Here is a 55,986-nt window from a genome sequence, read left to right on the forward strand (position 1 = left end):
GACCGCCTTGAGCCGCTGTACGGGCAGGAACTCCCGCACTCCCTGGGCCTGGTCTACGAGGAGCTGACCGAGCATCTGGGCTTCCTGCGCTCCTCGGACGAGTTCAAGGTGATGGCGCTCGCCTCACACGGCCGGCCGCGGATGCTGAGCGAGCTGCGCCGGTACGTCCACCCCACCGGTGACGGCGGATTCCGCGCGACCGGTGTGCCGTGGGCGCAACTGTCCCCTCCCCGGCGGCCCGACGAGGCATGGACCCAGGACCACGCCGACGTCGCCGCGAGCGCCCAGGCGTGCCTGGAGGAGACGCTGCTGGACCTGGCGCGCTGGCTGCACGGGCGGACGCGCGACAGCGTGCTCACACTCGCCGGGGGTGTGGCGCTCAACTGCGTCGCCAACTCCCGTATCGCCCGCGAGGGCCCGTTCAGCCGGGTGTGGGTCCAGCCCGCCGCCGGTGACGCGGGCACCGCCCTCGGCGGCGCGCTGCTGCTGTCCGCGCAGAGCGGGGACTCGCCCGGGCCAATGGTGGGCGCCGCCCTGGGCCGGGGCTGGTCGGACGCCGAGCTGGAGGCGCGGCTGAAGACGGCGGCCGTGCCGTACGAGCGTCCTGACGACATCGCGGCCACCGTCGCCGAGGCGCTGGCGGACAACGCCATCGTGGCCTGGTTCCAGGGGCGTTCGGAGTACGGGCCGAGGGCACTGGGACACCGGTCGCTGCTGGCCCACCCCGGTCACGCGGGCAATCTGGAGCGGCTCAACGACGTCAAGGGACGTGAGCAGTTCCGGCCGGTCGCGCCGATGGTCCTCGCCGACCAGGCGGAACGCGTCTTCGACGGGCCACTGCCCAGCCCGTACATGCTCTTCGTCCACGATGTGGCCCTGGAATGGCGGGAGCGCATCCCCGCCGTGGTCCATGTGGACGGCACGGCCCGCATCCAGACAGTGGACCCCGCGACCGAGCCGCTGGTCGCCCGGATGCTCACCGAGTTCGAACGGCGGACGGGGCTGCCGGTGGTGGTCAACACCAGCCTCAACACGGCCGGGCGGCCCATGGTCGACGATCCGCGCGATGCCCTGGAGTGCTTCGGCTCGGCGCCGGTGGACCTGCTCGCGATCGGACCTTTCACGGTACGGCGGGGCGACTTCTTCACCGGCGGGCGAGACGAGGTGGCGGCCGCGGAACAGACGCCGTCCGGGCCCGTGACCCGCGGCGAAGGACGCCTTGCCTTCGCCGAAGCGGAAGCGCCCAGGCCGGAGGCGGCTTCGCCGCCCACCGCGTACGCGCGCGCCCGTGCCCAGCGGGGGGCCTCCCGATGACGCCCGGCCGGGCCGCGACGCCCGAACGCCCCGAGTACGCCGTCGTCGTCCCCACGTTGGGGCGGCCCAGTCTCACCGCGTGCCTGCGGGCGCTCGCCGACGCGGGCGAGCCGGGCCCGAGCCGCGTCGTCCTCGTCGACGACCGTCCGCTCGGGGAGTGCGGCCCGCTGCCCGTCGAGGTGCCCGGGGCGCTGCTCGACCGGGTGGAGATCGTGCCCGGCTGCGCGCGGGGACCGGCAGCGGCGCGGAACACGGGGTGGCGGGCCTGCTCCGAGCCGTGGATCGTCTTCCTCGACGACGACGTGATCCCCTCCCCCGGCTGGGCCGACGGCCTCGCCGCCGACCTGGCGTCAGCGGCCCCCCGTACGGCCGGTGTCACGGCTGACATCACCGTGCCCCTGCCCACCGACCGCAGGCCCACGGACTGGGAACGCAACACGGCCGGTCTGGCCAGCGCCCGCTGGATCACGGCCGACATGGCCTACCGGAGGGAGGCGCTGGAGGCCGTGGACGGTTTCGACGAGGAGTTCCGGCGCGCCTTCCGGGAAGACGCCGACCTGGCCTTGCGAGTCCTCGACGCGGGCTGGGAACTGTCCGCGGGCACGCGCGGGACCACCCACCCGGTGCGCCCCGCCGACCGCTGGGTCTCGGTGCGCGTCCAGGCCGGGAACGCCGACGACGTGCTGATGAACCGGCGGCACGGCCGGTCCTGGTGGGAGCGCGCCGACGCGCCGCGTGGACGGCTCCCGGGGCATCTGGCGGCGACAGGGGTGGCGGTGGCCGCGGTGGCCTGCGCCGTCGCAAGGCGACCGCGTCCCGCGCTCGTATGCGCCGCGTTGTGGGCTGGCGGTACGGCCGAGTTCGGCTGGGCGCGGATCGCGCCGGGCCCGCGGACCCGCGACGAAGTCGCCACGATGGCACTGACCAGCGTGCTCATCCCCCCGGTGGCCACCTGCCACTGGCTGCGGGGGCTGCTGCGGCATCGCCGGGCCGCGCCGCTGCCCCGGGGAGCGGCGCCCACGGCGGCGCCCGAGCGCCCACGGCCGCTCGCCGAGCGGGTGTGACCGATGACCTCGCACACCGCCGCTTCCCTCGGTGACGACGCGCGGCCGGGCGCGTCGTCCGTCGGCGAGCGAGGCCCGGCAGGCGTCTGGGGAGAGACCGGGCAGGGGCCACCCGGCGTCCGCGCCCTGGACGGGGACGCCACGGACGACGCGCGCGGCGTCCGCAACCCGGCGGACCCGTTTCACCCCACGGCGGCAGGTAACTCCTTCCCGGTGTCCACCGCGCCTCCCGGTACTTCGCCCCGCCCGCCCGGACAGCCGTGGCTCGCCGCCCGCCAGGGTGTGCCGCCCACCGTGCCACCCCGTCAGGAGGCCGGTAGCGGGCTGCCCCAGGCGGTGCTGTTCGACCGCGACGGCACGCTGGTCGTCGACGTGCCCTACAACGGCGACCCGGAGCGGGTGCGGCTGATGCCGGGCGCCAGGACAGCCGTGGACGCCGTGCGCGCGCTGGGCATCCCGGTGGGCGTGGTCAGCAACCAGTCGGGAGTGGCGCGCGGGCTGCTCACCCGTACGGACGTGGAGGCCGTCCGGTGCCGGGTGGAAGAGCTCCTCGGCCCGTTCGACGTCTGGGCGGTGTGCCCCCACGGGCCTGACGACGGATGCGCCTGCCGCAAGCCCGCTCCCGGCCTCGTCCTCGCCGCCTGCCGACAGCTCGGCGCCGACCCGGCGCGCGCGGCGGTCATCGGGGACATCGGCGCCGACATGGCGGCGGCCCACGCCGCCGGGGCCCGCGGGGTCCTGGTGCCCACCTCGCTGACGCTGCCCGCCGAGACGGCGGCGGCCCCGGAGAGCGCCGGTGACCTGCCGAGTGCGGTCCAGCTGCTCCTGTCCACCGGGGGGCCGGTGTGACGGCCGCGCCCCGTACCCTCATCGTCCGGCTCGACAGCGCCGGCGATGTGCTGCTCGCCGGTCCCGCCGTACGGGCGGCCGCCGCGGGCTCCTCGTACACGGCGCTGCTGTGCGGACCGCTGGGCGAGCGGGCCGCGCGGCTGCTGCCAGGCGTGGACGAGGTGCTCGTCCACGACGCCCCGTGGGTGGGCCTGGAGCCCGCACCGGTCTCCCGGCAGGTCACCGGCGCGCTGGTGGACGCGCTGGCCGCCCGGCGCTTCGACCGGGCGCTCATCCTGGTCTCCTTCCACCAGAGCCCGCTCCCGGCGGCGTTGCTGCTGAAGCTGGCGGGCGTGGGCTGGACAGCGGCGGACAGCGTGGACTACCCGGGGTCGCTGCTGGATCTGCGGCACCACCGGGCCCCGGGGCGGCATGAGGCGCTGGCCGCGCTGGACCTGGCCGAGGCGGCCGGGTTCGCGCTGCCGCCCGGGGACACCACGGCGCTGCGGGTCACCGAGCCGCCGGACACCACCCACCTCACCGGCACCGACCCCTACGTGGTCTTCCATCCGGGCGCCGCCGTACCGGCCCGCGCCTGGAGCGCGGACCGCGCGGCACGAGCCGCGGCGGCGCTCGCGGAAGCCGGCCACCGCCTCGTGATCACCGGCGGGCCCGGCGAGAAGGCGCTCACCGGCTACGTGGCGGCCGGCCACTCGCTCGACCTGGGCGGGCGCACCGACCTCCCGCAGCTGGCCGGGGTGCTCGCCGGGGCGCGGGTGGCCATCGTCGGCAACACCGGGCCCGCCCACCTGGCCGCCGCCGTCGGCACGCCCGTCACCTGCCTGTTCGCGCCCGTCGTCCCCGCCGCCCTCTGGGCGCCGCACGGCGTGCCGCACGTCCTGCTCGGGCAGCAGGACGCGGCGTGCGCGGGCAGCCGGGCCCGACGGTGCCCAGTGCCGGGCCACCCCTGCCTGAACGCGATCACCGATGCTGACGTGCTGTCCGCCGTCGCGTCCCTCACCGCCCGCCGGGCACCAGCCGCCGGGAACCGTGCCACCGATCCCGACCGAGGAGCGACCGTATGAACATCTTGTTGTGGCATGTCCACGGCTCTTGGACCACCGCGTTCGTACAGGGGCCGCACACCTACCTGGTGCCCGTCACCACCGAGCGTGGTCCTGACGGTCTCGGCCGGGCCCGTACGTACACCTGGCCCGACTCGGTGCTCGAACGCACCCCGGCGCAACTGCGTGACGACCCCGTCGACTTCGTCGTCCTGCAACGGCCGCACGAGGCCCTCCTGGCCGAGCAGTGGCTCGGCGGCCGCAGGCCGGGCCGGGACGTGCCCGCCGTCTACCTGGAGCACAACGCGCCCGACGGGATCGTGCCGGACACCCGGCACATCTGCGCCGACCGAGACGACCTCACGCTGGTGCACGTCACCCACTTCAACCGGCTGTTCTGGGACAACGGCGGCACCCGCACCACGGTGATCGAGCACGGCATCGTCGACCCGGGCCATCAGTACACCGGCCGCCTTGAGCGCGCCGCTGTCGTCGTCAACGAGCCCGTCAGGCGCGGCCGTACCACCGGTACCGACCTGCTGCCGGCCCTGTCGGCGGCTGCCCCGCTGTCCGTCTTCGGCATGGGCACCGACGGTCTCGCCCAGCACCTGGGCCTGCCGCCGGACCGCTGCCGCACCGCCGACCTTCCGCAGAGCGAGCTGCACGGCGCCATGGCCGCGTGCCGCCTCTACCTCCACCCGGTGCGCTGGACCTCGCTCGGGCTCTCCCTGCTGGAGGCCATGCACCTGGGCATGCCCGTGGTCGCCCTCGCGACCACGGAGGCGGTCGAGGCGGTGCCGCCGGGGGCCGGGACCCTGTCCACCCGGCCCGAGGTACTGGCCGACGCCGCCCGTTCCTACCTCGCGGAACCGGACGCCGCGGCCGAGGACGGCGCGCGCGCCCGGCAGGCGGCACTCGAACGGTACGGACTCAAGCGCTTCCTGGACGACTGGGAGCGCCTGATAGCGGAGGTAGCCGGATGACCATCCTCAAGCACATCAACGGGCTTTCCATCGCGCTCGTCTCGGAACACGCGAGTCCGCTCGCGGCTCTCGGCGGCGTCGACGCGGGCGGCCAGAACGTCCACGTCGCCCACCTGGCGGGGGCACTCGCCGACCGCGGGCACCAGGTCACCGTCTACACCCGCAGGGACGCGCCCGAGCCGCCGGACCGGGTGGACCTCCGCCCGGGAGTCGAGGTCAGGCACGTCCCCGCCGGTCCCCCACGGCAGCTCCCCAAGGACGAACTCCTGCCCCACATGGGTCCCTTCGGCCGCTACCTGGCCCGGGAGTGGCGCCTGCGGCGGCCTGACGTGGTCCACTCGCACTTCTGGATGTCCGGCGTCGCCGCGCTGTACGCCTGCCGGGAGCTGGGTCTTCCGCTGGCGCACACGTACCACGCGCTGGGCAGCGTCAAGCGCCGCCACCAGCGGGACTCCGACACCAGCCCGGCAGGGCGGATCAGCACCGAGACGGAGATCGGTGAGTGCTGCGACCGGATCATCGCGACCTGCCGCGACGAGGTCGACGAACTGACCGCCATGGGCATCCCCTCCCACCAGGTCACGGTCGTGCCCTGCGGCGTCGACACCGACCGCTTCACACCGTGGGGCCCCGCCGCCGACCGCGGCCCCCACCGGCACCTGCTGCTCCAGGTCGGCCGCCTCGTACCGCGCAAGGGCGCCGCCGTCTCCATCGCCGCACTGCCGTGGCTGCCCGGCGCCGAACTCGTCATCGCGGGCGGCCCGCCGCCGGAGCTGCTCGACGAGGAACCCGAGGTGCGGCGGCTGCGCGCCCTCGCCCGGTCGGCGGGCGTCGAGGACCGCGTGCGCTTCCTGGGCGCCGTGCCCTGCGCCGACATCCCGCCGCTGCTGCGGGCCGCCGACGTGACGCTCTGCCCGGCGGACTACGAGCCCTTCGGGATCGTGCCGCTGGAGGCGATGGGCTGCGGCACACCCGTCGTCGCCAGCGCCGTCGGCGGCCAGCTCGACACCGTGGCCGATCCGGGGACGGGGCGTCTTGTGCCGCCGGGCGACCCCGAGGCCCTCGCCCGCGCCACCCGCGGCCTGCTCGACGACCCCGCGCAGCGCGCGGTCTGCGGCAAGGCCGGCCGCCGCCGGGTCCTGACCCGCTACGGCTGGGACCGGGTGGCCCTGGCCACAGAAGCGGTCTACCGCGACACGCTGGCACGCCGCCCCGCCGTCACCGAGGTGGCCTGACCGGCCCCTCGCCCAGCGCCAACGCCACCGAACCCGAGATCGAAGAGGAGGTGCGGGCCAAGCCACCGTCCGTCTACGGGGTGCCGCCCGACCCGCCATGAGCGATTTCCTTGACGCCGCCCACGACCACTGCCAGTCGCTCCAGGACGCGCTGAGCCGGCTGCGCCGGTCCAGCCTCCGTGACATCGCGGACTGGGGCGGCCAGCTCGCCGCCGTCCTGCCGGTCGGCGGGCGCCTGCTGGCCGCGGGCAACGGCGGCAGTGCCGCCCAGGCGCAGCATCTGACCGCCGAACTCGTGGGCCGCTACCAGCGGGAGCGCCCCGCCTACTCCGCCATCGCGCTGCACGCCGAGACGTCGAGCGTGACCGCCATCGGCAACGACTACGGCTTCGAGCAGGTCTTCGCCCGGCAGGTCGCCGCGCACGGGCGCCCCGGTGATGTGCTGATGCTGCTGTCGACCTCGGGCCGCAGCCCCAATCTGGTGACCGCCGCGGAGACCGGCCGGGCCGCCGGACTGCGGGTGTGGGCGATGACGGGCCGGGGCCCCAACCCGCTGACCAGAGCGGCGCACGAATCCGTGTGCGTCAACGCGGACAGCACGGCGACGGTGCAGGAAGCCCACCTGGTGGCGGTGCACCTGCTGTGCGAGAGCTTCGACGCCTGCTGTGTGCCCCGCTCCCCCGCCGCGGCCGGGTCCGCCCTGGAAGCGGCGACGGCCCGCCGGGAGCGGCCGCTGTGACCACGGGAATCCCGGCCCCGGCGCGCGCGGCCAGTCCCGCGCCCGCCGCCCGCTCCACGACACCAGCGCTTGGGAGGCTCAGGTGAAAGAACGGCAGCCGCTCGTCGTCGTCGGTGACGTCCTGCTGGACCAGGACATCGACGGGGACGCGCACCGATTGGCACCCGACGCCCCCGCGCCCGTCGTGGACGTGCGTGAGGAGCACAGCCGCCCCGGCGGAGCGGGACTCGCCGCCGCGCTCGCCGCTCGCGGCGGACGCGAGGTCGTCCTGGTCACCGCGCTCGGCGACGACCCGGCGAGTGAGACGGTCCGCCGTGCCCTGCGCGGCCGGGTCCGGCTGGTCGAACTCCCGCTCAACGGGACGCTCCCGGTCAAGACCAGGGTCCGGGCGGCGGGACGGCCGCTGCTGCGCATCGACCGCGGCGACGGCGTCCCCGGCGAACCGGACGACGCGGTCCGCTCCGCGCTCGCCGCCGGTCACACCGTCCTCGTCGCCGACTACGGCCGCGGCACCGCGCACGCCGTGCGCTCCGCACTCGCCGAAGCCGCCCTGCGCGCACCGCTGCTGTGGGACCCGCACCCGCGCGGCGGCAGCCCCGTCCCCGGTGCCCGCATCGTCACCCCCAACGCGGCCGAGGCCCGCGCCCTGAGCCCCGAGGACGACGCGTCGCTGCGCGCGGACGCGGCACGCGGCGCCAGGCTGGCCGACCGCTGGCGGGCGGCCGCCGTCGCGGTCACGCTCGGGGAGCGCGGAGCGCTGCTGGTCCAGGCGGGCAGCGAGCGCCCCATGCTCGTACCGCCGCCGTATCGCGCCGAGGGCGACCCGTGCGGGGCGGGCGACTGCTTCGCCGCCTCGACGGCCGCCGCGCTCGCCGACGGGGCGCTGCCCGAGGAGGCCGTCCAGCGGGCCGTCGCCGAGGCCGCCGCGTTCGTCACCGCGGGCGGCGCGGGCAACCGGGACCTGTGGCGGACCCCGCCCCCGCCCAGCGGCCTGCCGCCGGAGCCCGTGGACGCCTTCCGGCTCGCCGCTTCCGTACGAGCCCGGGGCGGGACGGTCGTCGCCACCGGCGGGTGCTTCGACCTGCTGCACGCCGGGCACGTCGGGCTGCTGGAAAGCGCGCGCCGCATAGGGGACTGCCTCATCGTGTGCGTCAACTCGGACGAGTCCATCGCGCGGCTCAAGGGCCCCGGCAGGCCGCTCACCCCCGCCGCCGACCGGGTGCGTGTCCTGTCCGGGCTCGGCAGCGTCGACGCCGTCGCCGTGTTCACGGAGAACACCCCGGAGAACCTGCTGCGGCGGCTGCGGCCCGACGTCTGGGTCAAGGGCGGCGACTACTCCGTCGACGCGCTGCCCGAGGCGTCCGCCCTGCGCGAATGGGGCGGCCAGGCCCTGGTGCTGCCCTACCTCGACGGACGCTCCACCACCTCGCTGGCCCACCGCGCGGCCCGCTCCGCCGCCCGCACCACCCTGGGGGAACGCCGCCCATGACCACACCAGCCGACCCACTCCGCCCGGGCTCCTCCGGCGTGCGTGCCACCAACGGAGCGGCGGGCGGCCACGGCCGGGCGCTGGTCCTGCGGGCGCTCGGGCTGGGCGACCTGCTCACCGCCGTGCCCGCGCTGCGGGCGCTGCGGCGGGGACTGCCCGGCCACGAGATCGTCCTGGCGGCGCCCGCCCGGCTGGCCGACGCCGCCGCCGCCACCGGCCTGGTCGACCGGCTGCTGCCCGCGACAGCGCCGGGCCGCGCCGTACCGCGGCGGCTCGACTGGACCGGCCCGCCACCCGACGTCGCCGTCGACCTGCACGGCAACGGCCCCGCGAGCCATCTGCTCCTTGACCGGCTGCGCCCCGGGCGGCTGCTGGCGTACGCGCACCCGGACACCCCACGGATTCCCGGCCCCGCGTGGCAGCCCGACGAGCACGAACGGCACCGGTGGTGCAGGCTGCTCGCCTGGTACGGGTTCCCGGCGGACCCCGACGACCTGCGGCTGCCCATGCCGTCTTCGCCGTCGCCCGCCGCCGGGGCGGTGGTCGTGCACCCCGGCGCCGACGCGGCGGCCCGCCGCTGGCCCGCGCGCCGGTTCGCCGCGGTCGCCGGGGAGCTGCACCGGGCGGGGCACACCGTCGTCGTGACGGCGGGCGCGGGCGAGGGCCCGCTCGCCCACGCGGTGGCGACGGAGGCCGGGCTGCCCCGGGCCTCGGTGCTGGGCGGGGCGGGTGATGTGCCCTTCGGCCGCCTGGCCGCGCTGGTGGCGCGCGCTCGGGCCGTCGTCGTCGGCGACACCGGCCTGGCCCATCTCGCCACCGCGCTCGGTACACCGTCGGTCGTCCTGTTCGGCCCGGTCGCGCCGCGCCTGTGGGGCCCTCCTGACCTTCCCCGCCACCGGGTGCTGTGGCACCCGGACGCGGCGGACCAGGCCCGGCCCGGCGACGCGCACGGCGGCCGGCCGGACGAGCGGCTGCTGCGGATCACTCCGGAGGAGGTCGTGCAGGCGGTGCGCGCGCTGCCCAGTCCCGCGCCCGGCCGCCCGCTCGTACCGGAGGGAACGCCGTGACCACGGACACTCCCCGTGTCGGTGTCGTCGTCATCACCCGCGACCGCCGCGCGAGCGTGCTGCACACCCTGGAACGCCTGACGGAGCTGCCCGAGCGGCCGCCGGTCGCCGTGGTCGACAACGGTTCTTCGGACGGCACCGCCGATGCCGTCCGCCTCCACTACCCGCGCGTGCGCCTGCTGAGCCCGGGGCGCAACCTCGGCGCGGTGGGCCGCACTTACGGGGCCGCCGCGCTCGGCACGCCGTACATCGCCTTCAGCGACGACGACTCCTGGTGGGAGCCGGGCGCCCTGGGCCGCGCGGCGGAACTCCTCGACGCCCATCCGCGCCTGGCGCTGATCGCCGCGGCCACACGGGTGGGCCCCGCCGGTCTCCCCGACCCGCTCAACAAGGCGCTGGCGGCCTCTCCGCTCGGCACGGAGGACGACCTGCCGGGCCCGGGTGTGCTGGGCTTCCTGGCCTGCGCGGCCGTGGTGCGGCGCGCGGCGTTCCTCGGGGTGGGCGGTTTCCACCCGGTGCTGCACTTCGGGGCGGAGGAGACGCTGCTCGCCCTCGACCTGGACGCGGAGCGGTGGGGCGTCGTCCACTGCTCCGACGTCGTCGCCCGGCACCATCCGGACGACGGCCCGCGCCACGGACGCGACGCGCGCGTACGCCGCAACGTGCTGCTGACGGCGTGGCTGCGCCGCCCGCTGCGGCACGCGCTGCGGCAGACGGGGCAGCTCATCGCCGACTGCCCCGTGGACCCCATGGCCAGACAGGCGCTGAGCGAGGCGGCCCGGCGGCTGCCCGCCGCGCTGGCCCGCCGCCGCGTCCTGCCGCCACGGGTCGAACGACGGCTGCGGCTCCTCGAAGCAGGCTCATGACAGCCCGTCCACCAGCGAAGGCTCTCGCCACGGCGAGCGCCTCCCGTGCCCGCCGCGCGCCCCGACCGCCCCGGGCGCGGCGCGCGGAGCGGTCCGCGCGGGCAACCCGACATGCGCCTCCCCCATGAAGCTGGCAAGGTGACCGGCGGGGCCCGAACGGGCGAAGTCCCCACAACCCAGGAGGGAAGCGAGACTCATGTCCTCCTCACGTCACGCGGTGCCCGGAGCCCCGTGCTGGATGAGCCTGATGGCCCGGGACCTGCACGCCGCCCAGGACTTCTACAGCGCCGTTCTCGGCTGGTCCTACCGGCCCGGCGCGCTGGGCGCGGAATTCTCCGTCGCCCTCCTCGACGGGGAGCCCGTCGCCGGTCTCGGCGCGCTGGCCGACACCTTCCAGGTGTCCGTGTCCTGGACGCCCTACTTCGCCGTCGAAAGCGCGGACGAGGCCACGTCCCGCGTCAGGGAACGCGGCGCCACGGTCGCCGTGGGGCCGCTGCGGTTCGGGGCCGGCCGTGCCGCGCTGGCCTCCGACCGCGACGGCGCGGTCTTCGGCCTGTGGGAGGGCAAGGTACTGCCCTGGTCGGTGGGGCGCGGCAGCGCTCCCGCATGGCTGGAGCTGCGCACCCGCGACGCGTTCGCCGCCGCGATCTTCTACGGGGAGGTCCTCGGCTGGGCCAGCCCCGGCCGGGCCGGCTGCGACGTGGACTACGCGCAGGGCCAGGTGCTGCTGACCGACGGGACCCAAGCGGTCGCCGGGCTGTGCGGCGGGGCGGTGGAAGCAGCGCCCGACCCGACCATCCGGCCCCGCTGGCACGTGTACTTCCACGCCGCCGACGTGGACACAGCGGTGAAGGCCGCGGTGGCCTCCGGCGGATCGGTCGCCTCCGGTCCGGTGGCGTCCCCGCTGGGGTACGAGGCCACACTCCGCGATCCGGACGGCGGCCTGTTCACCGTGACGACGGCACGCGGACGGCCTGCCGAGCCCTGCCAGCACGACTGAACGGCCCTCGGTTCCTCGGCATCGCTTTCCCCGGCACATCCCCGGCACAGCCGACTGGACGCCTGGCCCTGCCCGCACCCGAGCCTGGGCCTGGAGGGACGCCGGGGTGGCGCCGGGCACGGAGCGGGAGAATCCGTGCCCGGCGCTCTCTCCTCCCCCAGGCTCTCCTCTTCCAGGCAGGCGCCGGAACGCGATCGCGGTCCGGGTGTTCGGGTGCCACATCCTGACGGCCCAAAACCCCGCACGCCCCAACTCGCCCTCGCCGGGCCCGAATCGCGCCACGCGGACCGCACCCGCCGCGCCCCGTCCCCCCACCCTCGTCTACGGTGCCCTGAGCGCGCGGCGCCCTGTCACGCGGCACATCACACGAGTACGCATCACACGAGCACCGGAGCAGCCCGCCACGCCCCAGCCGCCGGCTCAGCCCGGCGGACGCGGCCGGGCGGGACGGCGAGAGGCAAGGAGAAGGCGATGACGGAGCGCGCGTTGATCATGGGCATGGGCGGCAAGCGACCCCGGATCGACCCGGCGGCGTTCACCGCGCCGACGTCGGTGGTCATCGGGGACGTCACGCTCGCGGCGGGCGCCAGCGTCTGGTACCAGGCCGTGCTGCGTGCCGACTGCGGCCCGATCACGCTCGGCGCCGACACCAACATCCAGGACAACTGCACCCTGCACGTCGATCCGGGGTTCCCGATCGCCGTCGGTGAGCGGGTGTCGGTCGGGCACAACGCCGTGCTGCACGGCTGCACCGTCGAGGACGACGTGCTGGTGGGCATGGGCGCCACCGTGCTCAACGGCGCGGTGATCGGCGCGGGCTCCCTGGTCGCCGCGCAGGCGCTGGTGCCGCAGGGCATGCGGGTGCCACCTGGTTCGCTGGTGGCCGGGGTGCCCGCCAAGGTGAAGCGGGAGCTGACAGCCGAGGAACGCGAGGGCCTGAAGGTCAACGCCGCGATGTACCTCGAACTGGCTCGCGCGCACGAGGAGGCGGCGGCCCAGCAGGAGTGACCGGGCTCGCGCCTCGGCCCGGGGCGGCGGGTCGGCCGTACACGGCCGACCCGCCGGGGTCAGTCCTCCCGCGAACCCGCGCCCGCGGGCACGGTGACGGCCTCCGCGGGGACGCCCTGGTCCGGTCGCGTGGAACTCGGCGCGTCCCCGTCCGGGCCGGGCTGGTCCCGCCGCGCGCCCGGCTCCGCGTCGGCCGTGCCCGCCTGCGCGTCGGCCTCCGCCTCGGCGTGCTTGGCCTTGCGCTTCATGACCAGCATCGAGCCCAGGCCGAAGCATACGGCGACGACGAGCCCGAGCCAGGAGAAGCGCTTCAGCCAGTCCTCGGCGACGACGCCGAGGTAGTAGATGACCGCGGTCGTGCCGCCCGCCCAGACGATGCCGCCGAGCACGTTGGCGATCGCGAACTTCCAGTACGGCATCCGCAGCACACCGGCGAGCGGACCGGCGAAGATCCGCAGCAGCGCGACGAAGCGGCCGAAGAAGACCGCCCACATGCCCCACTTCTGGAACGACCGCTCGGCCGAGGCCACCTGCCGTGGACCGAAGTGCTTGGGGAACTTCCCGCCGAGCCAGGTCAGCAGCGGCTGGCCGCCCTTGCGGCCGATCACATAGCCGATCGAGTCGCCGATGATCGCGCCCGCGGTCGCTGAGGCACCCAGGATGAACGGGTCGATGTGGTCCTGTGTCCCGGCCAGCAGCGCCGCGCTGACCAGGATGATCTCGCCGGGCAGCGGAATGCCGAGACTCTCCAGACCGATCACCAGCCCAACGAGCAGATAGATGCTGACCGCTGGTACGGTCTCCAGCCATTCCTGGACGTGCAACGCCGTTCCTCCCCGCGAACCACAACTGTTCCCGCGCGCGGAAATAAGGATTCCGGCGCCCGGGGAAGCCTACTGGACCAGGGGGAACCCACCGTGTCAGGCACTGAAGCGACGCGAGGACAACCGCCCCCACGGCCTCCCCTCACCCCCACCGGCACGGCCGCCCCGCACCCGGCGCCGTCACCGCCCCCCGGGCGGGGCATGAGGAAGCCCCACCGCGCGACGCGGACGGTGTCCGGCAGTGGGGCTTGGGTGAGTCTCTTCGGAGAGCTCTTCAGGTGTGGGTCTCTCAGGTGTGGATGGCGAGCTTGAACTGCGCGTGCGTGATCTTCCGGGATGAGCGGGAGTTGTGCCGTACGAGGAAGGCGACCGGGGTGCGGGGGTGCACGAACATCTCGTGGCACTTGTGCCGGTACTGGCCGCCCGGGGTGGGCGCGTGGTCCTCGGTCGCCGTGGAGTCGTAGCCGGTGGACAGGTTCAGCGGGTCGCGTACGAACCTGTCACGGACCTCGGAGTAGTTTCCCGCCTCCCAGAACACGATGGCGGTCAGCGACCCCCAGCCGTCGACAGCGGGCCAGATGAGCCCGGCCCGGCGGTCCTTGCGCCAGTTGCGGATGCGGTAGCCGTCGGGCTGATCCACCTGGTGCATGCCGTGCCCGTCGTAGGACTCGGCGCTGCCGAAGGGGAAATGGACGATGTGGTACTCGCCGTCAGCGGGGATGGTGCGCGGTTCGTTGAGGATCAAGGAGCACACATGGACGGTCATACGGTGAACCTCCCGTCAGAGGCCGGAAATCAACCGTGGAACCACGTCCATGGTGGCGCGGGGGAACCGTGAGCGCCGGTGCCGGTACCGGACTTTCTGATATTTCAACTACCGCGAAGCTCCCCAGCCACCCCCGCACCAGCGGCTCCCGGCCGCTGCCTCGCCCGACGGGAAGCAGCCGGTCACCGCACAGCGACGTCAGCTGTTGGGCCGGAGCGTCCAGATGATCGTCATCTCTCCGGTGACGGCACCGTCCTCCCGCGTGATGGCGACCTTCACCGGGAATTCGGGGCGGCCCCCGGCGTCCAGTTCGGCGACGACGTCGGCGATCGGACGGCCCAGCTCAGCGGTGGCCGTGACCTGCCCCTTGGCGAGCTTCTTGTACCCGATCTCCGCGCGCACCGCGAGCGGCACCGCCCGTGAGAGCTGGTCTCCGAAGGCGGCGATGACGATCGCCCCACTCGCGGACTCGGCCAGGGTGAACATCGCACCCGCGTGCGGTCCGGCGACGTGGTTGTGGAAGTCGGGCTGGTCGGGCAGGCGCAGTACGGCCCGCTCGGGGGTGGTCTCGACGTACTCCAGGTTCAGGGTACGGACCATCGGCACGGAGGCCGTGAGCATCTCGCCGATCGACGGCAGGGTCTCTGACATGCCCGCAAGTTACCAGTGGGTAGCCCCTTGGGGGAAGGGCGCCCGTAGCAGCCCGCGCCATGCCCCTCTATGGTTACTCGCCATGTGGCCAGGACAGCAGCCGCCCGGGGGCGAGCAAAACCCGCAGGACCCGAACCCATACCAGCAGCCGGGCTACCAACAGCCGGGGCAGGGACAGGGACAACCCAATCCGTACCAGCAGCCGGCGCAGGCACCTTCTCCGTACCAGCAGCCGGGGCCACCGCCCCCGCCCGGAGCGCCGCAGGGCACCACGCCGCCCACGGCTCCGCAGCAGGGCGCCCCGAACCCGTACCAGCAGCCGGGCTACCAGCAGCCCGCCCCGGCGTGGAACACACCGGGGGCTCCGGCCGCACCGCAGCCCCCGCAGGGCGGCGGCGGTGACAAGCGCAAGAAGACGATAGCCATCGTGGCAGCGGCGGCCGTGGTCACCGCCGCGGTGGTCGTCGGCGTCGTCGCGCTCACGGGCGGCGACAAGGACGACAAGGACGACACCGCCAAGGACAAGCCGAAGCCCACCGCCCCGGCGAAGTCCGACAAGCCCGCGCAGCCCGGTGGCGGCGGCGAGGACGACCCGCGCGGCGGCGAGGAGGACAACCCCCGGGGTGCCGACCCGGCCGCCGAGCCCGTCATTCCCGGCTGGAAGACGGTGATCAGCGCCAAGCGGCACGTCGCCTTCGACGTTCCCGACTCCCCGGACTGGAAGGTCGAGTCGGCGGGTCTGTCCGTCGGCTTCGAGGACCCCAAGGGCAAGCCGCTGGTCGTCATGTCCAGCCCCGCCACGTACAAGCCGGACGCCTGTTCCATGAAGGTCGAAGGCAAGACCGAGCCGGACACCAGCGACCTGGGCAGTACGGGCACCAAGGGCGCGCAGGGCGCGAAGAGCGAGGCCAGCGCGTCCCAGATCGAGGCCGAGAACTGGGTGATCGCCGGGTACGACCAGAAGCAGACCGGCACGCTCAAGACGGTCAAGCCGAAGCCGTTCCAGAGCGAGCACGGCCTGAAGGGCTACACCTCCTCGGCCGTCATGAGCAACGTCAAGAAGACCGACAAGTGCGACACGGACGGCAAGTCGTTCACCGTCACCTACACGGACACCAACGGTGACTACGCGACCTGGGTGCTGCACACCGCGACGAACGTCAAGGACGAGCTGCCCGACGCCACCATCAAGAAGATCATGAGCTCACTGCGGCCCCTGAAGTCCTGAGGACGCACGAGCACACGAACGCACGCACCGCGCCCACAGCACAAGCACCGCCCGCCCGGCCTGAGTCCGCGAGGAAACCGGCTTGGCATCGGGGACCGCCGCCGGGGACAGTCCGCTGGTGACCACTCCCTCCGCCACCCGCCACCAGCCTCGCCGACCGGTCTGGGCGGGCCGCAACTACACACTGCTGACCGCCGCCGCCGTGGTGGCGGGCCTCGGGAACTCCGGGGCCCTCATCGCGGCGGCGTTCGCGGTTCTCGACGCGGGCGGCGACGGCACCGACGTCGGCCTCGTGGCCGCGGCCCGCACCGCGCCGCTGGTGCTGTTCCTGCTGATAGGCGGCGCCGTGGCGGACCGGCTGCCACGGCATCAGGTGATGGTCGCGGCGAACACCCTCAACTGCGTGTCCCAGGCGGCGTTCGCCGTCCTGGTGCTGACGGGCGACGCACAGCTGTGGCAGATGGCCGTCCTCGCCGCACTGGGCGGCACCGGCCAGGCGTTCTTCGCCCCTGCCGCCGAAGGCATGGTGCTGTCGTCCGTCACCGGCGAACAGGCCAGCCGCGCCTTCGCCTTCTTCCGGATGGGCGTGAACGGCGCGAACATCGGCGGCGCCGCGCTCGGCGGGGCCCTAGTCGCCACCGTCGGTCCCGGCTGGGTCCTGGCCGTCGACGCCGCCGCTTTCGCCCTCGCGGGGGCCCTGCGCGCCTTCCTCGACGTCAGTCACATCCCCGTACGCGGACCGAGCGGCGGCCTGCTGCGCGATCTGCGCGACGGCTGGCGCGAAGTGACGGGGCGGCCGTGGCTGTGGAGCATCGTGGCGCAGTTCGCCGTGGTCAACGCCGTGGTGGCGGCGGCCGAGTCGGTCTACGGACCCCAAGTCGCCGAGGACCACCTCGGCGGAGCCCAGCCATGGGGAGTGGCACTCGGGGCGTTCGGAGCGGGCACCGTCATCGGCGGACTCCTCATGACCCGCTGGCGCCCACGCCGCCTGCTCCTCGTCGGCACCCTGTGCGTCTTCCCCCTCGCCCTGCCCTCGGCGGCACTCGCCGTTCCGCTGGACACCTCCGGTCTGGTCGCGGTGATGTTCGTCAGCGGGATCACCGTGGAGATCTTCGGCGTCTCGTGGATGATGGCGCTCCACCAGGAGATTCCGGAGGACAAGTTCTCCCGGGTCTCCGCGTACGACTGGTTCGGTTCGGTGGCGATGCTCCCCGTGGCGACGGCGCTCGCGGGACCGGCGGAAGACCTGCTCGGTCGGGGCAACGCGCTGTGGGGTTGCTCGGCGCTCGTCGTCCTGCTGACGGCGGCGGTCCTGACCGTCCCGAGCGTGCGGCGCCTCGAACGCCGAAGCGCTGGGCGCGTGGCGGGCGGGCCGCCGGACAAGCCGGGCGACGCCGCCGGCGGGGAAGGCCACACGGCCGTCGCGGCAGCCGGGGACGGCAGCTGACGGCGGCTGGCGGAGCGGGCTGCCCGGGGAGGCCGCCGGAGGGGTGGAGGACCGCTGACGACGCGGCCACCGCCGTCACGGGCGCGGCTTCAGCCGATGCTGAAGGCGCCTGCCGGCGGTTGCGGCGACGGCACAGCTTCCGCGTCGCATACGGGGCCGGCTTCGGCCATGAACCCGCGCAGCGCCGGCCCGTCGAGCACGCGGGCGGGGAACGCGTCGGCGGCGGTACGGCGCGCCAGCGCGGCCACCGGCAGATCACCGTGCGACGCCACGAGGATCGCGTTGCCGAACCGCCTCCCGCGCAGCACTCCGGGCTCAGCGATCAGGCACAGCCGCGCGAAGACGCTGCTGAGGGTCGCCACTTGGGAGCGGAGGAAGCCGAAGGGCGCGCCGTCGGCGAGGTTCGCCACGTAACGGCCCTCCGGGCGCAGCACGCGGGCGGCATGCCGCGCGTACTCGACCGACGTCAGATGCGCGGGCACCCGTGAGCCGCCGAAGACATCGGAGACCACGACATCGGCCGACACGTCGGGGGCCGCTTCCAGGGCGGCGCGCGCGTCGGCCGCGTGCACCTCGATCCCGGCCGAGGGGACGAGCGGCAGATGTCCGGCGACCAGCCCGAGGAGACCGCCGTCCGCCTCGATCACCGACTGGGCTGATCCGGGGCGGGTGGCGGCGACGTAACGCGGCAGGGTCAGCGCGCCACCGCCGAGATGCAGCACGTCGAGCGCGTCGGTGGCGTCGTCCGCACCGGAAGGCGCCACCGCCGTGTCGATCACGTGGGCGAGCCGTCGCACGTACTCGAACTCCAGGTAGGCGGGGTCGTCCAGATCGACGTACGACTGCGGAGCCCCGTCCACGGTCAGCAGCCAGCCACGCGGCCGGTCCACATCAGGCATCAGCTTCGCGACACCGTGATCCACGGCTCGGCTTACGGGTATCCGGTCGTCCACTCCCCCATTGTGACGGAGCACGAGAGCGCCGCCGCCCCCTCCCGTACGCTCCGCCGACGCGGGGAGGACCGAACGGGAGCCGAGACGAGGCAGGTTGCCGTGCGGGGCGCTGGTACCCCGCCGCACCGGCACCAAGGGCGCCGGCACGCCGGGACGCGTCCCAGCGACCGGGACCGCGAGACCGGGGCCGCCGGGCGAGCGGTTACCCGGCGGCCCCCGGCGGAGATCACCGAGGGAGCAGAGGGAACAGCACCAAGGCAACAGAGGGAGCAGAGGGAGCAGAGGGAGACGACGGTCGGCGCGCCCTCGGGAGCGGCGGGCGCGGGGGCAGGCGCGCTTCAGTGCTCGTCGACCGAGAGCACAGTGCCGGCGCCCACCGTGCGGCCACCCTCGCGGATCGCGAAACCGAGCCCCCGCTCCAGGGGAATCTCCCTGCCGAGGGTGACCGTCATCGTACGGGTGTCGCCCGGGTACGCCACACCCGCGTCGCCGAGGTCGACGGTGCCGGGTACGTCGTCCGTGCGGAGGTGGAACTGCGGCCGGTAACCGCTGGTGACCGGGGTACGGCGGCCGCCCTCCGCCGCCGACAGGATGTGCACCCGCGCGGTGAAGCGCCGCCGTGGCGTGAGGCTGCCGGGGGCGGCGGCCACCTGCCCCCTGCGCACCGCGTCGCGCGGCACTCCGCGCAGCAGCAGCGCCACGCTGTCACCCGCCTCGGCGGACTCCATCGGCTTGCCGAACGTCTCCAGGCCGGTGACGACCGTCTCGACTCCCGCGCCGAGCACCTCCACCCGGTCGCCGACGCGCACCGCGCCCCGCTCGATGGCGCCGGTGACGACCGTGCCACGGCCGGTGATGGTCAGTACGTGCTCCACCGGCAGCAGGAAGGGCGCGTCGAGGTAGCGCACCGGCGCCGGCACGAAGGTGTCGACGGCGTCGAGCAGCGCCTCGATGGCGCCCGTCCAGCGCGGATCGCCTTCCAGCGCGCGCAGCCCGGACACGCGGACGACCGGTGTCGTCGCGCCGGGATAACCGTGCGTGGTCAGTACGTCGCGCACGTCGAGCTCCACCAGTTCGGTCAGGTCGGAGTCACCGGCGTCGGCCTTGTTGAGGGCGACGACGATGTGCTCGACGCCGACCTGCCTGGCGAGCAGCACATGCTCGACGGTCTGCGGCATGACGCCGTCGAGCGCCGAGACGACGAGAATCGCCCCGTCGAGCTGGGCCGCCCCGGTCACCATGTTCTTGATGAAGTTGGCATGGCCTGGCATGTCCACATGGGCGTAGTGCCGGGTGTCGGTCTCGTACTCGACGTGCGCGATGTTGATGGTGATGCCGCGCGCCGCCTCCTCGGGTGCCCGGTCGATCCGGTCGAGGGGCACGAAGGTGCCGGTCCCGCGTGCGCTGAGCACCTTCGTGATCGCGGCGGTCAGGGTGGTCTTGCCGTGGTCGACGTGGCCCATGGTGCCGATGTTGAGATGCGGCTTGGTGCGGACGTACGCCTGCTTGGACATGGTTCCTTCCTCGGAACAGCGAGGTGATTCGGCGAGAATCAGCCAGCCTCTGAGGACCCCTGAGCCAGACCGACCCTCCCCCTGCGGGGTCCGTCGGAGTGTCCGAGGAGGGTCAGCTTCGCGTGCTGTTGACGACAGCTACCGGGAGGAGAACGACGGCAGCCCTCGGCCTGCCCGCTATCGCGGGCGGAAGCGTGAGGAGGGCGCACCGGAGCATGTGATTGATGATGGCTCGCGCCAGTGACCTGGTCGAACGGTTTTCCCACGCCGTGGAAGCCGGTCCACCGCCCGCTTCTCTGCCGCCGCAGGGCGCGGCAGCCGCAGGGCGCGCGCCTTCCGTCACAGCCCCGCCGGGGTTTCGTCCCAGGGCGTCAACACGACACCTGCCGCACACCCGGGTCGGTTACGCTCCACCGATGCTTGAAACTGCCGTGCCGTCTCCCAGCCCGGCCGTGCGCCGCAGCCGGGTGCTGCTCTCGCCACGGGCGCGGCTGAGTCTGCTCGTCGCACTGCTGGTGGCGGCGGCGGTGACCGTGCTGCTGTGCGAGCCGCAACGGCTGATGGCGCAGGGCTGGCCACAGCAGATGTCCGGGACCGTGGCCGTCATGATGTTCGCGGCGGCATACGGGCTGTGCACCTCGGCTCTGGTGCCGAGGCCGCTGCTGAACCTGGCGGCGGGGGCGCTGTTCGGCAGCCAGGCCGGGCTGCCCGCCGCGATCGCGGGGACGGTGCTCGGCGCCGGGATCGCCTTCGGTCTCGGCCGTCTCCTGGGCCAGGACGCCCTGCGCCCGCTGCTCAGGGCCCGCTGGCTGGTCTCCGCTGACCGGCAGCTCAGCGAGCACGGGTTCCGCTCGATGCTGGCGCTGCGGCTGTTCCCCGGTGTGCCGTTCGCTGCCGCGAACTACTGCGCCGCCATCTCGCGGATGGGCTGGCTGCCGTTTCTGCTGGCGACCGGGCTGGGCAGTGTGCCCAACACGGCCGCCTACGTGATCGCCGGCAGCCGGGCCTCCTCGCCCACCTCGCCCGTCTTCCTCGCCGCGATGGCGTTCATCGCCGTCACCGGCTTGGCAGCCGCCCTGGTCGGCTGGCGCAAGCGAGCGAGGCTGCGCGCCACGCCACCCCCACCATCGGCTACGGCTACGGCTACGCAGCCTGAGCGTCCCGCTGCCGCCGCGCTGCCGCCGTCCGGCGCTTGACCTCCGCCCGAGTGCGCCGGGCCGGTGAGCACGCCTCAGGCGCGCTTCCCCCGCGTACCGGCGGCTGTGCCCACGCGAGCGACGGCGACAGCGGCGGCGACGTGCCCACCGGCACCGGCTGTCAGCGCGGCGGGCGACGATCCGCTCCGCGCTTCCCGCGGCCCCGGGCGGCGAGCGCCCCGGAGCGCTGGGCGTCCCGGTACGCCAGGGCTCTGTCCGCGCTTTCACGAACGGGCGCTACGCTGCCCCATGACTGGAGGATGATCGTAGTCAGGCCGTCGCCCGGACGCCGCGTCAACCGCCCAGTGTCCTGTCAGCTCACTCAGCGAAAGCCGGCATGAGTACGGCCAGATCCCGCCGCCCCGCATGACCCCGTTCGCGGCCGAGCCGCCTGCCCCGAGACCGCCTTTGACCCGCATTTTTGCTGGTCAGAAACTGATCAGCATTTGGATGGCATAGATATCGATGTCTTGGTTTGAATCCTTCATCCTCGGACTCGTCCAGGGCTTGACCGAGTTTCTGCCGATCTCCTCCAGTGCCCATTTGCGGCTCACGGCGGCGTTCGCCGGGTGGAACGATCCCGGCCCGGCTTTCACCGCGATCACCCAGATCGGCACCGAGGCGGCGGTGATCATCTACTTCCGCAAGGACATCGCGCGCATCATCTCCGCCTGGTTCCGGTCACTTCTCGACAAGCGGATGCGCAGTGATCACGACGCCCAGATGGGCTGGCTGGTCATCGTCGGCTCGATACCGATCGGCGTGCTCGGGCTGACGTTGCAGGACGCCATCGACGGCCCGTTCCGTGATCTGCGGCTGATCGCGACGACGCTGGTGGTCATGGGTGTGGTCCTCGGCATCGCCGACCGCCTCGCCGCCCGCGATGAGACCGGCGGCCGCCACCGGGCGGTCAAGCACCGCAAGGGCCTTCAGGAGTTGAGCACCAGGGACGGCCTGCTGTTCGGCATCTGCCAGGCGATGGCCCTGGTGCCCGGTGTCTCCCGCTCCGGCGCCACGATCAGCGGCGGCCTGTTCCTCGGCTACAGCCGCGAGGCAGCGGCCCGTTACTCGTTCCTGCTCGCCATCCCGGCCGTCCTGGCATCCGGCGCCTTCGAGTTGAAGGACGCGAGCGAGGGACACGTCTCCTGGGGTCCCACGGTCTTCGCCACGGGCATCGCCTTCGTGGTCGGCTACGCGGTCATCGCGTGGTTCATGCGCTTCATTTCCACCAAGAGCTTCATGCCGTTCGTCATCTACCGGATACTGCTCGGCCTGCTCCTCTTCGGCCTGGTCGGCTTCGACGCCCTGAGCCCGCACGCGGGCGAATCGGCGGACTAGCCGAACCTGTTAGTTCTGGTTAGCCGTTGCTAGCCCGAGACTGACCATGACCATCTCCCATCGTTCTCCCATTCTGCGATGAGGGACCGGGCCTGGGTCGTGCCACCTTGGGGAGTGGGACGATTCGGGCCCGGCGTCTTGTGGGCCTCGCCCGGACCGGGCGAGGCCGTGGGTGGTGCTACGGACAGACCTCTCCCTCCTTCACCGCCCCGAAGTCCACCCGTGTATCCGTCGGTTGTGCGCCCGCTTGCGGGGTTTGGGAGCAAACGACCCAGTTCCGGTCCAGGACCTGGTAGCGGTCTGCGCCCGTCGCATCATGCGAGGTCAGGCTGTAGAACCCGGCTTTCTGGGCAGCGTCCTGAGCGTCCTGCAGCTGCTCCCCGACCAGGTCAGGGAGGTCAGTGCCCTCATCGTCCGCTGTCGGCTCGCCGCCCTCCGTCATCGCGGGCGTGCCGGATTCCGACTGCCGGTCCGCACTGGGCGTGACTGTGGTGCCGGATTCCTTGGCTGTGTCCTTGTCGTCGCCGCTGTCGACGGCAGATCCGATAACGCCGATGACAAGGAGGACCGCGAAGGCGACGCCGATGCCGATCAGTGTCTTCTGTCGTCCGGTCTTGCGGGGCGGCTGGGGCTGCGGGCTCATGTACGGGTTGGTCGGCTGTTGTGGGTAGTCGCTCACGAAGCTCCCCTTGTGTTGCCCGGCATGGCGTGGGGGGTGCGTCAATATAACGGTGCCTCCCGTGACCTCTGTCCCTCTTTCAACATGTTGGGACACAGGGTTCGATTTCCCCGTCGAGCCGCAAGGTTCCTCCTGACGCCGGTTTGGCTAACCGGAGCGCCGCTCACTCCAGTCGCTGACGACCCGCTCGACGTCGAAAGGCACGAGGTTGAGCGGAGGGCCGGAGAGCGGCCGGGCGATGGCCGCGCGGATCTTCTCGTTGATCTCCGCCACGATCCGCCGCACCTGCGCCTCCGTGGCGGCCCGGGACGCGGCGTCGAGCGAGTCCTCCGCCTCCTTGCGCAGAACGAGGGTCGGCGGCAGGAAGGACAGGTCCTCGCGGGCCATCTTCTCCTTGACCCACCACATCTCGTCGTACGGCTCGTTCAGGTTCGTGAGCGGCTTGCCGATGCCGGGCAGCTCATCGAACTCACCGCGCTCGGCGGCTTCGCGGATCTGCTTGTCGATCCACGTCTCGAAGCTGACGCCAGGGGGCTTGCGCTCTGTCATGGTGCGGCTCTCCCTCGATGCGGCGAGCCGCCGTGGCAGCCCGCAGGAGGTATCGGCTCGGGCACACCGGAGCGCGGCACCGGGAAAGCGTTCCGGCCGCGCCGCCGGGCCGGGCGTGCCGCCCGCTCTTCCCCGCGTCCCGCATACCCGGCCCTTTATGATACAGCGGTATCACCGTAAGCCGAAAGGTCAGACGTGCGGACGCGGGGTGCGGCCCGGCGGCCACTGGCTGACGCACCCGGCCGCGAGCCGCTCCGGCAGGACACCACCGAAGCGAACCGCCCGGACGCACGCGCCGAGCCCCTGGCCCGTATGCCCGCAGCGCACAGCCCGCAGCCCGCAACGCAGCCCGCAGTGGCAGCCCGTCAGCGCTGCCAGGGCCACATGGCGTTACGGCCCGACTCGATCAGCGGCACCATGCGGAACGCCTGATCCGTGAGCCCGCCGAAGGTGTGCCGCGTGCCGCTGCCGGACGGCGCGTGACCCGGCCGGTATCCGGCGAGGTTCCAGGTGTACATCGGGACCGTCTCCGGGATCGCGCGCGTCACCTCCTCAGCGTCATGCCCGGCCTGCTCGTCGGTGACGATGACGACCCGGTCATGCCCCTTGTACGTGTGGCGCGGCGCCAGCGCCGTGTCCGTACCGCCGCCGAGGAACCAGCCGCCGTCCTTCCACCGCTGAACGGCCTTGAGCACCGACTCACCCCGCCCGAGCGGGAACACCCTTCGTCCGCTCGCCCGGGGCGTCGCCCACGGAGAAACGGGCGCTGGAGAACGACACGACGTCGGCGCCGGCACAGCGCTGCCCCAGCGCGACACCGAACAGCGCCGCGGCGTCCCAGCGCATCAGCGTGCCGTCCCGGGAGAACCCGGCGTCCATCGAGCTTGAGGTGTCGACCAGCACCAGTGTCCTGCCGGTCAGCGCGGGAATCCCGGCCAGCGACGCGGTGAGGGCCTTCTCCAGCGGGTAACTCCAGCGCAGCGACGGAGCGGCGTTGTACGCGGAGTAGAACCGCCTGGGCAGCTGGCGGGGACTTCGCGACGCGCTCCGGGTCGGCGATCCGTCGTGCGACCTCGTCGGCGACCTCGTCGGCGACCTCGTCGCTGACGCCCGCCTCTTCGAAGTTCCTGAGGTTGCGCAGCAGTGCCATGTAGCCCATCGACGGAATGATCGCTTCCCACGCCGCCGCGTCCATCGGGCCCTGCAACCATCCCGCGAGCGCTTCCCACGTCATGCCCGCGGCGGCCAGCCGCTCGCGCTGCTCCGGGCGAGGAGCAGGGCGCGCCGCTCCTTGACCGGCAGCGCCGTCAGAGCGGCCCGCTCCCGCAGTGTCGCCAGCCGCTCCGGGATGTCCTCGGCGCGGTTCATCCTGCGGTCCAGGGCGTGCCGGAAGAGATCCCCTTGCCACGGCTTGTCGGCCGCGGGCGCGGGGTGCGTCAGGTTGAGCACGTCACCGAAGCGGAAGCCGTGGCTCGCCGTGTCGTACTTCAGCAGCGACCGCTCGTCGTAGAGCCGCCGCGCCGCGTCGGCGACGCCGCGCTTCACCGGCTTCGGCGGGTTCCGCCCGTACACGCTTGTCCAGTAACCGAGCATTTCGCCCGGTTCGTCCGCGCGCTGCAACACCGCGTCGATCGCCTGCCGGGAGTAGCCGGGAGCCTGCTGCGAGACGCGTACGGCGGCGAACTCGGCGGCACCGACCAGCGCGGCGTACGCATCGACGCGGGGCCGCGCAGCCAGCGGAGGAAGTCCAGGCACCACGCGGGGTCGTCGATGGCCAGAGTGCGTATGAGCTGCCCGTACCGGTCGTCGCGGTGCGCCGCGGACTCGTAAAAGGTGTCTGTGCCCACCATGTTGGCCACAGCGAGCAGGAACAGCTCGGACTTGGTGTCGCGCAGGTATCCGGCACCGCCCTCGTGGGTGGTGGCGCGCTCGCCGGTCGTGGTGACGGGCGAGGACGCCGAGGGGCGGGCGGTACGGGTGTTGAAGCGGGCCATGTGACGTATCCCCTCTTGCCGGGGAGGCGGACGGCATGGGGCGCCCGAGGTCTCATCGGCCGCGGTCTGCGGGGCTCGAACCCGCGCGCCCGAAGGCGCTTCACCAGAGAAGTATCCGCAGCCGGCGCACCGGGCGCACCCGAAGCCACGCCTCCCGAGATCAAGGTGGGGCTCCGGTGTCGTTCATGACAGGAAGTAGCCGGGCCCCGCGCACCGGAAGGTGCGTGAAGGCTGAATGTCCAGAGTTCGAAAACAGCGGTCGTACGCAGTGCTCTGGGCCACTGAGCTACCGGTGCCTCGCGGCACTGGCCGGGATTCGAACCCGGGTCTCTCCATGAGAAGTGGAAGTAACGACCGCTTGCGCACCTGGACGTTTCTCACCCTAGATGATTGATTCCAAGGGATAGCTGCGCGGATGCAGGTTCCCGTTTCTGGTGGCGGAAGCCCCATCGGGGTGGCGGCGCGATGGCGGATACGCCATCGAAGCGGGATGTGAGGCGGTTGCCCTCAGCAGTGCAGCGTGAACGAGGCTTCCCCGTGGGATCGGCCGTTGACCTGGAGCTGCACCAGATGGACACCCGGGTGGTAGCGCCGGGTGCTGATCGGCATGAAGGAATGTCTGCGTGTCGCGCGCCACGTCTGGCCGAGAGCCAGGGGCCGCGTGGTGAGTTTGAAGACCTTCGGAGTGCGGGTCCCGTTGGCCTTCACATGGAGGACGACGTAGTCGATGACGAGGTGAGCGGTCTGATCGTGAGTGTTGGTCACCGAGTAGTCGAACAGCAGATAGTCGCCCACCAGGATCTCTGAGGCGTGGAGGTGCGGGCCCTCGACGGCGACGGGGCTGTCCGGAGAGTGGCCGAGCAGCGTAAGGGCCCCGGCGTGGCCGGACTTGATCAATGTCCGCAGGCCGTGCCGTACCAACCGGGTCGTCGTCGGTGCCGGGTCGCTCAGCCAGCGCGCCGCGACACCGGCGGCGATGTCGGGGTGGTCACGGCTGATGTCGTTGAGGTGGTTGGCCACTGATCTGCGGACGTACTCGGAGTCATCCCGGTACAGCGCGTCGAGCAGGGGCAGTGCGGGTGTCGGATCCGCGATCAGCTCCGGAAGCTGGGGCGCCCAGGGCAGTCTTGGCCGCGTGCCCTCACTGGCCAGTCGGCGGACGTGGAGGTCGGGATGCGCGGTCCACGGCGTCATGACCCGGAGCGCGCGTTCGAGGTCGGCACGGAGGAAGGGCCGGACGGCGATCTCCGCGGTCAGGCGCGGGGTGAGTTCTGCCAGCAGGGCGGGCGCCGGTTCGAAGGCGTCCAGGCCCCGTACGGCGACGGCCTCGGCGACAGGGAAGATCATCCATCCGGTGAAATCCTTGTCTCGCAGTGCGGCGCGCAACACGTTCGCGAAGGCCGGGTAGTCCGCCGGAAGATCAGCCAGGACGGCATTTCTGATCAGGGCGACACGCTCGGTGAAGCTCAGCCCGTCCAGGGCGGCGCCGCACCCCCGGGTCTCATGCGCCGTGATCCCGTCTCCGGCTCGCGTAAGGCATCGGGCGAGGTCGGCGACGGTGTCCGCGCTGAGTAGTTCGTCTGCCGAGGGCACAGCGTCATTCTCCTTGATCGCGGGGGCTATGCGGTGTGCAGTACCTGAGCGTGCCGCATCGCGTGCACTGTGCCGATTCGACTGAAGAAGCCCTGTGCCCGGGGGTCGGTCGGCATTTCCTTGGCCGCGCGCTCGGCGACGGCGGCGGACGACCAGATGATGAAGTCCAGGACGGTGCCGTCGTCGAACTGGGCGAGGTGGGCGCCCTGAAAGCCGTCGCCGTACTGCTCCTTGAGCAGTTCGACGAGCTGCTCTCGGTGGGCGGTGAGGGCGGCGGGGTCGTCGGTGTCGAACCTGACGTACTCGATGGTTGCACTCATGGCATCACCCTTCGCCGAACACGTGACTCACGGAGTTGGTGGATCAAATCCGTGAGTTGAAGTTATCACGGGTTCGCTGACCTGAATCCAGTAGATTGAGGGGCATGACCATCCGGGACCTGCAGGAAATGCCGTGGATCGGCGAGGACCCGGTCCTCGACCTGGCCAATACCGTCGTCGTCGGCGCGGGCCCGGGGCGCGGCGACGTCGACTTCCTAGCCGATCGGGAACTCACCAGGCGATGGCGCGCCCGCGCCGCCGACCGCAGATTGGCCGCCCTCTCCTTGGAGGAGCTGGAGCGGCTGCGCGGGTTGGTCCGCGACGCGCTGGACGCGACAGCCGGACAGCGGCCGCTCACCGACAGCCTGCGGACCCGCCTGAACGAACTCGCCTCGTCCGCCCCCGTCGTCTTCCGGATGACCGGCGACGGCCTGCTCGCACAGCAGGAACAGGGCGGCGGCGCCGACGCCGTCGTCGCCCGCGAGACGCTCGTCCTGGCCGCGGGTCCAGACCGTCAGCGGGTGCGGCGCTGCCACGCTCCCAGTTGCGGCATGTTCTTCCTGGCCAGGCGCCGTGATCAGGCATGGTGCTCCCTCGGCTGCGGCAACCGGGCGAGATCCACCCGGCGCCAGCCACGAGAAACGGAAACCCACAGCTGATGAGAGAAGGGAACCCAAAGTCAGGTTGTGACACCAGACTTGGACTCCCTCGCGACCGCGCTCTATGCGGAGACCGACGACCTGCTGAAGGGTTCGCCGCAGCTTGCTCCGTGACGGCCGGCGGTGGGTATCGCCCCGAAGCTCACCGACGCCGAGCTGGTCACGCTCGCGATGATGCAGGCCATGCTCGGCTTCACCTCCGAGGCCCAGTGGCTCCGCCATGCCCGTGCCCTTGCGGGTCGCGACGCCGCGCAGGACGGCCAGTCCGGGTTCGCGCTCAGTTGGTGAGCAGCCCGCAGTCGACGAAGCGCCGGACGACGAACGCCGTGACGTTCGCCTTCTCGCTGATCACATTCGGGGTGCCGAGGGCTGCGGCGATCCGGTGCGCCGCCGCGCCACCGGAGATCGGCGGACAGCACGGGACCCCGGGCCTCAGAACCCATCTTTGAGCCTCGGCGGATCTGCGCGCATACCTCGGTCGAGGATCCGGGGGGGCGCACTGCCCCCGCCACTCGGGGTGGTCCGGCAGTGAGCTTTGCGGAGAACTTTCGGTCGCACCAGGCTTACGGGCACCCCGCCCCTCGCTGCATGTCACGCCCCCGTCTGATCCAGGTTGTGAGAGTTCATGCAGATCTTGATCCGATGCGTGGCCTGGTGAGCTTGGCTTCTCTTCCCCTCGGCGGACGCTTCCGCGCCGATCCCGGGAAGCACCCACACCTTTGCCTTCGCTCCGCCGCTGGCAGAGGTCTCGCGTGACACTGCGAGCGTCAGCTCGACCTCAACCGTGCCGACATAGAGGCCAAAGGCTCCGTCGGGATCCGCCTGAGCCTTCTTCTGGGCTTTGAGGAGGTCCCGGCCACTAGCCGCGATCACGTCATCGAGTCCCAGCTTTGTTTCCGAATCCATGCAGTCACAGTAGGAGTCGCTGGGGTGCCTGGCGCGAGCTCGTAACCCGTCGGAGTTCACCTGCGAGCGGAGACCGCGCGCCTTTGGGCCGATAGTGCGGACTACCAGGCCGAGCCACCAGGCCCGCACCTTGAGGTTCAGAGAAGGGTTCTCAATAGGTCCGGGGGCCGGTCGGCCGACCGATCAGGCAGCCACGGGCAGAGCGGCATACGGCGGCTTGGGGGCTACCGCTTGCGTCGCCATCGGGTGAGGAGCCCGCGCATGCCTGTTCGCTCCGGCCCGGGTTCCGGCTCTGGTGCTGATGCCAGATCCCGCAGCGGCACTGGCTCTGCTGTCTGAGCGGGATGGGGTTGGGGAGTGGGCGGGTGCGCGGGCCGAGGCGGAAGCGGAAGCGGTGCGACGGCAGGTGCTGACGATGGCTGGGGCGCCGGGACTTCCCATGGGTGTGGTGTGGTCGCCGCGGCCGGCGAGAGGGGCGCGGGTGGCATCGGCTGGGTCTTCCCGGCCGGCGGGGCGGGTACGGTCGGGGCCGGGCCCATTCCGGCGGTGGGTGGGGTGCTGTTCGGCTTCGCGTACGCCTCCCACGTGAGCCGGGCGAGGTCCCCTGATGAAGCCTCGCGTGCCGGCGCAGGCGTGGGCTGGTCCTGCGGTTCGCTCACCGCGCCCTTCTGACGGGGTGCTGGGGTGCGTCGCGGGGCCGGGGAGCGGGGCGCGGCCGGTCCTGGGGCCTGTTGGCCGCCCGAGCGGCCGCCACCGTGGCGGGTCACGGCGCGTCGGAGGTCCGCCGCGCGGCGTTCCGCGGGTGTCAGGGGCTGCGGGCCCATGGGTTCACTGGCCTGCTCGGTGTCCTTGTCCCAGGTCCAGTAGGCCAGGTGCCAGTGCTCGCTGATCCACAGCTGGACTTCATCGACGGTGCGCTTCTGTGGGACGAAGATCTTCCCGTGTGCTCCGACGGCTAGGACCTGCATGCCCACCTGCAAGTCCCCCAGCAGGGAGGGGGAGGCGCTGCGCAGGACCACCTCGATGTCGCGGTCGCCTGTCACCGGCGGGACCTGGGCGGCCAGCACGGCGTACGGCTTGCCGCCGGCCTCGCCGGTGCGTACGACCGTGCCGTGCGCGGCCACCGGGTGTTTCAGCCTTCCTCCGCCGGTAATCCGTTGATGCAGCTGGGCGTAGGAGGCGTCGTCGGGACCGTAGCAGAACTTCGCCCAGGTAATCCGCATGCGCTGGTACTCGATGGTGAACCACTGCGCGAGCTCTGGATCGAAATCGCAGCGCTGCAGGAACTGGGCCACCTTCACCGCGCTGTTGAGCGCCGGAGCCAGCCAGGGCCGCACCGTGGTGATCCGGAGTGCGGTCTGGTCTTCCTCGTCTCCCAGCTCCGCGCCCGGGGGCACGGCAGCCGGCTCCTCCGGAGGGTCCTGTGCGGGGATGGTGAGCCGGAGTGTGCCATCAGCTCCGATGGACGCCAGGCCCTGTGAGCCACGGGCGATCTCATCGATGACGCGTGTTGGGTTGAGGGCGCACTCGGTGTCGTGCCCGTCGCGGAGCCGGAAGTGAGCCGTGACAGGAGGGCCGCGGCGCAAGTGGGCGCCCACGATGGACACCGGGCCGGTGCAGGCGGAGCACCGCAGCGGTTCGGTGAAGGGCCACGGCTTCTCCTGGAGCATCCAGCGGTGCACCGGCTTGCCGTTACGGTCTTCAGCCTTGGCTACCGGCAGGCTCTTGTTCGCCATCACCGCATGCTCCCCTTCATCCGGTTGATACGACGATCACGCATGCGGGGCCGCGAAACCAACAGCAGATTCTGCCGCCTTCTGCTGTCTGTCGCCTCTCGCCTTCCGTCACACGGCAAGGAGGCTGGCGGAGAGGTGGGCGGCGGGGCGGTCGATACTAGCGACCGACTCCCCCCGCCTCTGTTGGGAGCACATGATCAAAAGAAGGGCGCCTTCGCGACCCCGGAACTACGAAACTGTGGTCAAGTTCGAGCCGCGTTCGACGTCAGACCTTAAGACGGTGTCTTGATTGGCTGTGGCTCGTTGCTCCGGGCATGGGAATAGCTGAGCGCCTGGTGCCCGACGAGCTGTGGCGAATCTTTCAGCACGTGGCGCCGGAGCCGCCGATACGCGCCCAGGGCGGAGGCCGACGGCGGTGCGATGACCGCGCGGTGCTGGCCGCGATCATCTTCGTCGCCACCTCGGGTTGCACCTGGCGGCAGCTGCCGCCGGTCTTCGGCGCCTCCTGGCAGACAGTGCACCGGCGCTTCACCGGCTGGTCGAAGGCGCGGGTGTGGGCCAAGCTGCACCGCGTGGTGCTAGACCGGCTCGGTGCGAACGGTGACCTGGACTGGTCGCGGTGCGCGATCGACTCGATCAGCGTCCGGGCGGTCAAAGGGGGCCCTTGACCGGACCGAATCCGACCGATCGCGGCAAGCTCGGGTCGAAGATTCACGTCATCTGTGACCGCGACGGGCTGCCGATCTCGGTGGGCATCTCCGCCGCTGACGTGCACGACAGCCAGGCCCTCGTACCGCTGATGCGCGGCATCCCTCCCATCCGCTCGCGTCGCGGTCCCCGGCGCCGCCGCCCGGACCGGCTTCACGCCGACAAGGGCTACGACTCCGACCGCCTGCGCAACTGGCTGCGGCGCAGGCAGATCGTGCCGCGCATCGCCCGCCGCGGTGTGGAGACCCCCCACAGGAGGACGGCACCGCTGGGTGATTGAACTCACCCTGTCCTGGCTGGGCGGCTGCCGCCGCCTGCACCGCCGATATGAACGCAAGGCCGAGCACTTCCTGGCCCTCGTCGGCCTTGCCAGCGCCCTGATCTGCTACCGGCGCATCGTCCGCTGAGGAGAAACGTCCAGCAGCGGGTACAGTCCCGGCGAGCCCATCGGAGCCGGGGGCAGCTTGAACAGCTCAATCAGTCAGATCGTGAAAGACGTGGACTGGCCGGTGGCTCACGCGGCCGCGATCGCCTGGCATGCGGTGAAGGCCGGAGAGCCGCCCACGGTCCTGTCGCTGAAACCGGAGCTGTACGCGGTCACCGGGATTACTCCGCTGAACCCCACCTGACCCGACCGGGTGGAGGCGGGGGCGTTTCCAGTGGAAACGTCCCTCGAAGAGGACTTTCGCAGCCCGAAGCAGGGCTGGACCACTGTTCGCAGCGACAACGAGCTGTTGGACGCCGCGATCAGCGGCGCCGAACACGTCGCCATCAAGGACGCCCTCGACACCGTCGCCGAAATCCTCACTGTGTACCTGCGGGAGGATGCCTTCGAGACGGACTGAGACCGGGTCTACTCCTCGTCGCCGCCCTCGGGTGCGTCCGGGGTTTCCGCCCCCCGCCGCAATCGGACCACGACCCGAAGATGTCGGCCGCATGAGCCGTCGGCCGACGTGCCAGCTGAAGCAGTAGGTCACATAGGGTCGTTGCTGCAGCTCAGGGGGACTTTTCAACTTCCTCTTCAACTCGGCAGTGATACCGGCGTCCCGTGAGGCGGATCTAGCCTCCGGGCCATGAGGATGATCGGCGGGAACGACGTGGCACCGAAGGAACGGCCTGGGTGGAAGCCTGGGAAGCTCCGTGAGCATCGTGTTGCTCATTCACTGACTCTGGAGCAGGCCGGTGAGGAGCTGCGGAAGATCTCGGAGGTCCTGAAGCTCAAGCCGTCGGTTCAGGGGAACTTCCAGACGGTCTTCAACCACGAGGCGGGCAAGGCGTATCCGGACCCTCGGTATCAACGGGGGTACTGCGCGCTTTACGGTGCTACGCCGTGGGAGCTGGGGTTCCGCTGCAAGCTGCCGCACGAGGAAGAGCCGCAGCTCCCGAGGATCACGCCGCAGAACGACCTGGTGACCGGCGCGCACGTCCAGGCGGTGGAGTCCGCGCTGCTCCAGATCGACGCAGCCGGATCAGTTGACCATCACGGACTGCGGCACCGGATCATGGACGCGTGGCGCCGCCGGCACACCGGTGGTGATCCTCACCGGCCTCACATGGTGCTGGTCGGCGGGTACGCGGGGAGCGGGAAGAGCGAGCTGGCAGAGTTCATCAGCCACATCACCGGCTGGCCCCGGCTCGACAAGGACTCGCTGACCAGGCCACTGGTGGAAGCCCTACTGACCGCGCACGGCGGTGATCCGCACGACCGGCACACGCCGCTCTACCTGGAGAAAGCCCGGGATGCGGAGTACCAGTGCCTGATGGAGTCGGCGTACGACAACATCAAGGCTGGCATCTCCACGGTGCTCGATGCGCCGTTCCTCAAGGAGCTCTCCCACCCGACCTGGACGCAGCGGCTGGCCAACAAGTGCCGGTCGTTCGGAGTCGAGTTCGCGGTGATCTGGGTGCGGTGCGACCACGACAGCATGCGGGAGTACATCACCCTGCGGTCCGCAGCCCGGGATGCCTGGAAGCTCGCCAACTGGGACGAGTACATCAAGGGCGTCGACGAGAGCTTCCGCCCGAAGGTCGATCACTTCGTCGTCGACAACCGCCTCGGGAACGCCGTCTCCCTCACTGACCAGGCGAAGCTCGCCCTCGGGAGGATGTACGCATGACCACCGCCCCGCTCCCCCGCGCCGTGATCCTGTACGGCCCGCCCGCAGCCGGGAAAGACACCGTGACCCGGGCGCTGTCCGAGCTCGATTCCGCGTACGCGCTGTTCCAGCGCCTCAACGTCGGCTCGGGCAAGACGAGCGGCTACCGGATGGGCAGCGCGGAGCGGCTGGCCGCGCTCGGGACGCGGGCGATGTCATCTATGCGAACTCGGTACGGGAACACGTACGTGGTGGACCGGCCCGGCCTGGACGAGATGGTGGCCACCGGCCTCGTGCCGGTGTTGCACCTGGGGCAGACCGAAGGGGTGCGTGCGGTGATCGACGCGTATCCGGCGCGGTGGACGCCCGTGATGCTGTGGTGCACCCAGGAGGAGACCGAGGCGCGGTCGGTCGGGCGCGGTGACTCGGACACCGAGGCCCGGATCAAGGCGTGGCGGGCGACGCAGGACGACGTCGAGGCCCATCCGGATCAGGTGTGGGACATGACCGTGCAGACCGGCGCCTACTCCCCTGCCGTGACCGCCGGCCGCATCCGGCTGGCCTCGTATCCCGGCGCCAACCCGGCGTAGCGCTGCGACGATCGGGCCGTGTTTCCCGCAGGAAACACGGCCTTCCCGCTGTCTGGCTGGAGGCGCTCTGGCCTGGTGTGGTGCGGTGGTGCAGTGTCGAGGGAGCCGGGGCCGCCGCGCCCAACGTCCATCGGGGAGTGCCGAGTTGACCGACCTGCGGGGTGACCTGAATCTGACCGACCCGACGAAGGGATATCTGCACTCCGTCGTCTACACCGAGCAGCGGCTGGGCGTCGCCTCCGCGTCACGGAACGGCGAGGTGACCGTTCGAAGGAGTCCCCGTACGCGCGGGAGTGGCTGGAGCGCTGCGAGCCGAACGCGCTGCACTGCATGCTCGTGGAGCCGACCAAGATCCCGACCTTGTTCCATCCGTGCGTGCAGGAAGACAAGGACAGCCCATCGGCTGTCGCCGGGTCGGGCTGCGAGTGCCGACGCCCTTTCTACGACCCGGTGTTCGGGCTGCCGGTCGTCGGTGACCACTTCAAGCACGTGGGTGATGGTGGAACCGACCAGTGGACGTACGAGACGTTCGCCCCGCTCGATCTGCTCCCCGGCGACTGGTTCAGCCGCTTCATCGTCGACTACGGCGTGTTCTGGGTCCGGACCGAGAAGGGGACGCTGTCGATCCTTCCGCGGCATCACGGCTCCGGCTACAACATCGGCTACGGCGGTGGCGGGCCGCACGCTCTCGCCGCCTACCTCTCCCAGGTCGCTGCCACCAACGGGGAGAACACGGTCGCTGGCACCCCGTACGAGAAGGCGGACCCCGGGATCCTCGCCTGGCCGGAGAGCCCCACGGCGGATCGAGGGACGAACGAATTGACGCTGCAGGACCTCAAGGCGCTGCGGCAGGACTAGCCGGTCCTCCAAGTCGTCCGAGCCACCTCACAGATATCTGTGAGGTGGCTCCCCTGTTTTCCTGGTAGACGCGCTCTGCGGCCAACCTGTGAGTCTGTGAGGTCGCTTCAGCCGCCGGGCTTCTTGAGTAATTCCACGGCCTGGTCCACCGAGAGGTCTCGGTCCTTCGCTTCCGCCCAACGGTCCAGGATGGCGGCCGCGGCGCGCAGCATGTCGTCAGGCAGCCCGGCCTTCTGAAGCATGTCGGCGGCCTCTGTGAGCTCCGGACCCCACCGCCAGGCCCTCGCTGCCGTCTTCGGGATGTAGTCGGTCTCCACCAGGTACGAGCCGGGGCGCTTGTCCGCTATGGCGAGCAGTTCCTGGTCGACGCCGTGGTCGGCGGCGAGGCCATAGGAGACGGCGGCCAGGACGCGGGACGCCTTCTGGTACGCGCTGTAGGAGAGCTTGAGCGCGCTCGCCTGCCCGATCCGCTCCCCCAGGACTCGCGTCGTGACATCCGTACCGGCGAACAGCTCCTCCACCAGCTCGGTCCCGGCGCCGGAGAGGTAGAGGGTGGGCCTCTTGCCGCTGACCGGCGGCGAGCCGACGATCCCGCCGTCGATGACGGTGGACGCGGGGAGGAGGCCGGCGATCCTGCGGGCGCGCTCCGGGGTAATCGCGTTCGCTTCCACCCAGGTCCCGGCGTACGCGGCCGCGGTCCGGGCGAGGCCTTCGGCGGCGGCCGGCGGGCAGATGCTCAGCACGACCACCGCCTCGTCCAGGAGTTGCGCGAGCCCGCCGACCGGCGCGAGCCCGGCCCTGGCGGCGCGCTCCGCGGTCGCCGCCGACCGGTCCGCGGGGTCCCAAAGCACGCGGTGCCCGGCGCGCACCAGCTGCGCGCCGACGGCCGCGCCCATCGCACCCGGGTGCAGAAGACCGATTGTGCTCATTCGGTTCCTCCGGCCAGGAGCAGGGCGATGGCGTCCGCGACGGTGTCGACGGCATGGTGCGGGGCGGGTGTGCCGTCGGGCCAGGGCCGGCCGCGCAGCCAGATCGTGGCCAGTCCGGCCGCGTCGGCACCGCCAATGTCACCGGCCGGGTTGTCGCCGATGTAGTAGACCGAGCGGGACGGGATGCCGCCGCAGCGGGCGACGGCCACCTCGAAGGCCTCGCGCTCCGGCTTCCATGTCCCGATCTCCTCCGAGACCACGACGGCGTCGACCAGGTCCACGAGCCCGGCAGCCCTGATCTTCGCGTACTGGATGTCGGCGGCCCCGTTGGTGAGGATGCCCAGCCGCCAGCCTGCAGCGCGCAGCTGCTCCAGGCCGTCGACGGCACCCGGGTTCGCGGTGACGCTCGCGGCGATCCCCTCCACGTACCCGGCCCACAGCCGGGCAGCCGAATCCTGGAGGACGAGCTCCTGGCGCAGCCGCTCGAAGGTGTGCGGGTAGGCCCTCTCCCGCAGCGCGTCAACGAGATGCTGCGCCGCTCCCCCGTCCAGGCCACGGTCGCGGCAGAAGCCGACCGCCCACTCCTGCAGGGCCCACTGGCGGTCGATCAGGGTGTTGTCGAGGTCAAAAAGCGCGATCGTCACACCGCCCGACCCTAGCTTCTGCATCAAATCGGTTTCGTCGTCCTGCCGCAGCTGGGTCGTGGAACGAGCCTGGGGGTGGGTGATGCACTCCCGACGCTGCTGGGCGACGTACGCCGCGCGGGCCTTGGTCTCGACGTCGTGGAGCTTCGGGTACTTCTTGGCGATCTCAGTCCGCCGGGCCTGCTCGGTCTGGCCCGTCGCCACGGTCCGCCGAGACTCGGCGGCCGCTTCCTTGAATTTGGTGGCGTCGCCCCGCAGGCGGGTCAGGTGCTGGGCGTCGCGCCGATCGAGACTGCGCTCGACGTCGGGCACAGCTACGCGGGCCTCAGGCCAGGACACCAACGCGGGCGGCGAGGCCGCGGAGTTTGGTGGTGGTCCAGCCGGAGACCAGCAGGCCGGAGACGAGGGACTTCACCGCAGGCCGGGCGTGGGTCCCCTCGGGTGCGTGGTGTTCGGCGGCCAGCAGCGCGCGGATGCACTCGTCCCGGCGGCCCCACCGGCCGAACGCTGCGGCGACGTCGGTGTAGTAGCGGGCCCGGCGCTCGGTGCTGGGCAGTCTTCCGGGTGCCACGTCCCGGGCGGCGGCGAGCGCGGCGGAGGGGTCGCCGGCGGAGTTCTCGGCCGAGATGCGGTGGAGCTGGACGGTGGTGGGGCTGAAGCCGCCGCCGTGGTCGCGCAGCAGCACGGTGCCACCGAGTTCCTTGGCAATGGCGGCGGCCTCGTCGGTCAGCTCCCGCATCCCGGCCGTGTCACCGGCGCGGGCGGCGGTGTAGGCGGCAGATTGGATGAGCAGTCCGCGCTCGGCCGCGAGGGCCGGGCCGCCGCCGCGGAGGCCGGGGTGGTCGGCGGCGGTCAGGGCGATGGTCATCGCCTGTTCGTGCCAGTCGGCTTTGCGGGCGAGGACGGCGAGCTGGCGGGCGGCCTCGGCGACCAGGAGCGGGTCGTCGGCGGCTTCGGCGCTCTGGCGGGCGCGGTCGGCGGCCATCCAGCCGAGCTGCTGCTCGTCGAGCTTGATCAGCATGCGGGTGGCCAGCAGATAGCTCTGGGCCAACAGCGCCACGTCGCCGCCGCTGGCGATGCGGGCGTGGCCGACCTGGGTGAGGCGGAGCAGGCGTACGGCGAGGCTGCCGTAGCGGCAGGTGTGGAAGTCGGTCAGGGCGCGCGCGAGGTCGCCGTCGAGGGCGGCGGCTGGCGGGACGGTGATGTCGGTGTGCAGGCCGAGCATCGCGTCGCGGACGCGGCCGACGAGTACCTCGCCGAGCGCGGCTTCGTTCATCGGCGTCCTGTCGCTGGGCAGGACGGGGGCGCCAGCGGCTGCGGCGGCGGTGACCGCGAGGTTCGCCAGCAACTTCCTGCGCCGCACCGGATCCTCACCGTCCTTACGAGCCGTCTTCGCCACCCTAGGGCCGGGGAGGCGGGGGTAGCCGGTGGTTGGCCCGATCGCGTGCCCATGTCGAACGTCTGGCTGAGGCGTCAGACCGAGTGCCTGGGGCGGGATGCCGAGCGCGTCGGCGAAGCGCCGCAGCAAGGTGACGTCCGTCAGCGGTGAGACGCCCCGCTCGTAGCGGGAGACCTGGGCCGCCGAGTATCCCGTCAACTTTCCGAGCTGAGCCAAGGTCAGGCGCTGTTCCCTACGGGTGCGGCGGACCAACTCGCCGGGATACATGTCCGCCGCGGGCACCACGTGCGCTCTGACCACATCCATATCGTCCCCGCTCGTAGCCGACAGGGCGCGCCGCCCTTCACCGTAGCGGCGCCCGCCCGCCCGCCCGGCTGGGGCAGGGGCTTTGCACCGGATGCAAACGGCTTTGCGGCCCGTGAGAACGCCCCTGCCGCCGCCGGTGCGGTCGCGGTGTCCTCGAAGGGCGGCGGCCCGGACGGCGGGCCGCCGCCGCGCATCCGAAGGGGGATGTGAGCGATGAACGTACGCAAGAGGGCCGCCATGGTGGGTCTGGGCGGTCAGGCCACCAGCGACCACCTGCCCGGCCTGGCCCAGTGCCACCTCGCCGAGCTCGTCGGCGTGTGCGACGTGGACGCCAGCCGGGTCTCAGCCGTGGCGGACGCGCACCGGGTGCCGGGCTTCACCGACGTCGAGCAGCTGCTGAGGACAGTGCGGCCGGACTTCGTCATCGTCGCGGTGCCTCACCACGCCGGACGGGCAGTGGTCGCGGCCTGCGCGGAGGCGGATGTGCACGTGGTGAAGGAGAAGCCGTTCGCCACCGACCCGCAGGAAGCCGCCGAGCTGGCCGCGTTGTGCGAGAAGGCGGGCATCGAGCTGATGGTCACCGTCCAGCGCCGCTTCCACCCCGTCTACCCGGCCGCGCTCGCCCTGCTGGAACGCATCGGTGCCCCGTACCTGGTCGAGGGCCGGTACACCTTCCACTGCCCGGACCCGGCGGCCGGGTGGCGCGGGCGGGCGAAGCTCGCCGGCGGCGGGTGCCTGGCGGACATGGGCTACCACCTCATCGACCTGCTCCTGTGGTACCTGGGCCTTCCCGACCGCGTCCTTGCTGACGTCTCGGCCGCCGCGGCACCGGGGGCCGAGTACGACGCGGAGGACACCGCCCTCGTGCACCTCGCCTACGACTCCGGGCTGTATGGCTCGCTGCTGGTCTCCCGCTCCGCCGGGCCGAGGACCGAATGCCTGGCCATCACCGGCCCCCACGGCATGCTCGCCGTCGAGCGCGGCACCGCGCGGCTCCTCGACCCGGCTGGGCAGGTTGTCGAGTCGCTGCTGCGCGAGCCGGCCTGGCCCTGCCCACCCGCAGCGCTGATCGACCGCTTCTGCCGCATCCTCGACGGCACCGCCGCCAGCCCCTCCGGCCCGGATGAACACCTGCCGCATGCCGCGTTCCTGGCCGCCGTCTACACCTCCGCCACCACTACCCACCCCGCGAACCCGAAGGAGCACCTGGCATGAACGACTCCCCCCCCTCGCCCTGCTCGGCGGCACTCCGGCCGTGCCCGTCCCGGGACCGCACTTCGTGTGGCCGCCGATCACCGAGGCCGACCGCCAGGCCGTGGCCCGCCAGCTGGAGACGGCCGTCTCCATCCCGTACCGCTCTGGCGTCGTCGCCGACCTGGAGGACGCGCTCGCCTCCTACCTCGGTGTCCGGCACGTGGTGACTACCTGCACGGGGACGGCCGCGCTGCACTCGACGTACGCGGCCGCCGGCATCGGCCCAGGCGACGAGGTCATCGTCCCGGCGCTGACTTTCCACGCCACCGCCACCCCGCTGTTCCACCTCGGCGCCCACCCCGTCCTCGCCGACATCGACGACCGCGGGCAGCTGGACCTGGTCGACGCCGCCCGCCGTATCACCGCCCGGACGAAGGCGGTGGTGGCGGTGCACCTGTGGGGGCTGCCGGATGACATGGACGCGCTGGTGTCCTTCGCGGACGAGCACGAGTTGATGCTGCTGGAGGACGGCTCCCCCGCCCATGGCGCCACCCGGAGCGACCAGCGCACGGGCTCGTTCGGCACCGCATCGGCGTTCAGTCTCAACGGGCCCAAGCTGCTGTCCGCAGGTGAGGGCGGCTTCGTCGCCACCGACGACACGGAGCTGTACTACCGGGTACTGCTGCACGGGCAGTACAACAAGCGGTGCCGCCGCGAGATCCCCGCCACCCACCCGCTCGCCCGCTTCGCCGCCACCGGCATGGGCCTGAAACTGCGCCTCCACCCCCTGGCCGCAGCCCTCGCCCTCGCCCTCGCCCAGCTCACCCGCCTGGAGGCTCGTCTGGAGGGGCGCCAGACGGTCGCGGCCCGCATGTGCGCCGCCCTGGACGACGTGCCGGGCATCCACACGCCGCACGTGCCCGCCGCGACCCGGCCGTCGTGGTACGCGCTGCCGCTGCGCTGTGAACCGGCCGAACTCGGCGGCCTGCCGATCGGCCGGTTCCTGGAAGCCCTGCGCGCGGGAGGCGCCACCGAAGCCGACCAGCCGGGCTCGACCTGCCCGCTGCACACCCATCCGCTGTTCCAGACCCCCGGAGCCCTGCTGCCTGGCTACGCTGACGGCCACGGCCTGCCCGCCCACGGCCTCCCGGCGGCGGACTACGTGCACGCCACGACGCTGAAGCTGCCGGTGTGGCACCACGAGAACGACGTCCGCCTCGCCGACGCCTACACCACCGCCATCGCCAAAGTCGCCACTCATGTGAAGGACCTGCTGTGACCCCCTCGACCGTCACCCTCGACCTTCTGGACGACCTCGCCCGTACCGCCGCGCGCGACGGCATCGAGAAGGCCGTCGTCGACGCCGTCATCGCCCGCCCGGACGGCCGCGTGCTGTTGCTGCACCGGCCGGCCGACGACTACCTCGGCGAGTTGTGGGAGCTCCCCTCCGGCGGCGTCGAGCCGGGCGAGACGCTCATCGAGGCCCTGCGGCGCGAGGCCGCCGAAGAGACCGGCCTGACCGTGGCGGAGGTCGGGAACTACCTGGGGCACTTCGACTATCTCTCCGGCTCGGGCCGCAGCACCCGGCAGCACAACTTCACCGCCACCATCACAGGGGAGACGGTCCAGCTCACCGAGCATGACGCGCATCTGTGGGCCGACTCCGGCAAGCAGGGCCAGGTCTCCAGCGCCGTCCAGGGCGTCCTCGACACCTGGCGGCAGACGGCGGCCTGACCGCCGCCACGCTCGGGCCGGGCCCCGGCCGCACCGCCCCTGGCGGCTGCGGACCGGGGCCCGGTGCCGTACGCCCGCCCCGCGCGGGGCGGGCGTACGCTGAGGACATGGCCCAGCCAGGGCGCCGGTGCCGGTGGCGTCGCCATCACCTCCCACGAGTCCTTCAGCGGCTGGACCAAGACGTTCACCGACCCCAGGCTCTGCGCAGCCATCGTGGACCGCCTCACCTTCAACGGCGCCATCATCCAGACCGGCACCGAGTCCTACCGCCTCGCCCACACCAAGGCCCGGGCCGAACGCGCCGAGGCCAGCTGACCGACTGGCACACAGCCGCGGCGCCGTAACCGGGTCTGGCTGGCCAAGCGGCACCTTCCCGCCCTCCTCGTCCCCGTCTACCTGGGCGTCTGGACGGTGATGACCATGGCCCGCACCCGGTCGGCGGCGGGGCTGAGGGCCTGGTTCGGCGGGTTCGCCGAGGGCCTGCGCACGTCGTGCCCGCCCCGCCGCCCCATGCGGTGGTCCACGGTGTGGCGTGACCCGCCTAGGTGATCAATTCCAAGGGGTGCCTGCGGAAGGTGTGGGGTGGGCGGCGGCCGAAGCCACCGCGAGACGGTCAGGCGGCGGGCTGCCGGCCTGGTTGTCGAGGTAGCAGCGGGCGGTCAGGCGTCAGGGTCGACTTCGGGGTGCGTGAACCGCACGGGCTTGCCCAGCGACCGGGCGTAGGCGATTTCGGCTCGGGTGCTGTCTCCGATGTAGTCGCCGACTACGAGCACCTCATCAGCGAGCCGGATCTTCGCCCGGTGCAGATCGTCGAGTCGAACCTTCAGCGCCTCGGCCTCGACCGGATCGGACCAAAGTTCGTGCGGCGACTTCATGTCACAGCCCGGTTTGACGACAATCTTTCCGGCTTTGGTCTCCCGCAGATCGGCCTCGTTCATCTCGGTCATGAAGCGGGTGGAGCCGCAGATCACGACGATACGCGGGAGGCTCAACAGCTTCTTCGCGTCGGCGAGCTTCTCCGCGGGGGTGAGCAGTTGCGGGTATGACACTGGTTCCTCCTGGTGGTGTGGTCCAAGGGGTGCCTGCGGAGACGAGAACGAGGGTGTCCAAGATCGTTTTGTGACGAACGACGTGGACACCCTCGCGACAGCACTTTATGCGACGACCGACGACATGCTGAAGGAGCATCCCGACCCGGCGCCGTGGCGCCCGTCGGTCGGCATTACGCCCCGCCTGAGCGATGCCGAACTGGTCACCCTCGCCACGATGCAGGCCATACTCGGTTACACCTCCGAGGCCAAATGGCTCCGCCATGCCCGTGTCCACCTGCGCCACCTCTTCCCCTACCTGCCCCAGCAGCCCGGCTACAACAAGCGGCTGCGCAAGGCCGCCGGTCTGATGCGAAGCGTCAACCGGATCCTGGCCACCACCACCTCGGTGTGGAGCGACGACGTATGGGTCGTGGACTCCACCCCGGTGGAATGCGGCCGCTCCCGCGAGACCGTCAAACGCTCCGACCTGGCAGGTTGGGCCGAATACGGCTACTGCGCCAGCCACAGCCGCTTCTTCTGGGGCCTGCGCCTGCACCTGGTCTGCACCCTTCAGGGCCTGCCCATCGCCTTCGCCCTGACCGGGGCCAAGGCCGACGAACGCTAGACCCTCCTTGACCTTCTGTCAGCCGAACGCGAGCTTCTGCGAGAGCGCCCCCGGCGGACTCTCATCGGCGACAAGAACTACTTCGGCCGTGGTTTCGAACGCGAACTGTCCGAGCATGGAGTCCAGTTGCTGCGGCCTGCCCGTAAAGGTGAACGGGAACGGCCTGGCGCATCCCTGTTCAAGCCGCTGCGACAGGTCATCGAATCGATCAACGAGACCTTCAAGGGACAGCTTGACCTCGAACGGTACCGAGGGCGCACACCCGGAGGTGTCAATAGCCCGCGTCATGCAACGCATCCTCGTGCTGCCCGCCGCGATCTGGCACAACGACGCCACCGGACAAACCGTCCTACGCTCACTGATCGCCTATGACCACTGACCCCTTGGAATCGATCATCTAGCGGCCGACGGCAGGCACGGCACCGCTATTTCGCCGCCGCGTGAGACGCCAACCGGCAGCGCCGCGTACGGCATTCCGGTCGCCTGCCGGTCACCGTCCTGCTCGCCGTCCCGGTCGCCGTCCCGCAGCTGTCAGCCGCCCGCGGTGACAGGCGGACTGCCCGAAGGCCCTCGCCGGGGTGGTCAGTTGGGGTCCGCTGGACCGTCAGGAGACGGCACCGGCCCGCCTGGCGTGGCGGCTTCCCAGGGCCTGGCCGCGAACTCCGCTCGGACGGCCGCCGTGTGCTCGCCGAGTTCGGGGACCGCGCCCATCCGCGCCTCCCGGCCGTGCACCGTCACCGGCGGCAGCAGGCCGCGCAGCGGGCCCGCCGGGGAGTCGAACTCGCGCCACCGGTCGCGAGCCGCCAGCTGGGGATGGTCCGCGAACTCGCGGACGGTGCGCAGCCGCGCGTTGGCGATCCCGGCCGCGTCGAGCCGCGCCAGCGACTCCTCGGCGGACAGAGCCGAGAAGTACTCCTCCAGGATCGCCGTCAGAGCGTCGTCGTTCTCGTGGCGCGACGGGTTGTCGGCGAACCGCGGGTCGCGGGTGAGCCCGGGCCGCTCCAGGACCCGCTCGCACAGCTCCACCCAGTCCCTGTCGCTCTGTACGCAGAGGAAGATCTCGCGCCCGTCCCCCGCCCGGTAGTGGCCGTACGGGGCGATCGAGGGATGCCGCGCGCCGCTGCGGCCCAGCGGGGCCGGGCCGTACATCCCGTAGTAGAGCGGCTGGCCCATCCACTCGCCCAGCGCGTCCAGCATGGCCACGTCGAAGGCGCTGCCCTGCCCCGTGCGCTCGCGCTCGTACAGCGCGGTCAGGACGCCGGTGTACGCGTACATGGCGGCCGCGATGTCGGCGATGGAGATTCCGGCGCGGGCGGGTGACTCGACGGTTCCTGTCACGGAGACGAGGCCGGTCTCACACTGCACCAGCAGGTCAAAAGCCTTCTTGTCACGGTAGGGGCCGTCCTCCCCGTAGCCGGATATCCCGCAGACGATCAGCCGGGGCCAGCGTTCGCGCAGCGCCTCCGCTCCCAGTCCGAGGCGGTCGGCGGCCCCGGGGGCCAGGTTCTGGACGAAAACGTCCGCACCGTCCAGGATCTGGTCGAGGACGGCGCGGTCGGGGCCGTGTTTCAGGTCGAGTACGACACTCTCCTTCCCCCGGTTGCACCAGACGAAATAGGCCGACTGCCCCTTGACCGCGCGGTCGTAGTCGCGGGCGAAGTCGCCGTCGGGCCGCTCGATCTTGATGACCCTGGCTCCCAGGTCGGCCAGCTGGCGGGTCGCGTACGGGGCGGCCACCGCCTGTTCGAGCGAGACAACGGTGACGCCTTCCAGAGGCAGCATGCGGAGGACTCCTCGTGCCGGGGTGACCAGCCCAGCGAGGCGGAGCCGGTCGCGGTGTATGCGGACATCGTGCCTGGTCCCGGTCGGGTCGCGGGCCGCGGCCCTCCCCTGCCTCCGCGCCATGGCGTACGCCCCCTGTGCGTGATCGCCTCCCTCCCGCACACTGGTGACCAGGCAGAACAAGGGAGGCGCGACGTGCTGGTCTCGGCGTACCCCGTGAAGGGGCTCCTCGCCTCGCGGTGGTATCGAGGCGCCGCCGCCGTGTCGGCCGGGGCGCTGCCCGCTCTGGCCTTCCCCGCCCCATCGCTGTGGTGGCTGGCTTACGTGGCCCTCGTGCCGTGGCTGCTGCTGATCCGCTCGGCGCCGGATGGCCGGAGGGCGGCGTTCGACGGCTGGCTCGGCGGAGTCGGCTTCCTGCTGGCGGTGCACCACTGGCTGCTGCCGAGCATGCATGTGTTCATCGTGGTGGTGGCCGCCCTGCTCGGCGCGTTGTGGGCGCCGTGGGGATGGCTGGTGCACCGCATGCTCGGCGCACCGCCGGGAGCTGCCCGGACATCGGGTGCGGTGAGTGCGGCGGTGCCGGCGTTGGCGTCAGCATCGGCGCCGTCGCAGCCGTCGGCATCGGCAGCGGCAGTGGTGACGACAGCGGCGACGGAGCCGGAGTCGGTGGGGCGGTCTGGTGGAGCGGTGCGGTGGCGAGGTGGCGGGCGCGGGGCGGTGGCGGCGCTCGTGCTGGTGCCGTCCGGGTGGCTGATGGTCGAGCTGGTGCGGTCCTGGCAGTATCTGGGCGGTCCATGGGGGTTGCTCGGGGCCAGTCAATGGCAGGTGGAGCCCGCGTTGCGGCTGGCGTCTGTGGGTGGCGTATGGCTGCCGAGCCTGCTGATCGTCGTGGTGAACACCGCGCTGGCCGCCTTTCTCGCGCTGCCACGGTTCCGGCTGGCCGCCGTCACCGGCCTGACCGCGTGCGCCGCCGCCGTCGCCGGAGTGTGGACGTGGGCACCGGTGCCGCGAGAGAGCGGCACCGTACGGGTCGCGGTGGTGCAGCCGGGAGTGATCAACGACGGCGAGGAGCGCTTCGACCGGGGTGAGGAGCTGACCCGGAGCCTCGCCGGAAGCGGTGCCGACCTGGTGATCTGGGGTGAGTCCAGCGTGGGCGAGGATCTGCGAGAGCGCCCTGATCTGCGGCGCCGACTGGCCGCGCTCTCACGCGACGTGGACGCGCGGCTGCTGGTCAACGTGGACGCGCGGCGCGCGGACCAGCCCGGCATCTTCAAGAGCTCGGTGCTGGTCGGCCCGTCCGGACCGACCGGCGAACGCTACGACAAGATGCGGCTGGTGCCGTTCGGCGAGTACATCCCCGTCCGGTCCTTCCTCGGCTGGGCCACCTCCGTGGGCAAGGCGGCGAGTGAGGACCGCAGGCGCGGCACGCAGTCCGTCATCATGCGGCTGCCGGACGGTGACAACACGAGGGGTCCGGGAAAGGCGGGCGACGCGGGGGACACGACCGGGACGGGAGCAGGGAAGGGTCCAGGACATGCGGCGGGCGGCATCAACGCCGGGGGGCTGCGGCTCGGCCCACTGGTGTGCTTCGAGTCGGCGTTCCCGGACATGAGCCGACGACTGGTGCGCGACGGCGCGCAACTGCTGATCGCCCAGTCCGCCACCTCCTCGTTCCAGCACAGCTGGGCTCCCAGCCAGCACGCCTCACTGGCCGCCTTGCGCGCGGCCGAGACCTGGCGGCCGGCCGCGCACGCCACGCTGACCGGCGTGAGCGCGGTCTTCGGGCCGCGCGGCACCGCTGTCGGCGGGCAGCTCGGCACCGACCGCAGTGCGGCAGCCGTCTACGACGTGCCACTCGGCCAGGGCACGAGCCCATATGTCCGGATCGGCGCCTGGCCGCTGTACGGGGCGCTCACGGCACTCGTCGTCGCGGGCGCGGCGGCGGCCCTCCGGAAAGTCAGGCGGCCCGGGCCCCGACGGACGGCGGACGCCCCTCCTCGGGCACCCGCGCTCCGCTGAAGCCAGAGGCGACCGCCCCGGGCGGACGCCTCGCCTCGGCCGGGCGGCTGGGCCCAGCACCAAGGCGAGGCGGCGGCAGCGGGGAGGCGGCTTTGGCCCAGCGAAGGGGTCTGCCCCGTCAGGCGCGCGGGGAACCGCGCGACCAGCCACGACGCACCCGCGGTCCGCTACGCACGAACAGGGGCTCCCCGGCAAGATCGCCGGACCGGCCCAGGCTAGGCCGCCAGCGCCTCCGTGACGACGCGTTCGCACAGCTCGTGCGTGAGGAGGGCGTCGCCCGCGTCGAGGAGCTTCCCGGCACGTACGGCGTCAAGGAAGAACTGGGTGATCTGCTCGATGCCCCGCTGCCGGGCGACGGGCACCCAGTCCCCGCGGCGGCGCACGCTCGGCTGGCCCTTGTGGTCGACTATCTCGGCGAGGTTGAGGACCTGCCGCTTGGTGTCCTGACCGGAGACCTCCAGTATCTCCTCCGTGGAACCACTCATCCGGTTCATCGTGCCCAGGGCCGTGAAGCCGTCACCGGAGAGCTGGAGCAGGACGTGGTGCATGAGCCCGTCGCGCATCCTGGCGCGCACGTCGATGTGCTCGACGGGCCCGGGCGCGAGGAAGCGCAACGTGTCGACCACGTGGATGAAGTCGTCCAGCACGAGCGTGCGGGGGTCTTCGGCGAGGCCGACGCGGTTCTTCTGCATGAGGATCAGGTCGCGCGGATGGTCGGCGCACTGGGCGTAGCCGGGCGCGTAGCGGCGGTTGAAGCCCACCATGAGGCTGACCTGCCGGTCCCTGGCGAGGCCGACCAGCCGTTCGCTGGCAGCCAGGTCGTACGCGAGCGGCTTGTCCACGTACGTCGGCACTCCGGCTTCGATGAGGCGGGAGACTATCTCGGCGTGCACGGCGGTGGGCGCGTGGACGAAGGCGGCGTCGAGACCGGCGGCGAGCAGCGCGTCCAGGTCGGCGTGGCGGTGTGCTTCGGGGATGCGCAGGGCGTCGCCGACGCTGTGCAGGGTGGCCGGGGTGCGGGTCATCAGGTGCGGTTCGACGCCGGCCTGGGCGGTGATGACCGGCAGATACGCCTTCCGCGCGATGTCTCCGAGGCCGATGCAGCCAACCTTCACGAGCCCTCCTCATGCGCGCCTGGCGCGCGCTCCATGCACGCCTCATATGAGGGGCGCGCGCTCTCACCATGATGTGCGGATGCTGTGTCTCGGCAGCATACGTGCCGGATGGGCGCCTCTGACCAGCACGTTGTCCCTCGCTCCGCACGCACGCTCACTCCACGGGCCCGGCTCCGAGCTGCCCCCACGAGCCACCGCCGCACGGCTACGGCAGCGGTCCACCCGGCGGCGTTCCACCCGGCGGCGCGGGCTCGTCCCCCGCGCCGGAGAGCCGCCGCTCCATGCGCCCGATGGCGGCGCGCACCCCGTCGCCGTACGGATCGTCGCCGAGGACGCCACAGGCCGCCTCGGCCAGGTCGAGCTGCGCGCGTGCCGCCTCTCGCTGATTGAGCTTCGCGTAGTCGGCGGCGAGGTTGAGGTGCAGCGACGGGTAGAAGCCCTTGATCGTCGCGGCGGCCGCCTCCCGCCCGGCCTGCCCGGCTCCCGCACCGGTCAGCTCTGCCCCCGCATCAGTCAGCCCGGCTCCCGCACCGGTCAGCCAGTCGGCGGCGGCCAGTGCCCGCAGGTCCCAGGCCAGCTCGTCGGAGGGGTCGTCCTGGGTGTCGGCCATGTAGTGCGCCAGGGTGCAGCGGTGGAGCGGGTTGCCGTCCGCGCCGAGCTCCTGCCACAGGGCCGCGAACCGGTTGCGCGCCTCTTCCCGGTCGCCGCCCCGGTGCAGCATGGCCGCCTGGCCGATCCGGGTCATCATGGCGTCCTCCGACGCCTCCTGCCGCTCCGCCCGCTCCACCACTGCCGCCTCCCGCCTGTCCCGTCCGGTGATCCCCCGGTCTGCCGACGCTAGCCGCAGCTGTCGGCGATCTCTCTCAGGCGCCCGGCGCGGGCCCGCCCGGATCGCGCGGGCGGGCTCCCACGTCGGGGTCCCGGCGATGGCGCCCCGGCGCCCTTCCCTCGTGGCTTCCGGCCCTGGAGCCGACCGCGCTACTGGGCGGCGAGGTCGGGTATCCGCCAGTCGACGGGCTGGTGTCCCTGGGCCGCGACCGCCTCGTTGATCTGTGTGAAGGGCTTGGAGCCGAAGAACTTCTTCGCCGACAGCGGCGACGGGTGCGCGCCCTGCACCACGATGTGCCGCTCCGTGTCGATCAGGGGCAGCTTCTTCTTCGCGTAGTTCCCCCAGAGGACGAAGACCGCCGGGTCGGGCCGGGAGGCGACGGCGCGGATCACCGCGTCCGTGAAGATCTCCCATCCCTTGCCCTTGTGGGAGTTGGCCTCGCCCGCGCGGACCGTCAGCACCGCGTTGAGCAGCAGCACTCCCTGCCGGGCCCACGGCATGAGGTAGCCGTTGTCGGGGACGGGATGGCCGAGCTCGTCCCGCAGCTCCTTGTAGATGTTGCGCAGGGAGGGCGGGGTCTTCACACCCGGCCGGACAGAAAAGCACAGCCCGTGCCCCTGGCCCGCGCCGTGATACGGGTCCTGACCGAGGATCAGCACCTTGACCTGGTCGTACGGGGTGGCGTCCAGCGCGGCGAAGACCTCTTCACGCGGCGGGTACACCGGGCCCCGTGCCCGCTCTTCCTCGACGAAGTCGGTGAGCTGCGTGAAATAGGACTTCCGCAGCTCTTCGCCGAGGACGTCCTGCCAGGACTCGGGCAGCATGTCGGTCACTTGGGGGTCCTCCGGTCCGTTCGTGCTTGACGATACGAACGTACCCCCGGCCACTGACAGTGGACGCACGGCGGCCGGTCGACAGCCGTCAGAACCGGGCGGGCGGCCTCGGCGGCTCCGGTCCGTCAGGGGCCGGAGCCGCGATGGCCACCCACGCCGAGGGCGGGCCGGCCCCACGCCGGGAACGGCCGCCCGCCCTGGGGAGCGACCCGTCAGACGCCCGCGTTCAGGAACAGCCCGCCGTCGATGACCAGCGTCTGCCCGGTGATCCAGCCCGAGTCCTCGGACAGCAGGAACGCCGTGGCACCGCCGATGTCCTTCGGCACCCCGAGCCGTCCGAGCGGGTAGAAAGCCGCGGCCTCCTCCTCGCGCCCCTCGTACAGGGCGGCGGCGAACTTCGTCTTGATGACCGCGGGGGCGATGGAGTTCACCCGTACCAGCGGCGCCATCTCGTGTGCGAGCTGCAGGGTGAGGTTGACCATCGCGGCCTTGCTCATCCCGTAGGCGCCGATGAACGGGGACGGTGCCACTCCGGCGACGGAGGCGATGTTGACGATCGCGCCGCCGTTCTCCTTCTGCCACGCCTTGTAGGTCTGCTGGGCGAAGCCGAGCGCGGAGATCACGTTCGTTTCGAAGACCTTGCGGGCGACCCCGAGGTCGAGTTCGGCGATCGGGCCGAAAACGGGGTTCGTACCGGCGTTGTTGACCAGGTAGTCGACACGGCCGAACGTCTCCATGACGCGCTCGACGGCCACCGCCTGGTGCGCCTCGTCATGGGCCTTGCCCGCGACGCCGATCACCCTGCCCTGGCCCTCGGGCCCGGTGGCCGCGGCGCTCAGCGCCTCCACGGCCTCCTTGAGCGCTTCCTCGTTGCGCCCGGTGACGCACACCCGGTCACCGCGCGCGACCAGCGCCTCGGCGACTCCGTAACCAATGCCCCGGCTGCCGCCCGTGATGAGGGCGACCTTGCCGTTGTCCGCTGTAGTCATGATTTTTCCCTCGCGTCAGTTGAGCGGGCCGCCGGCCACGTACAGGACCTGGCCGGAGACGAAACCGGCCTGCTCGCCGGTGAAGAAGGCGATAGCACCGGCGATGTCCTCCGGCCTGCCGACGCGCTGGACGGGGATCTGGGTGGCCGCGGCGGCCTGGAACTCCTCGAAGTCCATGCCCACCCGGGCGGCCGTCTCCGCGGTCATGTCGGTCACGATGAAGCCCGGGGCGACGGCGTTGGCCGTGACGCCGAACTTGCCCAGTTCGATCGCGAGGGTCTTCGTGAAGCCCTGGAGCCCGGCCTTGACGGCGGAGTAGTTGGCCTGGCCGCGGTTGCCGAGGGCGGAGCTGCTCGACAGGTTCACGACGCGGCCGAACTTCGCGTCCACCATGTGCTTCTGGCAAGCGCGGGCCATCAGGAACGCGCCCCGCAGGTGCACGTTCATCACGGCGTCCCAGTCGCTGTCGCTCATCTTGAACAGCAGGTTGTCACGCAGGACGCCCGCGTTGTTGACGAGGATCGTCGGCGCGCCGAGCTCAGCGGCGACGCGGGCGACGGCGGCCTCCACCTGGGCCGAGTCGGAGACGTCACAGCCGACGGCGAGGGCCTTGCCACCCGCCGCTGTGATCTTCTCGACGGTGTCCTTGCAGGCCGTCTCGTCGAGATCGAGTACGGCGACGGCGCGGCCCTCGGCGGCCAGACGCACGGCGGTGGCCGCGCCGATGCCGCGGGCCGCGCCCGTCACGATGGCGACGCGCTGCTCGGTGGTGGACATGCGGGTTCTCCTCGCCTCGGAAGCGGCGCCCTGACCCGGGACCGGACGACCCGGCCGGAAAGCTGAGCAACCGCTTAGTAGGGTTCAGCAGACGAGACGCTAGAAGCCTGGCCACCGCATGTCAACGGTGCGCCGGGTCAGCGCACCAGCAGGTCGAGCAGCCGGTCGGCCTCCGCCTCAGCGTCAGTGGTCAGACCCGTGTGTACGGGTCCCGGCTGGACGACCGTACTGCGCGGTGCGACCAGCCACCGGAACCGCCGCCCCGCCGCGTCACCGGCCGCCTGTCCGGCCTCGTCGCCGCCGTGGCACACGCCCTCGACGGCGCGCAGTGCGGCCCGTACGCCCTCGATGTCGACCTCCGGGTCGAGCGCCCGCAGCCGGTCCTCGTCCAGGTGGGTGCGGGCGGCGACGACCGACTTCGCGTGGCAGTAGAGGACGATGCCCGCGTTGATCTGTTCGCCGCGTTCCACGCGGGGCACGACGCGCAGCACGGCGTACTCGAAGACATCGCGTCCGTTGTGCAGACCAGTCACTTCGCGGCCTTTCCCGTGGCGCCGCCGCGCAGCCACGCGGGAGCTTGCGTCGGCTTGTTCGCACTGGGTGGGCCGAGCGTGATCCGCTCATGGACGGTGGCCACCCGCCCGAGCAACGCTTCCACGTAGGCGCTCCGCAGCCGGTCAGGCCCGCCGGGCCCCTCGAAGCCGGGCTCGTCCAGCAGCCACTCGTCGGGCACGTCGGCCGCGACCTCGGCCAGCAGCTCCGGCGTCACCTGCGGCGCCAGCACCTTCGCCGCCGCCTCGATATCGGGGCCGAAGGGCGCGAGGACGTGATCGGAGGCGTTGTACGGCTTGGCGGCCGCCGTGAGCGCCGTCGGCCAGTTGTGGTGCCAGATCATGGTCGCGCCATGGTCGATGAGCCACAGTTCGCCGTGCCAGGCCAGCAGATTGGGGTTGCGCCACGAGCGGTCGACGTTGTTGATGAGCGCGTCGAACCACACCACCTGGCCCGCCTCGACCGGGTCCACCGCGAACGCGAGCGGATCGAAGCCGAGCGAACCCGGGAGGTAGTCCATGCCCAGGTTCAAACCGCCACTGGCCTTGAGGAGTTCCTGCACCTCCTGGTCCGGTTCGCCGAGCCCGATGACCGGATCGAGCTGCATCCGCACCAGATCGGGCACGCGCAGCCCAAGGCGCCTGCCGAGCTGTCCGCAGATGACCTCGGCGACCAGGGTCTTGCGGCCCTGCCCGGCGCCGGTGAACTTCATGACGTACGTGCCAAGATCGTCGGCCTCGACGATCCCGGGCAGCGATCCACCCTCCCGCAGGGGGGTGACATACCGCGTGGCGGTGACCTCTGTGAGCATTTCCCCAGGTTATACGGCTCAGATGCCTTGTGATCGATGGAACGTCACGGTGCCTCCACAGGCCGGGAAATCGCCACACCGCCGGCCGCCGCCACCCACATGCCGGCGGCGGTTGCTACGGCACCGGCGCCCTCGACGTCATCGCCGTCTGGGCACAGATGATCGCTGGGAACGTGGTTCAGGGAGCCCGCAGCACTCGGGTGAGCTGGTGCTTGAGGGCCTGGTCGAGGGTGGTGGCCTGGTCGGCGGAGAACCAGGTCCGGGGCATGGCCAGATGGATGCCGAGGGCTTCCTGGGCGCGCATCACGAAGAGGGCGGGGATGGGTCCTGGCGGCGGGGCGAACGCGTGGAAACGGGTGGCTTCCAGGCCGGGGGGCAGCGACAGGCGAACGGGCCGGAATGCCATGTTGCTGACGATCACGGTGAACGGCAGCGCGCCGGGCTCGGTCAGCAGCTAGTCCATGGCCACAGCCTGCCGTTCGACGCTGCCGTCGTGTATCGCCGTGGTGAACTGGCCGTGGAGGGTACGGCCGAGGCGTCCCGGGTCGGTGTCGGGGGCCACCTCGGCGGTGGCCTGGGTGATGGAGGCGGCGGCCATCATCCGGTGCGCCGGGATGGGCGGGGTCGTCCGGGTGCGCAGATCGACCGGTGTTCCGACGGTCAGTGGCAGTGCTCCCGTCGGGGTTCCACTTGGGTACGGGCGGCGAGCAGTGCCAGCGCGCACAGCATCCCGTGGGCAGTGGTGCCCGCCTGCCGGGCGGCCCGGTCGAGGCCGGTGATCGATTCTCCGGTCAGTTCGTTACCGCGCAGGTGGACTCCGGAGGCGGTGTCCGGCGGGTCCGTCGCGAGCGTGGGCAGCTGGACGAGTGGGGGCCGGGCGGCGGGCTGCCTTCCCTGGGCGGCCAGCCATGCGGTGACGTCCTGGCGCGGGTAACGCTCGGCGAGTAGTTCCGTCAGCGGTCTGGGCAGTGCCGGCTCCGGCGGCGGCTTCGGCGGGTCGTCTCCGGTGGCGAGCGCGGTGTAGGCGCTCAGCAGTGCGGAGAGCAGCGTGGCCGAGCACACACCGTCGCTGATGGCGTGATGGACGGTGAGTACCAGCTGGTGGGTGGTGGCGGACTTGGGTATCCACGTTGTCCGCAGGAGCGGCTCGCCCACCGCGAAGGGCGCGCTCGCGGCCTCGGGGTCCGTGCCGGAGGGGTCGGCCGGGGCGCGGGCCACCGCGGATCGGCGGTCAGCGGGAGGGCGGTGCCCTGGGCGGTGACGCGCGCGTTCAGTACCGGGTGCTGGGTGCACAGCAGGCGGACGGCCTGTGAGAGCAGCCCGGGATCGAAGGGGCCTCGCAGGTCGATGGACAGGACGGACGGGGTGCCTGCGAGGGCGAGACCGGTTTCGGCAACGGTGAGCGGACGGCTTTCGGTCACCTGTCCTCCTGTGGCTCGTGGGGCGCTGGAGCGGTGCGGGGGGGGAACAGGGTGGTTCAGGTGGTGAGGAGGGGGTCCCACCACCAGGCGATGGACGGGATCGGCGGGGCGCCTGTGTCGTTCGGCCGGGTGCCGGCCATGGAGCCGGTGAGGGCCACGGCGCCGGGAGAACGTCCGCCGGGGTTGCGGTAGCGGCCCGCCGTCAGCCCCCACGCGAGGTTCCCGGGTATGAGGTGGGAGAGGTGGTCCACGTAGGCGCGCAGCGGGGCGCCTACGTGGGGCAGGACGCGGTCGCGCAGTTCGACGAACCGGTTGGTGAGCCGGTCGCAGAGCAGTGCCGCCTCGTTCAGGGCCTGTTCGCGGGAGTGGCCCTGCTCGTGTCGCAGGATGTCGACCAGGTTGAGCCGGGTGGAGAACAGGCTGCGCATGACGGTGCGCAGGGCGACGCCGTACAGCCCGGGGAAGGCGTCGATCACCTGGCCGTTGTGCCAGCGCTCGGTCAGCGCGGTGATCTCCTGCTCCATCACCGTGCTGTACCGCTCAAGACGGGCGGGGTGGAACGCGGGCTGGATCAGCCTGCGCTGCCTGCGGTGCTCGGCGTAAGGGCAAACGCGGTGGACGCGGCAGCGGGCCTCCGCAAACTAGACATTGACAAGTAGTCATTGACAAGACGAGGGGCGTGGGGGAATCTAGACACCATCAAGTTCTTTGGTGGCCGCGTGACGGCTTGGCGGCCGCGTGACGGCGAAGGCGAAGGAAGCGACATGACGCACACCCTGAGTACGGTCCGACAGATGTGGCAGCTGCTGGAGCCGATACACGCCACGCTCTACTACGCGCCGGAGAGCTTCGACGAGGCCGCGGCCCTCGGCTACGCCACCGACGAGCGCTGGCCGAGCTACTTCGCCTACCGCGCCGCGCCACTCGGCCCGGCCGGCCCGCGACTGGTGAACGCCCTCTTCTACAGCTTCAGTCCGCGGATGGTGGAGCGCTACACCGCGCCGGCTTGGCGAAACGTCACGCCCGAGCAGGTGGTGGACGCCCGGAGCACCGCGGTGGACAACGCCCTGCGGAAGCTGCTCGGCGACCGGATCGGCTCGCCGGAGCTGCGCGAGGCCGCAGAACTGGCCCACCGCGCCGCCGAGTCGGCGGACACGGCAGGCCGCCCCATGGCCGCCGCCAATGCCGCGCCGGCGCCTTGGCCGGACGAGCCGCACATGGCGCTCTGGCGAGCCGCCACCATCCTGCGCGAGCACCGCGGTGACGGCCACATCACCGCCCTCCAGGCCCACGGCATCGGCCCCACCGAGTCCCTGGTCTCGCAGGCCGCGGTCGGCGCCGCGCCGCCGGAGGTGTTCAGCAGCAGGCGGTGGACCGACGAGGAGTGGACGGCCGCCCACGAACGCCTCGCCGCCCGCGGCCTGGTGAAGGCCGACGGCACAGCCACCGTCGAAGGGCTCGGCGTCCGTGCCTCGGTGGAGAAGCTCACCGACGAACTCGCCGCCGCCCCCTGGGACGCGCTCACTCCCGACGAGACATCCCGGCTGGCCGAGCTGCTCCTCCCCCCGGTACTCGACATCGTCGGCACCGGACTCCTCCCGATGCAGAGCACTCTGGGCATCGGGACGCAGTACGACTACGAGTGAGTGGCCGCGCCGGGACGGGGCGGTCCGGTCGGCGCCCGGCCGCGCGTGCCCGGTCCGCGCGTGCGGCCCCAGCGCGGGCGGGAGCAGT

Annotated in this window: 54 protein-coding genes and 6 pseudogenes (1 of these 60 cut by a window edge); 32 read left to right on the plus strand and 28 right to left on the minus strand. The window is 71.9% G+C overall.

The window, feature by feature from the left end; genetic code table 11:
* The 12 genes from AC5P1B_RS20335 to AC5P1B_RS20390 all read left to right on the plus strand — a co-directional run.
* On the plus strand, positions 1–1,314 hold the 3' portion of the coding sequence (locus AC5P1B_RS20335; protein WP_493888736.1) for a carbamoyltransferase family protein. It extends 489 nt beyond the left edge of the window; only the last 1,314 of its 1,803 coding nucleotides appear in the window; its start codon lies off the left edge, out of view; its stop codon occupies positions 1,312–1,314.
* The gene (locus tag AC5P1B_RS20340) at positions 1,311–2,378 is read left to right on the plus strand and encodes a glycosyltransferase family 2 protein (protein WP_493888737.1); all 1,068 of its coding nucleotides are present in this window, start codon (positions 1,311–1,313) and stop codon (positions 2,376–2,378) included. Before AC5P1B_RS20335 ends, AC5P1B_RS20340 begins: the two co-directional genes overlap by 4 nt.
* Before the next feature lie 3 nt (positions 2,379–2,381).
* On the plus strand, positions 2,382–3,227 hold the full coding sequence (locus tag AC5P1B_RS20345) for a D-glycero-alpha-D-manno-heptose-1,7-bisphosphate 7-phosphatase (protein ID WP_493888738.1): 846 nt from the start codon (positions 2,382–2,384) through the stop codon (positions 3,225–3,227).
* Positions 3,224–4,291: a glycosyltransferase family 9 protein gene (locus AC5P1B_RS20350; protein ID WP_493888739.1), complete on the plus strand. Its 1,068-nt coding sequence runs from the start codon at positions 3,224–3,226 to the stop codon at positions 4,289–4,291. Before AC5P1B_RS20345 ends, AC5P1B_RS20350 begins: the two co-directional genes overlap by 4 nt.
* A complete protein-coding gene (locus tag AC5P1B_RS20355; RefSeq protein WP_493888740.1) occupies positions 4,288–5,253 on the plus strand; it encodes a glycosyltransferase in 966 nt (321 codons plus the stop codon). Before AC5P1B_RS20350 ends, AC5P1B_RS20355 begins: the two co-directional genes overlap by 4 nt.
* Entirely contained in the window at positions 5,250–6,488 is a 1,239-nt protein-coding gene (locus AC5P1B_RS20360; protein WP_493888741.1) for a glycosyltransferase, read from the plus strand. Before AC5P1B_RS20355 ends, AC5P1B_RS20360 begins: the two co-directional genes overlap by 4 nt.
* A 97-nt stretch (positions 6,489–6,585) precedes the next feature.
* Positions 6,586–7,227: a D-sedoheptulose-7-phosphate isomerase gene (locus tag AC5P1B_RS20365; protein ID WP_493888742.1), complete on the plus strand. Its 642-nt coding sequence runs from the start codon at positions 6,586–6,588 to the stop codon at positions 7,225–7,227.
* An 82-nt stretch (positions 7,228–7,309) separates the two neighbouring features.
* Positions 7,310–8,716 carry a D-glycero-beta-D-manno-heptose 1-phosphate adenylyltransferase gene (rfaE2, locus tag AC5P1B_RS20370; RefSeq protein WP_493888743.1) on the plus strand — a complete coding sequence of 469 codons (1,407 nt, stop codon included), beginning with the start codon at positions 7,310–7,312 and terminating at the stop codon, positions 8,714–8,716.
* Entirely contained in the window at positions 8,713–9,783 is a 1,071-nt protein-coding gene (locus tag AC5P1B_RS20375) for a glycosyltransferase family 9 protein (RefSeq protein WP_493888744.1), read from the plus strand. Before rfaE2 ends, AC5P1B_RS20375 begins: the two co-directional genes overlap by 4 nt.
* On the plus strand, positions 9,780–10,649 hold the full coding sequence (locus AC5P1B_RS20380) for a glycosyltransferase family 2 protein (protein WP_493888745.1): 870 nt from the start codon (positions 9,780–9,782) through the stop codon (positions 10,647–10,649). Before AC5P1B_RS20375 ends, AC5P1B_RS20380 begins: the two co-directional genes overlap by 4 nt.
* A gap of 196 nt (positions 10,650–10,845) precedes the next feature.
* A complete protein-coding gene (locus tag AC5P1B_RS20385; protein ID WP_493888746.1) occupies positions 10,846–11,649 on the plus strand; it encodes a VOC family protein in 804 nt (267 codons plus the stop codon).
* 471 nt (positions 11,650–12,120) lie between these two features.
* Complete coding sequence (locus AC5P1B_RS20390; protein ID WP_493888747.1) at positions 12,121–12,657, plus strand: gamma carbonic anhydrase family protein; 537 nt, start codon at positions 12,121–12,123, stop codon at positions 12,655–12,657.
* A gap of 59 nt (positions 12,658–12,716) precedes the next feature.
* Here the strand turns inward: AC5P1B_RS20390 and AC5P1B_RS20395 are convergent, their stop codons facing one another.
* The 3 genes from AC5P1B_RS20395 to AC5P1B_RS20405 all read right to left on the minus strand — a co-directional run bounded on the left by AC5P1B_RS20395 (position 12,717) and on the right by AC5P1B_RS20405 (position 14,898).
* The gene (locus AC5P1B_RS20395; RefSeq protein ID WP_493888748.1) at positions 12,717–13,481 is read right to left on the minus strand and encodes a DedA family protein; all 765 of its coding nucleotides are present in this window, start codon (positions 13,479–13,481) and stop codon (positions 12,717–12,719) included.
* Between the two features lie 289 nt (positions 13,482–13,770).
* On the minus strand, positions 13,771–14,247 hold the full coding sequence (locus AC5P1B_RS20400; RefSeq protein WP_493888749.1) for a hypothetical protein: 477 nt from the start codon (positions 14,245–14,247) through the stop codon (positions 13,771–13,773).
* A gap of 198 nt (positions 14,248–14,445) precedes the next feature.
* A complete protein-coding gene (locus AC5P1B_RS20405; RefSeq protein WP_493888750.1) occupies positions 14,446–14,898 on the minus strand; it encodes a DUF4442 domain-containing protein in 453 nt (150 codons plus the stop codon).
* A gap of 82 nt (positions 14,899–14,980) precedes the next feature.
* On the opposite strand from AC5P1B_RS20405, the gene AC5P1B_RS20410 reads away from it, so the two are divergent.
* A complete protein-coding gene (locus tag AC5P1B_RS20410) occupies positions 14,981–16,126 on the plus strand; it encodes a DUF8017 domain-containing protein (RefSeq protein WP_493888751.1) in 1,146 nt (381 codons plus the stop codon).
* A gap of 118 nt (positions 16,127–16,244) precedes the next feature.
* The gene (locus tag AC5P1B_RS20415; protein ID WP_493888752.1) at positions 16,245–17,573 is read left to right on the plus strand and encodes an MFS transporter; all 1,329 of its coding nucleotides are present in this window, start codon (positions 16,245–16,247) and stop codon (positions 17,571–17,573) included.
* Positions 17,574–17,662: 89 nt separating this feature from the next.
* Here AC5P1B_RS20415 and AC5P1B_RS20420 read toward each other — a convergent pair whose 3' ends face one another.
* Both AC5P1B_RS20420 and tuf read right to left on the minus strand, forming a co-directional pair.
* Complete coding sequence (locus AC5P1B_RS20420) at positions 17,663–18,526, minus strand: spermidine synthase (protein WP_493888753.1); 864 nt, start codon at positions 18,524–18,526, stop codon at positions 17,663–17,665.
* Between the two features lie 338 nt (positions 18,527–18,864).
* Positions 18,865–20,040, minus strand: a complete 1,176-nt coding sequence (gene tuf / locus AC5P1B_RS20425) for an elongation factor Tu (RefSeq protein ID WP_493888754.1) — start codon at positions 20,038–20,040, stop codon at positions 18,865–18,867.
* A gap of 416 nt (positions 20,041–20,456) precedes the next feature.
* On the opposite strand from tuf, the gene AC5P1B_RS20430 reads away from it, so the two are divergent.
* Both AC5P1B_RS20430 and AC5P1B_RS20435 read left to right on the plus strand, forming a co-directional pair.
* Positions 20,457–21,236, plus strand: coding sequence for a TVP38/TMEM64 family protein (locus AC5P1B_RS20430; protein ID WP_493888755.1), 780 nt, complete (start codon positions 20,457–20,459; stop codon positions 21,234–21,236).
* Between the two features lie 465 nt (positions 21,237–21,701).
* Positions 21,702–22,574, plus strand: a complete 873-nt coding sequence (locus AC5P1B_RS20435; protein ID WP_493888756.1) for an undecaprenyl-diphosphate phosphatase — start codon at positions 21,702–21,704, stop codon at positions 22,572–22,574.
* Positions 22,575–22,752: 178 nt separating this feature from the next.
* On the opposite strand, the gene AC5P1B_RS20440 is transcribed toward AC5P1B_RS20435, so the two are convergent.
* From AC5P1B_RS20440 to AC5P1B_RS20460, 5 genes and pseudogenes are all read right to left on the minus strand, one after another.
* Complete coding sequence (locus tag AC5P1B_RS20440) at positions 22,753–23,253, minus strand: hypothetical protein (protein WP_493888757.1); 501 nt, start codon at positions 23,251–23,253, stop codon at positions 22,753–22,755.
* 147 nt (positions 23,254–23,400) lie between these two features.
* The gene (locus AC5P1B_RS20445; protein WP_493888758.1) at positions 23,401–23,802 is read right to left on the minus strand and encodes a DnaJ family domain-containing protein; all 402 of its coding nucleotides are present in this window, start codon (positions 23,800–23,802) and stop codon (positions 23,401–23,403) included.
* Between the two features lie 365 nt (positions 23,803–24,167).
* Positions 24,168–25,796: pseudogene (locus AC5P1B_RS20450) on the minus strand (TROVE domain-containing protein).
* A 507-nt stretch (positions 25,797–26,303) separates the two neighbouring features.
* The gene (locus tag AC5P1B_RS20455; RefSeq protein WP_493888759.1) at positions 26,304–27,389 is read right to left on the minus strand and encodes a DNA alkylation repair protein; all 1,086 of its coding nucleotides are present in this window, start codon (positions 27,387–27,389) and stop codon (positions 26,304–26,306) included.
* Between the two features lie 26 nt (positions 27,390–27,415).
* Positions 27,416–27,709: a hypothetical protein gene (locus AC5P1B_RS20460; RefSeq protein ID WP_493888760.1), complete on the minus strand. Its 294-nt coding sequence runs from the start codon at positions 27,707–27,709 to the stop codon at positions 27,416–27,418.
* Between the two features lie 104 nt (positions 27,710–27,813).
* Here AC5P1B_RS20460 and AC5P1B_RS20465 point away from each other — a divergent pair, with 104 nt between their 5' ends.
* The gene (locus AC5P1B_RS20465) at positions 27,814–28,368 is read left to right on the plus strand and encodes an ABATE domain-containing protein (RefSeq protein WP_493888761.1); all 555 of its coding nucleotides are present in this window, start codon (positions 27,814–27,816) and stop codon (positions 28,366–28,368) included.
* A gap of 27 nt (positions 28,369–28,395) precedes the next feature.
* Positions 28,396–28,599 (plus strand): annotated as a pseudogene (locus tag AC5P1B_RS20470) (IS982 family transposase); the annotation flags it as partial.
* 360 nt (positions 28,600–28,959) lie between these two features.
* On the opposite strand, the gene AC5P1B_RS20475 reads toward AC5P1B_RS20470, so the two are convergent.
* Positions 28,960–29,274, minus strand: coding sequence for a trypco2 family protein (locus AC5P1B_RS20475; RefSeq protein ID WP_493888762.1), 315 nt, complete (start codon positions 29,272–29,274; stop codon positions 28,960–28,962).
* A gap of 224 nt (positions 29,275–29,498) precedes the next feature.
* A complete protein-coding gene (locus tag AC5P1B_RS20480) occupies positions 29,499–31,010 on the minus strand; it encodes a hypothetical protein (protein WP_493888763.1) in 1,512 nt (503 codons plus the stop codon).
* A gap of 314 nt (positions 31,011–31,324) precedes the next feature.
* Here AC5P1B_RS20480 and AC5P1B_RS20485 point away from each other — a divergent pair.
* The 6 genes and pseudogenes from AC5P1B_RS20485 to AC5P1B_RS20510 all read left to right on the plus strand — a co-directional run bounded on the left by AC5P1B_RS20485 (position 31,325) and on the right by AC5P1B_RS20510 (position 35,262).
* Positions 31,325–32,125 (plus strand): annotated as a pseudogene (locus tag AC5P1B_RS20485) (IS5 family transposase).
* A 57-nt stretch (positions 32,126–32,182) separates the two neighbouring features.
* Positions 32,183–32,347 (plus strand): PIN domain-containing protein, encoded by a 165-nt coding sequence (locus AC5P1B_RS20490; protein WP_493888764.1) that lies wholly within the window; start codon positions 32,183–32,185, stop codon positions 32,345–32,347.
* A gap of 30 nt (positions 32,348–32,377) precedes the next feature.
* A complete protein-coding gene (locus tag AC5P1B_RS20495) occupies positions 32,378–32,563 on the plus strand; it encodes a hypothetical protein (protein WP_493888765.1) in 186 nt (61 codons plus the stop codon).
* Positions 32,564–32,791: 228 nt separating this feature from the next.
* Positions 32,792–33,835, plus strand: coding sequence for a P-loop nucleotide/nucleoside kinase family protein (locus AC5P1B_RS20500; protein WP_493888766.1), 1,044 nt, complete (start codon positions 32,792–32,794; stop codon positions 33,833–33,835).
* Entirely contained in the window at positions 33,832–34,404 is a 573-nt protein-coding gene (locus tag AC5P1B_RS20505; RefSeq protein ID WP_493888767.1) for a P-loop NTPase family protein, read from the plus strand. The genes AC5P1B_RS20500 and AC5P1B_RS20505 overlap by 4 nt, the downstream gene beginning before the upstream one ends.
* A 375-nt stretch (positions 34,405–34,779) precedes the next feature.
* Positions 34,780–35,262: a hypothetical protein gene (locus AC5P1B_RS20510; protein ID WP_493888768.1), complete on the plus strand. Its 483-nt coding sequence runs from the start codon at positions 34,780–34,782 to the stop codon at positions 35,260–35,262.
* A 107-nt stretch (positions 35,263–35,369) separates the two neighbouring features.
* Here the strand turns inward: AC5P1B_RS20510 and AC5P1B_RS20515 are convergent, their stop codons facing one another.
* The 3 genes from AC5P1B_RS20515 to AC5P1B_RS20525 are packed head-to-tail and all read right to left on the minus strand — an operon-like array spanning position 35,370 to position 38,534.
* Complete coding sequence (locus tag AC5P1B_RS20515; protein WP_493888769.1) at positions 35,370–36,191, minus strand: NAD(P)-dependent oxidoreductase; 822 nt, start codon at positions 36,189–36,191, stop codon at positions 35,370–35,372.
* Positions 36,188–37,147, minus strand: a complete 960-nt coding sequence (locus tag AC5P1B_RS20520; RefSeq protein WP_493888770.1) for an HAD family hydrolase — start codon at positions 37,145–37,147, stop codon at positions 36,188–36,190. The genes AC5P1B_RS20515 and AC5P1B_RS20520 overlap by 4 nt, the downstream gene beginning before the upstream one ends.
* A 13-nt stretch (positions 37,148–37,160) precedes the next feature.
* Complete coding sequence (locus tag AC5P1B_RS20525) at positions 37,161–38,534, minus strand: helix-turn-helix domain-containing protein (RefSeq protein WP_493888771.1); 1,374 nt, start codon at positions 38,532–38,534, stop codon at positions 37,161–37,163.
* Positions 38,535–38,753: 219 nt separating this feature from the next.
* On the opposite strand from AC5P1B_RS20525, the gene AC5P1B_RS20530 reads away from it, so the two are divergent.
* The 5 genes and pseudogenes from AC5P1B_RS20530 to AC5P1B_RS20550 form a co-directional block, all read left to right on the plus strand.
* Positions 38,754–39,755: a Gfo/Idh/MocA family protein gene (locus AC5P1B_RS20530; protein WP_493888772.1), complete on the plus strand. Its 1,002-nt coding sequence runs from the start codon at positions 38,754–38,756 to the stop codon at positions 39,753–39,755.
* 40 nt (positions 39,756–39,795) lie between these two features.
* On the plus strand, positions 39,796–41,013 hold the full coding sequence (locus tag AC5P1B_RS20535; RefSeq protein ID WP_493888773.1) for a DegT/DnrJ/EryC1/StrS family aminotransferase: 1,218 nt from the start codon (positions 39,796–39,798) through the stop codon (positions 41,011–41,013).
* Positions 41,010–41,468 (plus strand): NUDIX hydrolase, encoded by a 459-nt coding sequence (locus AC5P1B_RS20540; RefSeq protein WP_493888774.1) that lies wholly within the window; start codon positions 41,010–41,012, stop codon positions 41,466–41,468. The genes AC5P1B_RS20535 and AC5P1B_RS20540 overlap by 4 nt, the downstream gene beginning before the upstream one ends.
* 135 nt (positions 41,469–41,603) lie before the next feature.
* A pseudogene (locus AC5P1B_RS20545) lies at positions 41,604–41,783 on the plus strand (ATP-binding protein); the annotation flags it as partial.
* 24 nt (positions 41,784–41,807) lie between these two features.
* Positions 41,808–42,017 (plus strand): annotated as a pseudogene (locus AC5P1B_RS20550) (glycosyltransferase family 2 protein); the annotation flags it as partial.
* A 110-nt stretch (positions 42,018–42,127) separates the two neighbouring features.
* Here the strand turns inward: AC5P1B_RS20550 and AC5P1B_RS20555 are convergent.
* A complete protein-coding gene (locus AC5P1B_RS20555) occupies positions 42,128–42,517 on the minus strand; it encodes a hypothetical protein (RefSeq protein ID WP_393309593.1) in 390 nt (129 codons plus the stop codon).
* Positions 42,518–42,587: 70 nt separating this feature from the next.
* On the opposite strand from AC5P1B_RS20555, the pseudogene AC5P1B_RS20560 reads away from it, so the two are divergent.
* Positions 42,588–43,503 (plus strand): annotated as a pseudogene (locus AC5P1B_RS20560) (IS982 family transposase).
* Positions 43,504–43,706: 203 nt separating this feature from the next.
* Here AC5P1B_RS20560 and AC5P1B_RS20565 read toward each other — a convergent pair.
* Entirely contained in the window at positions 43,707–44,906 is a 1,200-nt protein-coding gene (locus tag AC5P1B_RS20565) for a CaiB/BaiF CoA transferase family protein (protein WP_493888775.1), read from the minus strand.
* A gap of 195 nt (positions 44,907–45,101) precedes the next feature.
* Here AC5P1B_RS20565 and lnt point away from each other — a divergent pair, with 195 nt between their 5' ends.
* Complete coding sequence (gene lnt / locus AC5P1B_RS20570) at positions 45,102–46,925, plus strand: apolipoprotein N-acyltransferase (RefSeq protein WP_493888837.1); 1,824 nt, start codon at positions 45,102–45,104, stop codon at positions 46,923–46,925.
* A gap of 215 nt (positions 46,926–47,140) precedes the next feature.
* Here lnt and AC5P1B_RS20575 read toward each other — a convergent pair whose 3' ends face one another.
* From AC5P1B_RS20575 to AC5P1B_RS20625, 11 genes are all read right to left on the minus strand, one after another.
* Positions 47,141–48,040: a Gfo/Idh/MocA family protein gene (locus AC5P1B_RS20575; protein ID WP_493888776.1), complete on the minus strand. Its 900-nt coding sequence runs from the start codon at positions 48,038–48,040 to the stop codon at positions 47,141–47,143.
* Positions 48,041–48,245: 205 nt separating this feature from the next.
* Positions 48,246–48,788: a hypothetical protein gene (locus AC5P1B_RS20580; RefSeq protein WP_493888838.1), complete on the minus strand. Its 543-nt coding sequence runs from the start codon at positions 48,786–48,788 to the stop codon at positions 48,246–48,248.
* Positions 48,789–49,018: 230 nt separating this feature from the next.
* Entirely contained in the window at positions 49,019–49,693 is a 675-nt protein-coding gene (locus AC5P1B_RS20585) for a uracil-DNA glycosylase (RefSeq protein ID WP_493888839.1), read from the minus strand.
* A gap of 221 nt (positions 49,694–49,914) precedes the next feature.
* Positions 49,915–50,691 (minus strand): SDR family oxidoreductase, encoded by a 777-nt coding sequence (locus AC5P1B_RS20590; protein WP_493888777.1) that lies wholly within the window; start codon positions 50,689–50,691, stop codon positions 49,915–49,917.
* 15 nt (positions 50,692–50,706) lie between these two features.
* On the minus strand, positions 50,707–51,468 hold the full coding sequence (gene fabG, locus AC5P1B_RS20595; RefSeq protein ID WP_493888778.1) for a 3-oxoacyl-ACP reductase FabG: 762 nt from the start codon (positions 51,466–51,468) through the stop codon (positions 50,707–50,709).
* Between the two features lie 137 nt (positions 51,469–51,605).
* Positions 51,606–52,001 (minus strand): DUF3037 domain-containing protein, encoded by a 396-nt coding sequence (locus tag AC5P1B_RS20600; RefSeq protein ID WP_493888779.1) that lies wholly within the window; start codon positions 51,999–52,001, stop codon positions 51,606–51,608.
* Positions 51,998–52,831 (minus strand): HipA family kinase, encoded by an 834-nt coding sequence (locus AC5P1B_RS20605; protein WP_493888780.1) that lies wholly within the window; start codon positions 52,829–52,831, stop codon positions 51,998–52,000. Before AC5P1B_RS20605 ends, AC5P1B_RS20600 begins: the two co-directional genes overlap by 4 nt.
* A 178-nt stretch (positions 52,832–53,009) precedes the next feature.
* Entirely contained in the window at positions 53,010–53,237 is a 228-nt protein-coding gene (locus AC5P1B_RS20610; protein WP_493888781.1) for a hypothetical protein, read from the minus strand.
* A 48-nt stretch (positions 53,238–53,285) separates the two neighbouring features.
* Positions 53,286–53,555 carry a phthiocerol/phthiodiolone dimycocerosyl transferase family protein gene (locus tag AC5P1B_RS20615; RefSeq protein ID WP_493888782.1) on the minus strand — a complete coding sequence of 90 codons (270 nt, stop codon included), beginning with the start codon at positions 53,553–53,555 and terminating at the stop codon, positions 53,286–53,288.
* A complete protein-coding gene (locus AC5P1B_RS20620; RefSeq protein WP_493888783.1) occupies positions 53,492–54,049 on the minus strand; it encodes a condensation domain-containing protein in 558 nt (185 codons plus the stop codon). Before AC5P1B_RS20620 ends, AC5P1B_RS20615 begins: the two co-directional genes overlap by 64 nt.
* Positions 54,050–54,308: 259 nt before the next feature.
* Positions 54,309–54,776: a hypothetical protein gene (locus AC5P1B_RS20625; RefSeq protein ID WP_493888784.1), complete on the minus strand. Its 468-nt coding sequence runs from the start codon at positions 54,774–54,776 to the stop codon at positions 54,309–54,311.
* 240 nt (positions 54,777–55,016) lie between these two features.
* On the opposite strand from AC5P1B_RS20625, the gene AC5P1B_RS20630 reads away from it, so the two are divergent.
* A complete protein-coding gene (locus AC5P1B_RS20630; protein WP_493888785.1) occupies positions 55,017–55,898 on the plus strand; it encodes an SCO6745 family protein in 882 nt (293 codons plus the stop codon).
* Positions 55,899–55,986: the final 88 nt, after the last annotated feature.

The sequence above is a fragment of the Streptomyces sp. A01 genome (assembly GCF_059026195.1).

Coding starts and splice junctions, on each gene's coding strand:
- AC5P1B_RS20360 (WP_493888741.1), top strand. CDS start 5,250: ATGACCATCCTCAAGCACATCAACGGGCTTTCCATCGCGCTCGTCTCG.
- AC5P1B_RS20465 (WP_493888761.1), top strand. CDS start 27,814: ATGACCATCCGGGACCTGCAGGAAATGCCGTGGATCGGCGAGGACCCG.
- AC5P1B_RS20590 (WP_493888777.1), bottom strand. CDS start 50,691: ATGACTACAGCGGACAACGGCAAGGTCGCCCTCATCACGGGCGGCAGC.
- AC5P1B_RS20385 (WP_493888746.1), top strand. CDS start 10,846: ATGTCCTCCTCACGTCACGCGGTGCCCGGAGCCCCGTGCTGGATGAGC.
- AC5P1B_RS20435 (WP_493888756.1), top strand. CDS start 21,702: ATGTCTTGGTTTGAATCCTTCATCCTCGGACTCGTCCAGGGCTTGACC.
- AC5P1B_RS20445 (WP_493888758.1), bottom strand. CDS start 23,802: ATGACAGAGCGCAAGCCCCCTGGCGTCAGCTTCGAGACGTGGATCGAC.
- AC5P1B_RS20390 (WP_493888747.1), top strand. CDS start 12,121: ATGACGGAGCGCGCGTTGATCATGGGCATGGGCGGCAAGCGACCCCGG.
- AC5P1B_RS20375 (WP_493888744.1), top strand. CDS start 8,713: ATGACCACACCAGCCGACCCACTCCGCCCGGGCTCCTCCGGCGTGCGT.
- AC5P1B_RS20410 (WP_493888751.1), top strand. CDS start 14,981: ATGTGGCCAGGACAGCAGCCGCCCGGGGGCGAGCAAAACCCGCAGGAC.
- AC5P1B_RS20610 (WP_493888781.1), bottom strand. CDS start 53,237: ATGGCATTCCGGCCCGTTCGCCTGTCGCTGCCCCCCGGCCTGGAAGCC.
- AC5P1B_RS20630 (WP_493888785.1), top strand. CDS start 55,017: ATGACGCACACCCTGAGTACGGTCCGACAGATGTGGCAGCTGCTGGAG.
- AC5P1B_RS20585 (WP_493888839.1), bottom strand. CDS start 49,693: ATGCTGCCCGAGTCCTGGCAGGACGTCCTCGGCGAAGAGCTGCGGAAG.
- AC5P1B_RS20505 (WP_493888767.1), top strand. CDS start 33,832: ATGACCACCGCCCCGCTCCCCCGCGCCGTGATCCTGTACGGCCCGCCC.
- AC5P1B_RS20625 (WP_493888784.1), bottom strand. CDS start 54,776: ATGGAGCAGGAGATCACCGCGCTGACCGAGCGCTGGCACAACGGCCAG.
- AC5P1B_RS20340 (WP_493888737.1), top strand. CDS start 1,311: ATGACGCCCGGCCGGGCCGCGACGCCCGAACGCCCCGAGTACGCCGTC.
- AC5P1B_RS20475 (WP_493888762.1), bottom strand. CDS start 29,274: ATGGATTCGGAAACAAAGCTGGGACTCGATGACGTGATCGCGGCTAGT.
- AC5P1B_RS20345 (WP_493888738.1), top strand. CDS start 2,382: ATGACCTCGCACACCGCCGCTTCCCTCGGTGACGACGCGCGGCCGGGC.
- AC5P1B_RS20500 (WP_493888766.1), top strand. CDS start 32,792: ATGAGGATGATCGGCGGGAACGACGTGGCACCGAAGGAACGGCCTGGG.
- AC5P1B_RS20565 (WP_493888775.1), bottom strand. CDS start 44,906: ATGCTGCCTCTGGAAGGCGTCACCGTTGTCTCGCTCGAACAGGCGGTG.
- AC5P1B_RS20580 (WP_493888838.1), bottom strand. CDS start 48,788: ATGATGACCCGGATCGGCCAGGCGGCCATGCTGCACCGGGGCGGCGAC.
- AC5P1B_RS20355 (WP_493888740.1), top strand. CDS start 4,288: ATGAACATCTTGTTGTGGCATGTCCACGGCTCTTGGACCACCGCGTTC.
- AC5P1B_RS20365 (WP_493888742.1), top strand. CDS start 6,586: ATGAGCGATTTCCTTGACGCCGCCCACGACCACTGCCAGTCGCTCCAG.
- AC5P1B_RS20405 (WP_493888750.1), bottom strand. CDS start 14,898: ATGTCAGAGACCCTGCCGTCGATCGGCGAGATGCTCACGGCCTCCGTG.
- AC5P1B_RS20480 (WP_493888763.1), bottom strand. CDS start 31,010: ATGGCGAACAAGAGCCTGCCGGTAGCCAAGGCTGAAGACCGTAACGGC.
- tuf (WP_493888754.1), bottom strand. CDS start 20,040: ATGTCCAAGCAGGCGTACGTCCGCACCAAGCCGCATCTCAACATCGGC.
- AC5P1B_RS20530 (WP_493888772.1), top strand. CDS start 38,754: ATGAACGTACGCAAGAGGGCCGCCATGGTGGGTCTGGGCGGTCAGGCC.
- AC5P1B_RS20400 (WP_493888749.1), bottom strand. CDS start 14,247: ATGACCGTCCATGTGTGCTCCTTGATCCTCAACGAACCGCGCACCATC.
- fabG (WP_493888778.1), bottom strand. CDS start 51,468: ATGTCCACCACCGAGCAGCGCGTCGCCATCGTGACGGGCGCGGCCCGC.
- AC5P1B_RS20515 (WP_493888769.1), bottom strand. CDS start 36,191: ATGAGCACAATCGGTCTTCTGCACCCGGGTGCGATGGGCGCGGCCGTC.
- AC5P1B_RS20605 (WP_493888780.1), bottom strand. CDS start 52,831: ATGCTCACAGAGGTCACCGCCACGCGGTATGTCACCCCCCTGCGGGAG.
- AC5P1B_RS20460 (WP_493888760.1), bottom strand. CDS start 27,709: ATGAGTGCAACCATCGAGTACGTCAGGTTCGACACCGACGACCCCGCC.
- AC5P1B_RS20430 (WP_493888755.1), top strand. CDS start 20,457: ATGCTTGAAACTGCCGTGCCGTCTCCCAGCCCGGCCGTGCGCCGCAGC.